Origin of the sequence: Tenacibaculum crassostreae (assembly GCF_964512405.1) — a bacterium.
GTDB classification, from domain to species: domain Bacteria; phylum Bacteroidota; class Bacteroidia; order Flavobacteriales; family Flavobacteriaceae; genus Polaribacter; species Polaribacter crassostreae.
Genome location: NZ_CAZELE010000007.1, coordinates 346,028 through 403,698, shown reverse-complemented (window position 1 = coordinate 403,698; position 57,671 = coordinate 346,028). Strand labels below are relative to the sequence as shown.

Sequence of the window (57,671 nt, the reverse complement as noted above, 5' to 3'; positions counted from 1 at the left end):
TTAGATGTTGAGGTTACGTATGCTGATGGTTCAAAAGAACTATTTAACATCCCGTTACGTATGATGAGAGGAGAAAAAAAATCTTCTGCAACCAAGTTAGAAGATTGGACGTTTGCACATCCAACTTATAGCTTTTCAATTTCAAAAGAAGTGAAGTCTGTAGAGATCGATCCATCTAAATTAATGGCTGATGTTAATTCAGAAAACAATACTTTTTCAGTAAAATAATCTGAAGCAAAAGAACAAACAAAAGGTTGAAGAAATCTCTTCAACCTTTTCTATTTTAAAAGGAAAATGAAAATAACAAACAGAAGTTTACACAGAGATTTAGCTTACTTTTATGTGGGGTTAATTATTGCCTTTTCTTTCTCAGGAATCATCTTAAACCACCGTCAAGATTGGTATCCTATGGATTATACGTATGAGAATAAACCATTTGAGTTAACCATACCTTCAGATGAAAAAGAACTTACCAAAGAGTACATTACAGAAAAAACCAAAGAAATTGGAAAATATGACGGACATAGGGTACGAAACGGAAAAGTTCGCGTGTATTTTAAAGACAATATTATTTTAGATGCAGATGCTAAAACAGGCGAGGGAACTATAGAATACAAACGAAAAGTTCCAATTGTAGGGCATTCGATGTATTTGCATAAATCAACTAATAGCTTTTGGGTTTGGTATTCCGATATTTTTGGAATTGCAATGTTGGTAATTGCCACCACAGGAGTTTTAATTCCTTTAGGTAAAAAAGGATTTAAAGGAAGAGGCTGGAAATTGGCGGTAGCAGGTATGTTATTTCCATTATTGTTTTTAGTGTTGTTCTCTTAATATCTTTGATTAATACATCAACTAAATTCCGTAATTTTGCACTTCAATTTAAGAGAAAATGTCAGAAGAAAAGAAATCATTAAACTTTATTGAGCAAATCATAGAAGAAGATTTAGCCAACGGAATGCCGAAAGATAATTTACGTTTTCGTTTTCCGCCAGAGCCAAATGGATATTTACATATTGGACACACGAAGGCTATCGGAATTAGTTTTGGACTAGGAGAAAAATACAACGCTCCTGTAAATCTTCGTTTCGACGATACCAACCCAGCAAAAGAAGAACAAGAGTATGTAGATGCTATTAAGCGCGATGTAGCTTGGTTAGGATATCAATGGGAAAACGAATGTTATTCTTCTGATTATTTCCAGCAATTATACGATTGGGCAGTTCAATTAATTAAAGATGGAAAAGCGTATGTAGATAGCCAATCATCAGAAGCTATGGCAGAACAAAAAGGAACGCCAACACAACCAGGTGTTGCAGGACCTTATCGTGATAGAAGTGTTGAAGAAAATCTAGATCTTTTTGAACGTATGAAAAATGGTGAGTTTGATGAAGGCGCCCATGTTTTACGTGCTAAGATTGATATGACTTCACCAAACATGTTAATGCGCGATCCTATTATGTATCGTGTTTTAAAGAAGGCGCACCACCGTACTGGAAACGATTGGGTAATTTACCCAATGTATGATTGGACGCATGGTGAAAGCGATTATATAGAGCAAATTTCACACTCGTTATGTTCGTTAGAGTTTAAACCTCACCGTGAGCTTTACAATTGGTTTAGAGATAACGTGTATAAATACAGTCAATCAACATATCCATTACCACCAAAACAACGTGAGTTTTCTCGTTTAAACTTAAGTTATACGGTAATGAGTAAACGTAAGTTAATGAAGTTGGTAGAAGAAGGAATTGTTTCTGGTTGGGACGATCCGCGTATGCCAACTATTTCTGGTTTACGTCGTAGAGGATATACACCAGCATCTATCAGAAATTTTGTAGAAACTGTTGGAGTTTCTAAGCGTGAAAACGTGATTGATGTAGCGTTGTTAGAGTTTAAAATACGTGAAGATTTAAACAAAACAGCCAACCGAGTTATGGCTGTGTTAGATCCTGTGAAGTTAGTAATTACTAATTACCCTGAAGGAGAAGAGGAAATTTTGATTGCTGAAAACAATCCAGAGAATGAAAATTCAGGAAGTAGAGAAGTGCCTTTTTCAAAAGAATTATTTATTGAAAGAGACGATTTTAAAGAAGAGGCAAATAAAAAATATTTCCGTTTAACCTTAGGAAAAGAAGTGCGTTTAAAGAACGCCTACATTATTAAAGGAGAATCTTGCGTAAAAGATGAAAACGGAAACATTACTGAGATTCACTGTACATACGATCCGTTGAGTAAATCAGGAAGTGGTACAGAAGAAAGTAAGCGAAAAGTAAAAGGAACGATTCATTGGGTGTCTACAAAACATGCTGTAAATGCAGAGGTTAGAGTTTATGATCGTCTGTTTTCTGATGAAGCTCCAGATAGTCATAAAGACAAAGATTTTATGGAGTTTTTAAACCCAACGTCATTAGAGAAAATCACTGCTTATGTTGAGCCTAGTTTGCAATCTGCAAATATTGGAGATCGTTTCCAATTTCAACGTTTAGGATATTTTAATGTTGATGATGATTCTACTACAAATAGTTTAGTGTTTAACAAAACGGTAGGATTACGTGATACTTGGGCGAAGAAAAATAACTAATTTGCCCTCAAAAAAGAATAAAAACCGCTGCTTTTAATCTAAAAGCAGCGGTTTTCTTTTAGTTAAAAATCAATTTTCACTTTTCGATAGAATATGTATCTTTACAGATTAAGGGAAAACAAGATAAATTTATTTTATCTAATTGAAATTCAATAATAAAAATGTTTTTTGATACTGTGAAAAACGACAGATTTAAAAAGCGTTTCAAATAATATACTATTGTATGAGTTGTAGCAGTTGCTCAACTAACAAAGACGGTGTGCCTAAAGGTTGTAAAAGCAATGGAAATTGCGGAACAGGTACCTGCGGAAGTGGAAATAAACTTGCCGTTTTTGATTGGTTATCGAATATGACTTTACCTACTGGTGAAGCTCCATTTAATATTTTTGAAGTCCGTTTCAAAAATGGACGTAAACACTTTTATAAAAACCCAGAAAATATCACCCTCTCAATGGGAGATGTGGTAGCTGTAGAAGGATCTTCAGGTCATGATGTAGGAGTAGTTTCGTTAGCAGGAGAACTTGTAAAAGTTCAAATGAAAAAAAGAAAGATTGAAGCTGAAAGTGAAGATGTAAAGAAAATTTACAGAAAAGCATCACAAAAAGACATCGATGTTTGGCAAGAAGCCAGAGATAGAGAGTTAGAAACGCAACGAAAGGGAAGAGAAATTATAAGCCGATTAGGTTTAAAGATGAAACTTTCAGATGTTGAATATCAAGGAGATGGAACCAAAGCTACTTTTTATTATACCGCTGATGATCGTGTAGATTTTCGTCAGTTAATTCGCGATTTAGCAAGCGCTTTTTCAATCAGAGTAGAAATGCGTCAGGTTGGTATGCGTCAAGAAGCAGCTCGTTTAGGAGGTGTGGGTTCTTGCGGACGAGAGTTGTGTTGTTCAACATGGTTAACCGATTTTAGAAAGGTAAATACTGCTGCTGCGAGATACCAGCAATTATCACTAAACCCGTTAAAATTAGCAGGACAATGTGGAAAGCTAAAATGTTGTTTAAACTATGAGTTAGATACGTATTTAGACGCTTTACAAAGTTTCCCGAAGCAAGATAAAGTATTACAAACAGAAAAAGGAGAAGCTGTTTTTGTAAAAATGGACATCTTTAAAAAACTGCTTTGGTATACGTACAAGGAAGAAAGTTTTAAGTGGTATAAATTATCGTTAGATCAGGTTCAAGAAATTATAGAAATCAACAAAAATAATGAGCTTGCTTTACCGTTAGAAGAGTATGAGTTAGAAATTACAGAAGAAACTCCTATAGATTTTGAAAATGTTGTTGGTCAAGACAGTTTAACACGTTTTGATACACCAAAAAAACCTCGAAGAAATACCAGAAGTAGAAGTCGAAAAACAGTAAAGAAGAGAGAGGCTCAAGTAACTACGAATCAAAAGCCAAAGGGTAATAAAGCTCAAGGTAAAGTACAGAAGACTGAAGAAGGACAAAAAACAGAAAACAAGAGGGTTGATAAGAGAAAACAGCGACCAAAAAACAATCAGAAAAAAAGAAATCCAAAAAATGAGGGAGCTGCAGCTGAAAAACAAGCACAACCTCAAAATAAAAAACCTAGAAACCCTAGAAGGAAAAACAACAACCAACGCAGAAAAAACAATAGCGACTCAAAAAACAATCCCAATAATGAGAAATAAAATTGTTTTCCTTTTTTTTATAGCTATGCTAGTTGTATCGTGTAAATCAAACAGTGATTTTGACGAATATATTGCACTTCCAAATAGTTCTTGGCATAAAACAAATGCAATTCAATTTACGTTTCCTATTAATGATTCAATAGGTAAAAAACACCTGTTTATAAACCTGAGAAATAATAAAGATTATGAATACAGTAATCTTTTTTTAATTACTCAAATGAATTTTCCTGACGGACAAGTAATTGTTGACACCTTAGAGTATGACATGGCTGATGTAACAGGGAAATTTTTAGGACAAGGGTTTTCAGATATTAAAGAGAATAAACTTTTTTATAAAGAAAATATAACATTTCCAACAACTGGAGAATATACTTTTAAAGTTCGACAAGCGATGCGAAAAAATGGAGAAATTGAAGGAATTGAAGAGCTTGAAGGGATTACTCATGTAGGGTTTAGGATTGAAAAAACACAGTAATGACAGAGAAAAAAACAACAAACTTTAGCAAGTACATTAAATGGTTTTGGGGCATTATTTTAGGAGGTTTCCTATTTGTGTGTCTATTGTTTTTATTAGCTTCTTGGGGCGCTTTCGGAGCGTTACCAACGTTTGAAGAATTAGAAAACCCTAAAAGCGATTTAGCAACTGAGGTAATTTCTTCTGATGGAAAAACATTAGGGAAGTATTATGTAAACGCGAATAGAACCCCAATTCAATACAAAGATTTATCTCAAAATATAGTTAAAGCTTTAGTTGCTACCGAAGACGAACGTTTTTACGAACATTCAGGAATTGATTTTAGAGGAACTGCAAGAGCGGTAGCTAACTTAGGAAGAAAAGGTGGGGCTAGTACCATAACTCAGCAGTTAGCTAAAAACTTGTTCAATAAGGGAGGGTCTAGTAATATATTTACACGTCTTTCTCAAAAACTTAAAGAGTGGGTTGTGGCTGTAAAGTTAGAACGTCAATATACCAAAGAAGAAATCATGACGATGTATTTAAATACGCAAGATTTTATCTTTAATGCGGTAGGAATTCGTTCAGCAGCTCGTATTTATTTCGGTAAAGAACCAAAAGATTTAGATTTACAGGAAGCTGCAATTATTGTTGCGATGTTGAAGAATCCGCGTCAATATAATCCGCATAGAGAGCGTTCTAAAGACAAATCATTACAAAGAAGAAATGTAGTGTTTTCTCAAATGGAAAAAAACGGATTTATTACTGAAAAAGAAAAAGACTCGTTGCAAAAACTTCCTTTAAAAATAAGTTTTACTCCAGAAAGTCATAGTGATGGATTAGCAACATATTTTAGAGAAAACTTAAAGCAATTTTTAAAAGAATGGGCAAAAAACAACCCTAAGCCAAACGGAGAGCCATTCAATATTTACCGAGACGGATTAAAAGTATATACAACCATAGATTCTCGAATGCAGCAATATGCAGAGGAAGCGTTAGAAGAGCATATGGCGAATCTTCAATCCTTCTTTTATAAAGAACAAAAGAAAAACAAAACAGCTCCTTTTTATGATATTGACAAAGAAGATATTGATAGAATTATAAGAAGAGCTAAACAAAATTCAGATCGTTATAAGCGTTTGAAAGCAGCAGGTAAATCGGAAAAAGAAATAGAAAAATCTTTTAATACAGAAACTGATATGCGTGTTTTCTCTTGGAAAGGAGAACGAGATACGGTTATGACACCTTACGATTCAATACGTTATTATAAATACTTTTTGCGTTCTGGATTAGTGTCAATTGAGCCTCAAACAGGACATATTAAAGCTTGGGTAGGGGGTATCAATCACAAGTATTTTAAATACGATGCGGTAGAACAACAAAAAAGACAGGTAGGATCTACCTTTAAACCTTTTGTGTATGCAACTGCAATCAATCAATTAAAAATGTCGCCTTGTGACCAATTACCAAATACATTATACACAATTCCAAAAGAAAAATATGGAATGCCAGAAGATTGGACACCAGAAAACACAAGTCCAAACTATGGAAACATGGTAAGTTTGAAAGAAGGTTTAGCAGGTTCTTTAAATACTATTTCTGCACAATTAATAGATAAAGTATCACCTATTAACGTTGCGAGATTAGCCGAATCTTCAGGAATAAAAACAAAAATAGAAGCGAATCCATCAATAGCATTAGGAGCAGTAGATTTATCATTAATGGAAATGGTAGGTGCATATGCTACTTTTGCTAACAAAGGACTACGTGTTAGTCCAATCATGATTACTCGAATTGAAGATAAAAACGGAACAGTTTTACAAGAGTTTGTGCCAAAAACTAAAGAGGTATTAAGTGAAGAATCTTCATATGTAATTCTTGATTTGATGAAAGGGGTTACACAATCAGGATCTGGGCTGAGGTTGCGTTCAAATTGGACTACAAGAAAAGAAGCAACTACAGGTTTTCCTTACAATTTCACCAATCCAATTGCGGGTAAAACAGGTACAACTCAAAATCAATCAGATGGTTGGTTTATGGGAATCGTTCCTAATTTAGCAACTGGAGTTTGGACAGGTGGTGAAGATCGTGCAACGCACTTCTATGGTATTGGTCTTGGTCAAGGAGCAACCATGTCATTGCCTACTTGGGCACTTTTTATGAGAAAATGTTATGCTGATAAAACATTAAACATCAGTCAAGAAGATTTCGAAAAACCAGAAAATTTAAGCATCAATATAGATTGTTCTAAAGTAGAAACACCTGAAGAAGGTGAAGAAAAAAAAGAAGAACAACCTGACGATACTGATTTTTAAAAAAACAAACAACTAACAATGATTAATAAAAAAGTAAACAACGTACAAGAAGCAGTAGCTGGCGTTAAAGACGGAATGACCTTTATGTTAGGTGGTTTTGGTCTTTGCGGAATTCCAGAAAACGCCATTGCTGAATTGGTGCGTTTAGGAATAAAAGACGTTACCTGTATTTCAAATAATGCAGGTGTAGACGATTTTGGTTTGGGGTTATTATTACAAAACAAACAAATCAAAAAAATGGTTTCTTCTTATGTAGGAGAAAACGATGAATTTGAACGTCAAATGTTATCGGGTGAGTTAGAAGTAGAGCTAACTCCTCAAGGAACGTTGGCAGAAAAATGTAGAGCTGCACAAGCAGGTTTTCCTGCATTTTATACACCAGCAGGTTATGGTACCGAAGTAGCCGAAGGAAAAGAAACTCGTGAGTTCGACGGAAAAATGTATGTATTAGAGCCAGCGTTTAAATCAGATTTTTCGTTTGTAAAAGCTTGGAAAGGAGATACAGCAGGTAACTTAATTTTTAAAGGAACTGCACGTAATTTCAATCCAAATATGTGTGGAGCTTCAAAAATCACGGTTGCTGAAGTAGAAGAATTGGTTCCTGCGGGGGAGTTAGATCCGAATCAAATTCACATTCCAGGAATTTTTGTGCAACGTATTTTTCAAGGAGAGAAATATGAAAAGAGAATTGAACAACGAACAGTAACTCCTAAATCGTAAATCATGGCATTAAGTAAAGAGCAAATAGCACAAAGAATAGCTAAAGAATTACAAAATAAATGGTATGTTAATTTAGGAATTGGAATACCAACATTAGTTGCAAACTATATTCCTGAAGGAATTGAAGTTGAGTTTCAATCTGAAAACGGATTGTTAGGTATGGGACCATTTCCAATTGAAGGAACCGAAGATGCCGATTTAATCAACGCAGGAAAACAAACCGTTACGGTGTTAGATGGAGGATCTATTTTTGATTCTGCTACAAGTTTTTCAATGATTCGTGGACAACATGTACAATTAACTGTTTTAGGAGCGATGGAAGTGGCTCAAAACGGAGATATTGCCAACTGGAAAATCCCTGGAAAAATGGTAAAAGGTATGGGAGGAGCGATGGATTTAGTAGCTTCTGCAGATAACATTATTGTTGCAATGATGCACACCAACAAACGTGGGGAGTCTAAATTATTAAAAGAATGTTCGTTACCGTTAACTGGTGTGGGTTGTGTAACCAAAATTGTTACCAACTTAGCGGTGTTAGAAATTAAAGACAACGCTTTCCATTTATTAGAAAGAGCTCCTGGGGTTTCTGTAGAAGAAATTCAAGCAGCTACAGAAGGAGGTTTAGTGGTGAATGGAGAAATTCCTGAAATGGATATATAATATGAAGTTTTTAGCTAAAAATAGTTTTATAGTAATCTTCTTAATTGTTTTTATTGGAAGTGCCATTTTAGACAAACTTTTCAATGTTGATAATTTCCTTATTAGATTAATTATATTAATCCCTATAGGTATGCTTCTTTCACCTAGAAAGAAAAAAATTCAAACTAAAGAAGGCGAAAAAACTCAAGTTACTTGGTTTTTTCTAAAAGAACCGATCATTTTAGATTAAATGAAAATAATATCATACAACGTTAACGGAATACGTGCAGCTTTAAAAAAAGGATTTATTGAGTGGTTACAAGCTGCAAATCCTGATGTAATTTGTATTCAAGAAACCAAAGCTCATAAAGAACAATTAGATCTTTCTGAATTTGAAAACGCAGGATATCCATATCATTATTGGTTTTCAGCTGAAAAGAAAGGATACTCATCAGTAGCTGTTTTCTGTAAAGAAGAGCCTAATCATATAGAGTACGGAACAGGAATAGAATCTATGGATTTTGAAGGTAGAAACCTTCGAGTAGATTTTGATGAGGTTTCTATCATGAGCATGTACTTACCTTCTGGAACTAACGATGATCGATTGGATTTTAAGTTTAAGTACATGGATGAAATTTTAGAATATGCTACCGAACTTAGAAAAACAATTCCGAACTTAATTATTTGTGGAGATTACAATATTTGTCATGAAGAAATAGATATTCACAACCCTAAAATGAAAGGAGTTTCTGGTTTTTTACCTGAAGAACGCGAATGGTTAGGAAATTTTATTAATAGCGGATTTATAGATAGTTTCCGTCATTTACATCCAGAAAAACAAGAATATTCATGGTGGAGTTACCGTGCAAACGCAAGAGCTAATAACAAAGGGTGGCGATTAGATTATGCAATGGTGGCTGAACCGTTAAAAGACAAGATCTCGAGAGCCTATATATTGCCAGAAGCAAAGCATTCAGACCATTGCCCTATTGCTGTAGAGCTAAATTTATAAATCAACCAAACCATACTTTTTTACATTTTAAAAAGTATATACATGAAGAAATTACTAACACTACTGCTTTTTTCAACCTCAATCATTGCACAACAACCAGTTGATAGTCTTTTAGTGGCTAAAGATAGCGTTGCAGTAAACTTTGCAATTAACGATTCAATTCCTCAAACACAAGAGTTGTTTTCTACCGAAGATTTAAAAATGATTGATAGTTTATTGATTGAAGAAAAATTTAATTCCTCTTTGTTCGATAGTATTCAATATGTAATCAACGACAAAGATATTTTAGGAAATACAACTACTATTTTAACTTCGGAATTATTAAAAAAACGCTTACGAGAGTTAAACTTAAAAACACCTTTTCATCTAGAATATAATCCTGCGTTAGAAAAAGTAATTAATAGCTATTTAAAGTACCGTAAAAAGTATTATCCAGCATTAATGGCAAGAGCTAAATATTACTTTCCAATGTTTGAACAATACCTAGATCAATATGACATTCCGTTAGAAATGAAATATTTGGCTATCGTAGAATCAGCACTTCGTCCAGATGCACGATCTAGAGTAGGAGCTACAGGTTTATGGCAATTTATGTACGGTACTGGAGTACAGTTTAATTTAAAAGTGAATTCGTATGTAGATGAGCGTCAAGATCCTGTAAAATCTACCAAAGCAGCGTGTAAATATTTAAGTCAGTTATATAAAATTTTTGGTGATTGGGATTTAGCTTTAGCAGCCTATAATTCGGGACCAGGAAATGTTTCGAAAGCGATAAAACGTTCAGGAGGGTATAAAAATTATTGGAATATTCGTCCGTTTTTACCACAAGAAACCGCAGGGTATGTTCCAGCATTTTACGCAACCATGTATATTTTTGAATATGCTGATAAACACGATTTGTATCCTGAATCTCCGAAAATTTTTCATTTTGAAACAGATACCGTTCGTGTAAAAAGAACCATCAGTTTTGATCAGGTTTCAGAAAAAACAGGAATTGATACCGAATTGTTGTCGTTTTTAAATCCGTCGTATAAATTAGACATCATTCCGTATGTTAAAGACAAAAATTACGCTGTTCGATTACCTAGAAGAGATATGATAGATTTCTTAGAAAAAGAGGAAGAAATTTATACGTTAGCTAATGAAGATGATGCCAAAAGAGAAAAACCATTACCTAAGTATTTCGAAATGGACAAACGCATTCGATACAAGGTGCGAAATGGCGATTATTTAGGTAAAATAGCGAATAAGTTCGGAGTGCGAGTAAGTGATATTAAACGATGGAATGGTTTACGCTCACATCATCTTAAAATAGGACAACGATTAAGTATTTATCCTAAAAAGATGGCAATTCCGAAAGAAGTTTCAAAGAAAACTCATAAAACCCCAAAAGGTAAACATGAAGTGTATGTGGTTAAAGAAGGAGATTCTTTATGGACGATTTCAAAAAAATATCCAGCAGTTTCTATCGAAGAAATTAAACAATGGAACAATATTTGGAGTGCTAAAAGTCTAAAACCAGGAATGAAACTTAAAATTTTTAAAAGCTAAACACCACAAACTATGAACAAACTAATAGTATTATTTGCTCTAATTTTTATATCCATTTCATGTAAAACAGAGGGAGGTAAAAGCAATTATGTGTTGCCAACATCAACAGGAAACACCAATAAAATATTGGTGGTTATGAAAGGAAATGATTGGGAAGGAAAAATAGGAGATGAAATTAGAACTGTTTTCGGCGAACATCAAGTTGGGTTACCACAACCAGAAACCTTATTATCGGTTAGTCAAATTGATCCTGTAGGATATAAAGGATTTGTAAGAAATAGTAAGGCTGTTTTAATTATTAGAGAAGGTGAACAAGAAAAAATTGCAGTTGAAAAAAACAAATATGCGAGTCCTCAAATATTAGTTTACGCAACAGCTAAAGGTAAAGACGGACTTGTAAACTTAATTCGTAATAGAGGAAAAGAAATTATCCAACTATTTAAAGATGAAGACATAAAGTTTGCTCAAAACATCTTTAAAAAAGAAAAAATTGATGAAACTAAATTTAAAACAATCAAAAATTTAGGAATTAGCTTAACTATCCCGAAACGATTTAATTTAGTTGAAGATAATGGCGAGTTTTTATGGCTGCGTCAACATTTAAAAAGCGGAATTGCGAGAGGTGATGGAACTAATAATATCTTAGTATATAGTTATCCTTTAGAAGATGAAAGTAAGGTTGCAGATAACATTACAACAATGAGAGATGTTATCGGTGAAAAGTACATCCCTGGAAGCAAAGAAGGAATGTATATGATTACCGAGCAAGCCTACACACCATTTACGTACGATGCAGAAATTGACGGTAAAAAAACATACGAAACTCGTGGTAAATGGGAAGTTAAAAACGATTTTATGGCGGGTCCTTTTATTAACTACTCTATAATTGACAAAGAAAATAATAGAGTATTGGTTTTTGAAGGATTTACCTATGCTCCATCTGTTAATAAGAGAGATTTTGTTTTTGAGCTTGAAGCTATAGCAAAATCATTAAAAATAAATTAAGTCACTGTTTTTTAGTGGTTAATGTTAAAGCATCAGTTTTAAACTGATGCTTTTTTTGTTATATTTGAGTACATTAACTATAAACTTATAACTTATGGAAACAAATTATTTAGCAATTTTAGGTGCCGCTTTTGTACCTATGGTAATGGGATTTCTTTGGTACGGACCAATGCTCTTTCAAAAAGCATGGATGAAAGAAATGAATTTTACCCAAAAAGATATTGAAGGAGGTAACATGTTGCTAATTTTCGGATTAAGCTTTGTGTTTAGCTTTATGATTGCTTTTTTTATGCAGTTTTTAGTTATCCATCAATTTGGTGTTTTTCAAACACTAGCAGGAGAACCTGAGTTTTTAAATGGGTCAGGTGGTGCCTATGCCTATTTTCAAGAGTTTGTAGCTAATTTTGGAGATCGTTTCAGAACGTTTAAACACGGTACTTTACATGGTGTAATTACAGGATTATTTTTTGTGTTGCCAATCATAGGTACAAAAGCATTGTTTGAAAGAAAATCATTTAAATACATTTTTATAAACGTTGGATATTGGACTGTTACCTTAGCGCTAATGGGAGGAATAATCTGTCAGTGGGCATAAAACTTTAGAATAAAAGAATATTAAAAAGCATCAATTTTAAAATTGATGCTTTTTTTATGTAACAAAATTCATTTAGAAAAGACATATAAAACAATCAACCAAATGAAGTAACCAAATGATTACACATTTTTTAAATTTAGAATGGAAGCAATTTTTCCGTTCTTCTTATTTTGGAAAAAGTATTGCGCTTAAAATTATCATGGGATTTTTCGCATTATATATGTTAGCCTCATTTTTAATGATAGGTATAGGAGCGTATTTTATTATTGAAGATAAATTTCCAAATACCGACCCACTATTTTTTGTAAACGGAATAATGATTTTCATATTCATAGCAGATTTAATTTTCCGTTATTTAATGCAAAAATTACCGGTTTTAAACATTAAACCATTTCTTAATTTACCAGTAAAGAAAGAGAAGCTCGTACATTTTGTGTTGGGTAAATCAGCATTTTCATTTTTCAACTTCATGTCGATGTTTTTCTTTGTGCCATTTTCTGTGGTGCTAATAGGTCAAGGTTATGATGTTTTAGGTGTTTTAGGTTGGTTGTTTTTAATGTTTACACTAGTGTTAAGCGCTAATTATATAAACTTCTTAATCAATAAAAATAATTACGCTTTAGGGGTAATGGTTGCTCTATTAGCAGCATTGTTTTTAGTAAACAAATATGAAATATTTAGTATTACTGAAGTTTTTGCGCCTGTTTTTCAATCGGTATATAACAATCCAGTTTTATCATTTTTAGGAGTAGTAGCATTAGTAGGATTGTATTATGCGAACTTTAAATTATTACGCAATAAAGTATATTTAGATGATGCTATAAAAAGTAAAGAAGAAGTTGCTGATTCTGCAGATTTATCGTTTGTTGATAGATTAGGAGATGTAGCGCCTTTTATAAAAAATGATATTCGTCAGATTTGGAGAAACAAGAGAACTAAAACTGTGTTCTTCATGTCATTTCTATTTTTGTTTTATGGAGCTATTTTCTTTGGAGAAGAAACTTACAGGGAAAAAATGCCAGCATTTTTAGTGTTTGCTGCCATATTTGTTACAGGAGGGTTTACACTTAATTATGGTCAGTTTATTCCGGCTTGGGATAGCGAATATTACAATATGATAATGAGTCAAAATATCCGTTACCGAAAATTCTTAGAAAGTAAATGGTATTTAATGGTGGTAGTTTCAGTAGGATTGTACTTGTTAAGTATCCCATATATCTATTTCTACGGATTGGACATTTTCTTAATGATTACTGCTGGTGCAATTTTTAATATTGGATTTAACTCACTGTTTTTACTGTTTGCAGGATCTTTTAATAAAAAACGAATCGATTTAAACAAAAGCGGTTTTAGTAATTATCAAGGTACAAGTGCAACACAATTTTTAATTATCATTCCAATAATGGGAGTACCAATGCTTTTGTTTTGGGTTTTTAACAAGTTTATAAGTTTTAACGCAGGAGTTTTAGCTATAGCAGTAGTAGGAATTTTAGCTCTTGCATTTAAAAACTATTTTATGAATCTGATTGAAAAAAGATACATTAAAAACAAGTATGCAGCAATACATGCATTCAGCCAAAAATCGTAACCAACCTTAAAAAAACGAACAATGATTTCAATACAAAATATTTCAAAAACTTACGGATCAACTCAGGTTTTAAACCTTGAAAGTATAGAAATTCCTAGCGGTCAATCTTTCGGATTGGTAGGGAACAACGGAGCAGGAAAAACAACATTATTTAACTTGTTGCTAGATTTAATTCGACCAACTACTGGCGAGATAGTAAACAATCAAGTAGTGGTTAATAAAAGTGAAGATTGGAAAACGTTTACAGGATCGTTTATTGATGAATCTTTTTTGATAGGATACTTAACTCCTGAAGAATATTTTGATTTCGTGGGTGATTTAAGAGGAATGAATAAAGCTGATATCCAAGATTTTTTAAGTCAGTTTAACGAGTTTTTTAACGACGAAATTTTAGGAAAGAAAAAATACTTACGAAGTTTAAGTAAAGGAAACCAAAAGAAAGTAGGAATTGTAGCTGCTATGATGGGTAATCCGCAAGTAGTTATTTTAGACGAGCCTTTTGCTAATTTAGATCCAACTACACAAATCCGATTAAAACAGTTGATAAAAAAACTAACTGAAAATAAAGAAACTACGATACTTGTTTCTAGTCACGATTTAAGCCATGTAACTGAGGTTTGTGAACGTATAGTTGTGTTAGATAAAGGAACTTTAGTAAAAGATATTCATACATCACAAGAAACATTACAAGAGTTAGAAAGCTATTTTTCTGCATAAAACTGGGTTAAAATCACCTTATAATTATTATTTTTACCTTCTTACGTACAAAAAGCACAATTATAGCGTTGTTGTACAGTAAAGCTTTATTTTATGAACAAAGGGGGCAAAATAATCGTATTCAGTGTTTTAGCAGCTATCGCTTATTCGTGTAGTGTAAAAAAAGACGCTTTTTTAAATAGAAGTTACCATGCTGTAACCACTAAATACAACGTGCTTTTTAATGGAGAACAGGCTTATTTACAAGGTTTAAAAGAAATTGAAGATAAGCATGAAGATAATTTTTGGAAACGAATTCAAATAGAACCAATAACGTTTGATGAAAGCCAAATAACTACTAAAGTATTATCTCCAGGAACTGGTTTTAACGAAAATGAGGAAGAAAAGGAAGAAAACTTAACTCCTTTTGATAAAGCAGAAGAAAAAGCTGTAAAAGCTATTCAGGTTCATTCTATGAATATTAATGGCTATGAAAGAAATAGCCAAATAGACGATGCGTATTTTTTATTAGGGAAGTCGAGATACTATACACAGCGTTTTATTCCTGCGTTGGAAGCATTTAACTATGTAATTGTAAACTATCCGAAGGCAAATTTAAACTACGAAACAAAAATTTGGAGAGCTAAGACAAACATCCGTTTAGGTAACGAAAAACGTGCTATTGAAACGTTAAAGTTACTGTTAGATGTCTTGGATGAAACTGAAAAAATAGATAAATCTACACAAGAGCAAGCTTATACAGCCATGGCAATGGCATATGAGCAAACTGATACGATTCAGAAAGTAATTGATAATCTAAAATTAGCTACTCGAACAAAATATAACAAAGAGCAAACGGCTCGAAACATGTTTGTTTTAGGGCAAATTTATAGTGAGTTAGATAGGAAAGATTCTGCTCGTATGGTGTTTAGAAAGTTAGCTGAAAGCAAAAAACTACCACACAGGTTTCGTATTAGAGCCGATATTGAATATGCGAAAAACACGCCGAATGATTCTGCCTCCATCGTGGTGTTAGCTCGATTAAAAAAGCTTATAAAAAATACCGATAACCGAAAGTTTTTAAATGCACTATACTATCAAGCAGGAGTTTTAGAAGAAGGAAGAAACAATCCTGAAAAAGCAGCAGATTATTATAAAAAATCATTAGTAGCAAAGCATAATAACAATTATCAAAAAACGTATGCTTACGAGCGTTTGGCAGATATGGCTTTTCAAAAAGAAGATTACCTGTTAGCTGGTTCGTATTACGACAGTGTTATGCAGATGGTTACAAAAGAGTTTGATCAGGAAAAAAGAATCCGAAGAATTAAAAGAAAAAATAAAGGATTAGCTACACTAAGAAAATATGAAGAAACTGTAAAAAACAACGATAGTATTCTTCAGTTAGTAGCGATGACTCCAAATGAAAGAAATTCTTATTTTGAAGCTTATATTGAAAAAATTAAAAAAGAAGACGAAGCACAAAGACAATTAATTTTGAATGCTCAAAACTTTGGAAATAGCTTTGGTGGTGGCGCTTCAATAAACAACAATTCAAATAGAGGTAAATGGTATTTTTACAATACTCAGGCTTTAGCATTGGGTAGAGGTGAGTTCCAAAAAAGATGGGGAACTCGTCCGTTAGAAGATAACTGGCGATTGTCTGATAAAACAATTAGTGCTACAGATAATACGTTGGCTAGTGCTCAAGACACCAAAGCAAATGCTCGTTATGAATTGTCAACATACCTAGATGCTATTCCTACAGATGAAAAAGTAATTGCCGATTTAGTTCGCGAGCGTAACGATGCACTTTATCAATTAGGATTGATCTATAAAGAGCAGTTTACCAATCATGCATTAGCTATTAAAAACTTAGAACGTTTAAAAGCAGTTGCTACAGATGATGAATTGGAATTGCCAATAAGCTATCATTTATATCAAATTTATAAAGGTCAAGGTGATATTGCGAAAGCTAATGAATATAAAAACATCATTTTACAGAAATACTCAGACACTAGTTTTGCTCAGATAATCGCAAACCCAGATGCGAAACTAGAAGAAGGTAAAAAAGAAGACGAAATTTTAAATAAGTATAAAGAGATTTATTACTTGTACAAAGAAAATAAATTTGAAGAGGCTGTTACTGAGGTAGATAATTTCTCATCAAGCATGAAAAATTCAAATTTAATTCCTAAATTCGCTCTCCTAAAAGCCTTAGCTATAGGTAAATACAAAGATAAAGAAACGTATAAGAAAGCGTTAGAGTTTGTTGCGGTTAGTTATGCAACTACCGAAGAAGGAAAAAAAGCAAAAGAAATAATAGAACGATTAAATAAAACATAAACATCTTTAAATTCCCCGAATATGTTTGGTAAAGAAAGTAAAAAAGCAGGCGAGAACACAGTAGCAGAAAGGAATGTTATTGGGAAAAACACTAAAATAACCGGAGAAATAGTTTCTGAAGGAGATTTTAGAATTGACGGAACCATTGAAGGAAACATAGTAACCAACGGTAGAGTAATTATTGGAGGTTCAGGTTTTGTAAATGGTAAGGTAGAATGTACCAATGCAGATGTTGAAGGTAAATTTTCAGGAGAGTTATTAGTAGCAAATACATTAACTGTAAAATCATCAGCAAATATTAATGGTGATGTTGTTATTGGTAAACTTTCGGTTGAACCAGGAGCAGCGTTTAATGCAACATGTGCAATGAAAGGAGCGGTAAAAGAATTAAATAAAAATGAGCAAGGACTCAAAGAAAAAACCGCTTAACAAATACATACGATTCTCAGGAATCGCACTTCAAATGGGTTTAACCATTTACTTAGGTAGTTTACTAGGTGAATGGTTAGATCAAAAATACCCAAACGATAATCAACTTTACACAAAAATTTGTACACTTGTGGCGGTTTTCGGAGCGATGCTATCCGTAATAATACAAGTAACAAAACTTACACAAGATGATTAAGCGTATTTTATTCTTTTTAATAGCTGTTTTACTATTATTTGTAATTAGCTTCTTTTCACATGATTTCATTTTACAATCAAAAGAAATAAGTGTGTCATTTTCTTTGTTAGGGGTATATGGTTTTCATGTAATTTCGGCAATAATAGTATATGGTATTGTAGAATTGGTTGCAGCAAAAATACCAAACCAAGCTGGATATGCGTATTTAGCATCTATATTTTTAAAAATAGGATTCTTCGTTTTAATTTTTCAGGCATCAATATTTGCAAATGAAGAACTTACAAAACCAGAAAGAATATCTTTGGTAATTCCGTTATTCTTATTTTTAATTACCGAAGCCATAGCGGTATCAAAACTGTTGAATAACAAACAGTTTTAGAAAAAAAGACTTCAAAAAACTGCAAAAAAATCACCCTAAAAAACTAAGATAAAAAAAGGGTTTGTAGTTTTAATTAATTGTGTACCTTTGCACGGAAATTTAGAGAGCATAAATCTATATTTAGTAAAGGTATGATGATAGCAAAAAAATCTATCAAGTTTTTAACAGTACTAGCAATAGTATTTTCTTCGTTCACTGCATTTGCAGGAGGTGGTGGTTCTTCAGAAAAAGGAGGGCAAGTTAATACACCAGAACAAATTAACGCATATATTAAACATCACTTAGCAGATTCGCACGATTTTGCTTTGTATTCGTACACTAACGATGCAGGTGAGCGTAAACACGTTGGGTTTCCGTTACCAGTTATTGTTTGGACGAGCAAAGGGTTAAAGACGTTTATGTCTTCTGCTTTTCATCATAATGATGATGGACATGTGATTGTTGATAAAGGAGATGTTAAATTAGTTAAGATTCACAGTAAGATTTACGAATTAAACGAAGGGGCTACTGAGGTTTCTTTTGATGAAACACACCATGCAACAAATGCACATAAAGTATTAGACTTTTCTATTACTAAGAGTGTTTTCGGAATGTTGTTAGCTGGACTATTAATCTTTTTAGGTTTTAGTTCTTTAGCTAGAGGATATAAGAAAGGGGCTATACCAACAGGAGTTGGTCGTGTATTAGAGCCTTTAGTGTTATATGTAAGAGACGAGATTGCAAAACCAAATATTGGAGAGAAAAAATATAAGAAGTTTATGCCATATTTATTAACGGTGTTCTTCTTTATTTGGATATTAAACTTGTTAGGGTTAACTCCAATTGGTTTTAACGTAACAGGTCAAATTGCTGTAACAGTATGTTTAGCATTGTTTACTGCTGTAATCTATTTAACTAATGGTAGTAAAGATTTTTGGGCGCACACATTATGGATGCCTGGGGTGCCTGTAATATTAAGACCAGTATTAGCAATTATCGAATTGATAGGGTTTGTTTTAATTAAGCCTTTCTCGTTATTAGTACGTTTGTTTGCAAACATTACAGCGGGTCACTTCGTAGTAATGAGTTTAATAGCTTTAATGATTACACTAAAGAATCAATTCGGAGCAGTTGGTTCAACAAGTATTTCATTAATATTAGCATTGTTTATTTCGGTAATCGAAATTTTAGTAGCGTTTTTACAAGCGTTTATCTTTACAATGTTATCTGCCTTATTTATTGGTATGGCAGTAGAAGAGCATGAACACGATCATGCACATTAATTAGAATAAGAATTTGTTTAATTATATAAATCAATTAGTATGTACAATTTAATTGGAGCAGGATTAATCGTAATCGGTGGAGGAATCGGATTAGGTCAAATCGGTGGAAAAGCAATGGAAGGAATTGCTCGTCAACCTGAGGCTGCTGGTAAAATCCAAACAGCGATGATCATCATCGGAGCATTATTAGAAGGTTTAGCATTCGGTGCTTTAATCTTAGGAAAATAATCTCCCAAGAAACAAAAACAGTAAAACATTTTCCTGTAACGGTTGGTTACAGGAAATGTTTTCAAATTAAACAAAAAGATTTTTAAAAGAATAAATTAGATATATAATGGATCAGTTATTAAATGATTTTTCTCCAGGGTTGTTTATCATGCAAATGGTAATCCTTTTAGTATTATTATTTTTATTAGCAAAGTTTGCTTGGAAACCAATTTTAAACTCTTTAAGCGAGAGAGAAGAAGGTATTCAAAATGCATTAGATGCTGCTGAAGAAGCAAAGAAAGAAATGCAAAATCTACAAGCTGATAACGATAGATTGTTAAAAGAAGCACGTGCTGAAAGAGATGCAATGATGAAAGAAGCTCGTGAAATTAAAGATAACATTATTGCTGAAGCTAAAGAAGAGGCGCAAGAGCAAGCTTCTATTATGATTGAAAACGCTAAAGCAACAATTAAGCAAGAGCAACAAGCAGCTGTAGCAGAATTAAAGAAAAAAGTAGCTGATTTATCAATCGGTATTGCTGAAACAGTTGTAAAGAAAGAATTAGCTTCACAAGACGATCAATTAAAGCTTGTTGAAGGAATGTTAGAAGAGGTTACTTTAAACTAATCAGTAGATGAAAGAAGCAAAACCAGCATTACGTTACGCAAAAGCAATTTTAAACTTAGCTAAAGAATCAGGAAACGAGTCTTTAGTAAACGATAACATGAAGTCAATCGTAAGTACTATTGCAGAAAGCGCTGATTTAGATGCGATGCTTAAAAGTCCTATCATAAAAGCTGCAGATAAGCGTAAAGTTTTAGCTGCACTTTTTGGTGATAAAGTAGATAACATTGTTAAAGGGTTATTTAACTTATTAGAGGAAAATAAGCGTATGATTATGTTAGAGTCTGTTGCAAAGCAATACTCTATTATTTATGATTATCATAAGAGCATGCAAGTTGCTAAAGTTACTACTGCAGTAGCTTTATCAAAAGAGTTAGAAGATAAAATACAAGCAAAAATTGTTGCGTTAACAGGTAACAATGCTAGTATAGAAAACATAGTAAATCCAGATATTTTAGGAGGATTTATCTTACGTGTTGGAGACGTGCAGTACGATGCAAGTATCTCTAACCAATTTAATGAGTTAAGGAGAGAGTTTGACAACAGTCATTACATTCCAAAAATTTAATTATACATCAAAAGAAATAAGATGGCAGCAATTAAACCAGCTGAAGTATCAGCAATTTTAAAGGAACAATTAACAAATTTTGAGTCTAAAGCTTCATTAAACGAAGTAGGGACAGTATTACAAGTAGGTGATGGTATTGCACGTGTTTACGGTTTATCTAACGTACAATATGGTGAATTAGTTGAATTCGATAACGGATTAGAAGGTATCGTATTAAACTTAGAGGAAGACAATGCGGGGGTTGTATTATTAGGAGCTTCAACATCAGTAAGAGAAGGATCTACTGTAAAACGTACAGAAAGAATTGCTTCTTTAAAAGCTGGAGAAGGAATTGTAGGACGTGTTGTTAATACGTTAGGGCAACCAATTGATGGTAAAGGACCAATCGAAGGTGAAACTTTTGAAATGCCTTTAGAGCGTAAAGCACCAGGGGTTATCTTCCGTGAGCCTGTAACTGAGCCAATGCAAACAGGTATCAAGTCTATCGATGCAATGATTCCAGTTGGTCGTGGTCAACGTGAGTTAATCATTGGAGACCGTCAAACAGGTAAGTCAACTGTTGCTATTGATACGATCTTAAATCAAAAAGAATTTTACGATGCAGGACAGCCAGTGTACTGTATCTATGTAGCTATTGGTCAAAAAGCTTCAACAGTAGCAGCTATTGCTAACATGTTAGAAGAAAAAGGAGCCTTAGCTTATACAACTATAGTTGCTGCAAACGCATCTGATCCTGCACCAATGCAGGTATATGCGCCATTTGCAGGAGCTGCAATTGGAGAATATTTCCGTGATACTGGTAGACCAGCTTTAATTGTTTATGATGATTTATCTAAACAAGCAGTAGCGTATCGTGAGGTATCTTTATTATTAAGAAGACCACCAGGACGTGAGGCATATCCAGGGGATGTATTCTACTTACACTCAAGATTATTAGAGCGTGCTGCAAAAGTTATCAACGATGATGCTATTGCTGCTGATATGAACGATTTACCAGAATCATTAAAAGGTAAAGTAAAAGGTGGAGGATCTTTAACTGCATTACCAATTATTGAAACACAAGCTGGAGACGTTTCTGCATATATTCCAACAAACGTAATTTCGATTACTGACGGACAGATTTTCTTAGAGTCTGATTTATTCAACTCAGGGGTTCGTCCTGCAATTAACGTAGGTATTTCGGTATCACGTGTAGGAGGTTCTGCTCAGATTAAATCAATGAAAAAAGTATCTGGTACGTTAAAGTTAGATCAAGCCCAGTTCCGTGAATTAGAAGCGTTTGCTAAGTTTGGTTCTGATTTAGATGCTGCTACAATGAATGTAATTTCTAAAGGACAACGTAATGTTGAAATTTTAAAGCAAGCTCAAAACGATCCTTATACTGTAGAAGATCAAGTAGCTATCATTTATGCAGGTTCTAAAAACTTGTTAAAAGATGTACCTGTAAACAAGGTAAAAGAATTCGAAAGAGATTATTTAGAGTACTTAAACGCTAAGCACAGAGATACTTTAGATACTTTAAAAGCAGGAAAATTAACTGATGAAGTAATTGATACTTTAACAGATGCTGCTAAAGAAATTTCAGCTAAATTTTCAGCTTAATTATACTAAAAACAACATCCCCGTGTAACAACGGGGGTTTTATAAATTTTAAGTTCAAGTAAATGGCAAACTTAAAAGAAATACGTAACAGAATTACTTCGATTAAATCAACAATGCAGATTACTTCTGCCATGAAAATGGTGTCGGCTGCTAAGTTGAAAAAAGCTCAAGATGCAATTACAGCTATGCGCCCATATTCATCTAAGCTTACCGAATTATTACAAAGCTTAAGTGCTACTTTAGATAGCGATGCAGGTGGAGTATATTCAAACCAAAGAGAAGTAAACAAAGTTTTATTGGTTAGCGTAACTTCAAACAGAGGTTTATGTGGTGGTTTTAACTCGTCTATTATTAAAGAAACAGTTAAAACAATCAATGAAAAATACAATGGTGTTGCTGTAGAGTTATTAACGATTGGTAAAAAAGGAAACGATATTTTATCAAAAGAGTATACCGTTATTGAAAACAGAAACGACGTTTTTGATGATTTAACTTTTGATAACGTTGCAGTGATTGCTGAGCAGTTAATGAAATTATTTGTAGATGGTTCTTATGATAAGATTGAGATTATTTACAACCAATTTAAAAATGCAGCGACTCAAATACCACAAGTTGAGCAATTCTTACCAATACAACCAGTAGAAAGCGATGCAAATGTAAACTTAGATTACATTTTTGAGCCTTCTAAAGAAGAAATCATCTTAGAGTTAATTCCTAAGTCGTTAAAAACGCAATTATACAAAGCAATTCGTGATTCATTTGCTGCCGAACACGGAGCGCGTATGACTGCAATGCACAAAGCAACTGATAACGCAAAAGAATTACGTGATGACTTATTATTAACGTATAACAAAGCGCGTCAAGCTGCAATTACTAACGAAATCTTAGAGATTGTTGGTGGTGCAGAAGCATTGAATAACTAAGAAAATATATTTTCTATATAAAAAAAGCGAACCAAATTTGGTTCGCTTTTTTTATAATAAATCTTGAATTGTGTTTTTAATGGAAGTAGTATCAATTCCACAAATTTCTTGTAGTTGCTGAATAGTTCCATGATGGATAAATTCATCAGGAATACCTAAAAGTTGGATATTTCCTTTGTAATTTACTTCGGAAGCATATCCTAACACTGCACTTCCAAATCCACCGCAAATAGTTCCGTCTTCAATAGTAATTATTTTATCAAGCGTATTAAATATGATATCGAGAAGTTGAGTGTCTAAAGGTTTTACAAAACGCAAGTCGTAATGAGCTACGGCTTCATTGTTTTCAAGCTGATTTATCGCTTCTGAAACATTATCAGCTATAGTTCCAATGGACAACACTGCAAGTTGATTTCCTTCTTTTAAACAGGTTCCTTTCCCTATTTTTATTTTTTCAAAAGGGAGTTGCCAATGTTCTAATTTACCAGTTCCTCTAGGGTAACGAATCGCAATAGGATGTTCTAAGCCTAATTGAGCGGTGTACATAATGTTTCTGAGCTCTATCTCATTGCGAGGTGCAAATACAATTAAGTTGGGAATACAACGTAAATAAGCCAAATCAAAAACTCCGTGATGTGTTGCTCCGTCTTCACCAACCAATCCTGCTCTGTCTAAACAAAAAATTACTGGTAGATTTTGCAAAGCTACATCATGAATTACTTGGTCGTAAGCGCGTTGTAAAAAGGTAGAATAAATATTACAAAACGGAATTAATCCTTGGGTAGCCATACCTGCGGCTAAGGTTACTGCGTGTTGTTCGGCAATACCAACATCAAAAGTTCTTTCTGGGAATTTTTCTAACATGAATTTTAAAGAACTTCCTGTTAACATAGCTGGTGTAATACCGACAATTTTATCGTTTTGTTGTGCTAATTCCAGAATAGTTTTACCAAAAACATCTTGAAACTTGGTGTATTTACTTGCATCTTTAGGGAGAAGGTTTCCTGAAATTTTATCAAACTTTCCTGGTGCGTGGTATTTTACCTGGTCTTGTTCTGCTTGCTGTAATCCTTTTCCTTTAGTGGTTATTACATGTAAAAATTTAGGTCCTTGTACATTTTTTAATCGCTCTAATTCAATAATTAATTCTTCTAAATTATGACCATCAATAGGACCCGAATAATCAAAGTTTAATGCTTCAAAAATATTGTGCTGCTCAACTTCTAGCCTTGGAGATTTAATTTTGGTTAAATAATCTTTTAAGGCTCCAACAGAAGGATCAATTCCAATAGCATTGTCATTCAAAACAACCAACAAATTTGCATTGGTATCTCCTGCATGATTTAAGGCTTCAAAAGCCATTCCACTAGCTATTGATGCATCTCCAATTACCGCAATATGATGTTTTTCAATTTCTTGTAGCTGTGAAGCAATTGCCATTCCTAAGGCAGCAGAAATAGCCGTTGAGGAATGTCCCACACCAAAAGTATCATACTCACTTTCTGTGCGTTTGGGGAAACCTGAAATTCCATCAAACTGACGGTTGGTGTGAAAAACACCTTTTCTTCCGGTTAAAATCTTATGTCCGTATGCTTGATGCCCTACATCCCAAACCAATAAATCTTCAGGTGTATTAAATACGTAATGTAGCGCAATGGTTAGTTCCACCACACCTAAACTTGCCCCTAAATGTCCTTCTTTGGTTGCTACAACATCAATAATAAATTCACGTAACTCTTGTGCGAGTTTCGGAAGATTTTCAGGAGATAATTGTCTTACATCCGAAGGAAAATAAATATTTTTTAACAGCTTTTTTGGCATAGCACAAATGTAAGAAAACTTTGTTGTAGCTTTGTTGTATGAATAAGTTGTATTTGGTGCCTACACCGATAGGAAATTTAGAAGATATAACGCTAAGAGCGTTAAAAATCTTGCAAGAAGTAGATTATATTTTAGCAGAAGATACACGCACAAGTGGAAAACTATTAAAGCACTTTGATATTGCCACACCCATGCAATCGCACCACATGCACAACGAACATAAAACGGTAGAAACTATTGTAAAACGATTACAAAGTGGTGAAACCTTTGCATTGATTTCGGATGCCGGTACTCCTGCGATTTCTGACCCGGGGTTTTTATTAACGAGAGCTTGTGTACAAAATAACATTGATGTAGAGTGTTTGCCTGGAGCTACAGCATTTGTGCCTGCTTTGGTGAATTCGGGGCTTCCTAATGATAAGTTTGTATTTGAAGGGTTTTTACCGGTAAAAAAAGGACGTCAAACGCGTTTACAATTGTTGGCGGAAGAAACTCGAACCATGATTTTTTATGAGAGTCCGCACAAATTGTTAAAAACACTTGCCAATTTTGCTGAATATTTTGGTGAAGACAGGCAAATATCAGTTTCTAGAGAATTGACAAAACTGTTTGAAGAAACCAAACGAGGAAGCGTAAAAGAAGTACTATCATATTATACAGAGAAACCTGCTAAAGGTGAAATTGTAATTATTGTTGAAGGGAAAAAGTAGTTTTTAATTATTTGCTAGTTTATATTCTGGATAATGTTCTTCAAGTAGTTCTTCTGCTTTTTTAGGAATGACTACCAAACTCACATAACCAATAATAAAGGTTAAAGAAGTTGCTAATGATATAGTTATTCTAGCAATTTCGGTTAAGTTTTCGTATGAATTGGGAGTTAAAAATTGAAAAATATAGAATGTTATAAATACCACATTTCCGTAACCTTGGGTTTCAATGATGTCTTCAAACATCCATTTTTTTCCTGTTTTTTTAAACTTTAAATCTAGTTTCTTTCTTTTTTTGAACATTATGGTTAATTCAGCTATAAAAAAAGAAAAGAAAAATCCTATAAATAAATATTCAGCAAACGAAAAATGTAAAAGAAGATAAAAACTGAAAACCATTGTTGCTGTTAAAATAATTTTAGGTAAGGAAAACCATTCTTTTACAAAAGAGAAAATTAGCTTGAAGTACTTTTTTTGGATTTGTTTTTGCTTTTCTTCAACCACATTCATAAAACCGAATACACCAAATTTTTTAAATGATTTGTCACGCGCTTGCTCAAAAGTCAATATAGGGTTTTCTGACCAAATTTGTTCGATATCGTTAGCCAAATGATCTACTAATTCGGTTTGTACGTCGTAATGCTCAACATAGTGCTGACGTGTAAACTTGTATAATTGTTGGATATGTTGTTCTGTTACCTGCATAACTAGTTAATTAAGAATTGGTATTTATTTTCAATTTCTCTTTTTTTAGATAAAAAACTTTGATTTAATAAATAGCCTAGTACAAAAGAAATATAGTACATATAAATTGTATTTAAGTTGTAATTTCCTTTATATAAAATGTCTATATAATTAGTGAATTGCATGGGAATAATTATTATAAATGAAATTAAAGCCATGTATGTTCTAATAATCTTTACATCTTTATATTTTTTATAAAAAAGGGATGTTCTCTTAGCTCCAAAAAACAAAAGTCCAAACAACAAACAAAGCATGATAATTGTTGTTGCTTTTAAAAAATTTGGACCAACTATAAAGCAAAGAACAGATATTAATGCGATAAGATTTAAATTTTGAATTCTAGCTAATTGCTTTAAAAAGTCTTTAAAAATTAATATTAAACAAAACCACGTTAGTCTTTTCTCTTGTTTATTGTACTGGTCAATTAATTTGTCTTTTCTACTTAGCATGTATTTAACAAAGTGAGTTTGGAATTTTTTGTTATCAAAAAACTCTTCAACATCTTCAACTTTCTCTTCAATTTCAGAAGCGATATGATCTACCATTTCTAATCGAATATCAATATAATCAGCTCCTATTCCTTGTAAAAAAGAATCAATTCTTTGTACTTGCTCTTTTGTTAATTTCATAGCTATTTCTTTATTAAATACTTGTATTTATCTACAAGTTCATCCTTTTTTCTTTTTGTATAAACACTAAAAGATAACATAAGTATAAAAACCAGCGCCCAAAAAATACTGAAAGCTATTTTATAATTTAGTAAACCTTTGAAAAAAGGGAAAAAATGAACCACGATAGAAGGCAAATAAACAGCTGCAGCCAAAGCTCTGAATTCTTCTAATTTTCTTAGCTCTTTTTCTACAAAACATGTGTAAAGACCATATAATTGGATAGAAACTAAACTAATTGCAAATACAATAAGTACCACTTTTTCAGAAAAAAACACTGTAGTTAAGTAAAATAAAAAGAAAAGTAAAATTGTAATAGATATCTTTTTAAAGTCTATAAAAAATGAAACAAATTCTTTTAACATCTCTTTGAAATATAATCTGTTAAAAATCTTTTCTTTCTTAAATTTTTGTTGCTCTATGAAATACAATTTATTTGAAAGAAACTGGGATAAGTTTCCATTACCATTTTCTTCAAAATCACAAATTAAATGATCCATTAATTCGAACTTTGTTTCGTTATTTGTATAACCTTTTCTGTCTAAAAAGCTATCTAAAAAAGCCAATTGTTTTTCGGTTATTGTATATTTCTTTTCCATTTTATTCTAAACCAAACTTAGGATTTACTAATTGCTGCATGGTGTTTAAAAACTCTTGCATTTCTGAAAGACGATTAACCGTTTCTTTGGTTCCGTTTTCAGTGAGTTTGTAATACTTGCGTAAACGATTTCCAACATTAGCCACTTCAACATCTAGCAAGCCTTCAGCTTCTAGCTTATGTAGTGCAGGATATAAAGCTCCTTCAGTAATTTGCAATTCTCCCTTAGTTAATTCTTTTACCTTTTGCGTAATTTCATAGCCATACATCTTATCATTTTGAGCTAATAATTTCAAAATAATAGTTTGTAATGATCCTTTATATAATTTCTGATTTCCCATTATAGATCCACTTAATAGTTAAATTAGGGCAATTTTTAAGTCTTTGTGACTCGAAACAAATATACATAATTTTCTTATGTATAAAACTCTTAGGTATGTATTTTATAAAAACCCTAACTTTTGTTCGTGTTGAGTTTGTTATTTTTGCGTTTCAAATTTGACTACATGAGTACTTTTCATAAACTAACGATAAAACAGATTATAAAAGAAACTAAGGAAGCAGTTTCAATTCTTTTTAAGGTTCCAGAAGAATTAAAAGAGAAATTTCAGTTTGTTGCAGGACAATATATTACAATAAAAACAACGATAAACGGAGAGGAAATAAGACGCGCGTATTCTATATGTGCTTCTCCAAAAAGTAACCAATTAAAAGTGGCAGTAAAAGCTGTTGAGAACGGTAAGTTTTCAGTTTTCGCTACTACACAACTTAAAGAAGCTGACGTTTTAGAAGTTGCTATACCCGAAGGAAAATTTACACTTTTACCAGAAGATGACAAAAACTATATCGCTTTTGCAGCAGGTAGTGGAATAACTCCTGTTTTATCAATGGTTAAAACTGTTTTAGAGGATACGAATTCAACATTTACGTTGGTTTATGGAAATAAAAGTATTAACGATACTATTTTTTTCAACGATTTAAACTTATTACAGCAGGCATATCCTAATCAATTCAATTTACACTATGTATATAGTAGAGAACAACAAGAAAATTCGTTGTTTGGTAGAATTGACAAAGGACATGTAAACTATTTTGTAAAGAATTTACACAAAGATGTTTCTTTTGATGCAGCTTATTTATGCGGTCCTGAAGAAATGATTACTACAGCTACTGAAACTTTAAAAGAAAATGGTTTTGAGGGTTCAAACATACATTTTGAATTGTTTACTGCTACGACTTCTGAAGAAAATACAGATCAGATTAAAGATGGAGAAACTGAGCTTACGGTGTTGTTAGATGACGAGAAAACCACTTTTTCTATGAAACAAACCGATACGATTTTAGCAGCGAGTTTGCGTAATAAATTAGACGCTCCTTATTCGTGTCAAGGTGGGGTTTGTAGTAGTTGTATTGCTAAAGTTACCGAGGGTAAAGCTGTAATGACTAAAAACTCTATTTTAACAGATGATGAATTAGAAGAAGGATTAGTACTAACGTGTCAAGCTCATCCAACCACAGCAAAAGTGGTGATAGATTTTGATGATGTGTAAGTAAAATCGTAATTTTATAGCTATGGATTTTTACGATTTTAAAAACGCTTTTTTAGTGGGTGTTTTTATGGCTTTTATGATTGGGCCAGTGTTTTTTATGCTTTTAAAAACAAGCGTTTTAAAAGGAGCAAGAGCTGCTATTGCTTTTGATATAGGTGTAATTTTAGGTGATATTTCATTTATGTTAATTGCCTATTTTGGAAGTAGAAGTCTGTTAGAAAAAATAAAAGATGATCCTCGACTTTTTTTAATTGGAGGACTGGTATTAATCGTTTACGGATTAATTACTTATTTAGATAAGAATAATAAAAAAGAAGCAGAAGCTCCAGATGTTTTACTTCCTGAAAGTAATAACTACTTAAAGCTTTTATTAAAAGGATTCTTCTTAAACTTCATAAATATTGGTGTATTAGCTTTCTGGCTTGGGTTAATCGTTGTTGTAGGACCTACTTATGATATGAATCCGAAGTATTTGTTTTGGTATTTTGCAACGGTTATTACTGGTTATGCTCTTACCGATTTATGTAAGATTTTGCTAGCAAAACAATTAAAAAGCAGATTAACACCATTGGTTATTTATCGTATAAAACGAGGAATGGGAGTCTTATTAATCGTTTTTGGAGCTGTATTAATGCTTAAAGGGTTTATTCCTGAAGAAAAAATTGACAATCTGATTGAAAAAGTAGAATCAATAAATTAAAAGCCAATAATCATTTTGGCAATTGTAAAGTAAATTAAAATTCCAAAAATATCATTACTTGTTGTAATGAACGGACCCGTTGCAATTGCTGGATCAATTCCTCTTTTATGTAAAAATAAAGGGATAAAAGTCCCTATTAATCCAGCTACAATAATCACTACAATTAAAGAAACTGAAATAGCAAAAGCCTTTTGAACTTCACCACTATATCCCCAAATAAAAGCAAATAAAACCAATGCTAGCATAAAACCATTTAGTGCGGCTAGTAACATTTCTTTTATTAAACGATTTTTAATACTTCCTTTTACATCGTCATTAGCTAAGCCTTGTACAATAATTGCTGATGATTGTACCCCAACATTACCTGCCATAGCCGCAATTAAAGGAGTAAAAAAGAATAACACAGCATTTTCACTAAAAGATTCGTGGAAACCTTCCATAATTAAAAAAGCACCTACACCACCAATTAAACCTAAAAACAACCAAGGTAAACGCGCTTTGGTTAAATCCCAAATGCTATCTTCAGAATCTACATCTTGTGTAATACCTGCTGCTAACTGATAATCTTTTTCAGCCTCTTCTTTAATTACATCTACAATATCATCAATGGTAATTCGACCTACTAACACTCCTAGTTCATCAATTACAGGAATTGCTTCTAAATCATACTTACGCATAATGTTAGCTACTTCTTCTGCTTTGTCGTTTACGTTAACAAAATCAACATTAGGAATGTATACATCAGAAATTTTAGCCCTAGTTGATGCCATTAACAAGTCTTTTAAAGACAAACGACCTTTTAATTTTCCTTCATCATCAATCACATAAATAGAATGTACTCTGGTAACATATTCTGCTTGTTGGCGCATTTGTTTAACACACGTAAGTACGTTCCAGTTTTCGTTTACTTTTACCAACTCTTTTGCCATTAAACCACCAGCAGAATCTTCGTCATAGCGTAATAGTTCAACAATTTCTTTGGCGTGTTCACGGTCTTCAATTTGCTGAATTACCTCTTGTTTACGTTCCTCAGGAAGTTCAGCAATAACGTCGGCAGCGTCATCGGTATCTAATTCATCAATTTCTTCGGCAATTTCTTTGGTAGAAAGTTGTTCAAAAATGTTTTCACGAACTTCTTCGTCTACTTCCATTAATACATCAGAAGTAGTTTCACTATCAAGTAAACGAATAATATAAACGGCATCGTCAAAAGAAAGCTCGTCTAACACTTCGGCAATATCGGCATGGTGAATGTCTGCAAACAATTCAGAAAGAGCTGCGTCTTTCTGATTTTGAATCATGTCTTCAACATTGTTTAGTAACTCTTTTGTAATTTCTAATGCCATCGTTTGCGATTTTACTCGATAGTCGAGATTAACTTTTCTGAAACAAAAATGAAGTTTTTATGTCAGAAATTGATTTCTAATTCGTGTCTTGAGCTATTTTTTGCGTCAAATCAATGAATTTTTCTACAGATAACTGCTCAGGACGCATCGCAAATATAGGGTCTTCTTTTAAGCTATCCGAAAGATTGAAAGACTTTAAGCTAGATCGAAGCATTTTTCTTCGTTGATTAAAAGCAGTTTTTACGACTCTAAAGAATAGTTTTTCATCAACAGGAAGTGTGTAATTTTCTTTTCTAATCAAGCGAATAACTCCTGAATCTACTTTTGGTGGCGGATTAAACACGGATGGAGGTACTGTAAATAGGTACTCTGCATCGTAAAAAGCCTGTGTTAAAACTGATAGTATTCCGTAAGTTTTGCTTCCTTCTTTTTCAGCGATTCGCTCAGCAACCTCTTTTTGAAACATTCCTGAAAATTCAGGTACAAATTCACGGTTTTCAATTGCTTTAAAAACAATTTGAGAAGAGATGTTGTATGGAAAATTACCAATAATTGCTACTTGTTGTTGATTAAAGGTTTCAACGAAATTCTTTTTTAAGAAATCACCTTCAATGATGGTGAATTTATCTTTAGAAGTGTCTAACTTAATATGTTCAACAGGAAAAGTTTCTTGTAAATACTCAACCGATTCAGAGTCAAGTTCCATTACGGTAACTTTTGGCTTTTTTTCTAATAAATACTTAGTTAAAACCCCCATTCCTGGGCCAATTTCTAGTACATTATCATATCCTTTTTCGGTAAGTGAATCTGCAATTTTTTTTGCGATGTTTTCATCGGTTAAAAAATGTTGTCCTAAATGTTTTTTAGCTTTTACAGTCATGGTTTAAGATTGAAAGATGTTTAGAGGCTAGAATAAAGAAATGTCTAGCATCTATTATCTTGGTTCTTTTGTCAGTTTTAATTACTATTTACCGTTGGATAGAACTCGTTTACTACTTTTAGCTCAGTACGAAAAGCAAGCATTTTATCAGCAAATCTTTTTAGTCCGTCATTACGTAATTTTTCAGCACTATATTTATAATAATTATCTAAATCTTCACGTGTTCTTGCGGTGTATTGAATAGAGTAGGTGATACCTCCCATTTCTTCTTCAACTAAAACTTGCGTCATTTTAGCACTTAAAAAATGCCCTGTGGCTAATACTTCTGGTATATGGCTTTCAATCCATGTTAGCCATTCTGCATGTATGCTTTCGTCTATATTTATAGTTACATTATATATGTACATTTTTGTAATGATTTTTTGCGAGTCGATTCTTTTAATTGATATCGTCTCCTCTTAGTTTTCTGTACTTTTTTCGAGCTTCAACTAAATAGATGCTCGATGGGTGGTCAAAAATAATCTTTTGATAGTATTCTTTTGCCTTTTCAGGGTTATTTAATTCGTTATTGTACAATTCTGCCATGTGATAATACACATCGTCAACATAAATTCCGTTTTTATCTAAAGCAATTATTTTAGCGTAGTTTAAAATTGCTTCATCAAATTTTTGCTTTTTAACATACAATGCTGCTTGTTTAAACAACGCTTCGTCTTCAATGGGTTGGCCTTTATAGTTTTGTATAATATCATCCAAAATAGCAATAGCTTCGTCGTTTTTGTTTTGAAACGCTAATAAATCGGCTTTTGCATAGGTTGCTAATCCCGAAGAAATACTGTCTTTTGGTTCGTTGTCGGAAATCGTTAAAAATAAATCGGCAGCATCGTTAGCAATTAGTTGTGTTGCCGAACTTTTTAATACTTTTAATTGTGCTTTCGCCCAGGTAAAATCACTTTTAAAATAAGAGGTTTGTGCAACTTTAAATCGAGCTTCTTGCCCCAAATAATGGTTTTTATATTGTGTTTGCACTTGAGAAAAGTAAATCAGCGCTTTGTTAAATTTACCCGTGTAAACTAACACTTCGCCTAGTTTTAGTTTTATCATTGCTTTTGAAAGTTTTGAGTTTGCAAATTCTTGTGCTTTCTCTAAAACTATTACTGCTTTTTCAGGGTTTCCTTTTTCAAAAGTTAAATAGTTGGCATATTCGATTTGTGTAAAAAAAGTGTTGGTGTTTATGCCATATTCTTTAAAAATAACATCAAACTGTTGCTCAATATCGGGTTGTTTTGTAGCAATAGCGATTTTTAAATTGTTATTGATTGCTTTGAATTTATCTTGCGGATAATTGGTGTTTTCAATAACCAAATCAAAACATTCTTTAGCGGTTTCATAATCTTTATTTTCTAATGCTATTTTACCAAGGTCGTTTATTTTTCCTAAATTATCTACGTCTCTAGCTAATAAAGCTTTGTTTTGAATAAGTGCTTTTCCGTATTGTTTTTGAGTAATAAATAGCCATGACAATAAATCGTTCCAAATATCTTTTGGATTACTAATAGATTTGCGTAACAAAGCCTTTTTAAATAAGATGTTGGCTTCGTTTTCGGCATCATCGCTTATATATCTTCCAGCATATCGCTTAACATTGTTAAGATAATCGGGGTTCTTGTCAACTAAATCAACATAAGATTCAAACATTTGCTCAAAATCTCCTTTTTCACCATAAATCTGCGCTAGTTGAAATCCATAATTAGCTTTTTCATTGACAGCCATTATTTTTTGATAAGCTTCAATGGCAAAATCTAATTTGTTGTAGTTTTTAAATAAACCAGCAATTAAAGAACCGTAATTACTTCTGTTTTCAATCGCTTGTATAGCTAGTTGATACTGTTTGTTAGCTTCTTCAGTTTTTTGTTGTCGTTCAAAATTGTAGCCAATAAAAACAAGCAGATAGGTTAAATTAGGTTTTTCTTGAAGTTTTTCTTGAAGTAATTTCTCTGCAACTACAAATTGTTCGGTTTCCTGATAACAGGTAACTAACCTTTTTAAGTAAGTAGTATTGTACGGACTTTTATCATATAAGTCTTTGTACAACTGAATTGCTTTTTCAAATTCATTATTTCTAAAATAATTTTCAGCAATAACAAATTCGTTTTGTTGCGAATAACAAAACAAACTTAAAATCAGTAAATTAAATAGAATAATGGCTTTTTTCATCTATCAAAAATACGTAACAAAATTGTTAAAATACTATTAAAAGAGGTGGTTTTTTTAAAAGCTTTGTAACATTTTGGCACGAACTTTGTCTTATTAGTAAAAAGAACTAAACCTTACAATTATGAAAAACTTTACTAAACAATACGAGATAGCGAAGCAAAATGCAAATGAGTTTATGAGAAAAGGTCAGATAACTCAATATTTTGAAGCATTATTAGAAATGAACAAATACAAAAGATTAATGGTAGCGGTTGTTGCCAACTAAAAATATTTTTTTCAATGGGGATTGATTAATTTAAAAATCCCAAGGCTCTTAGTTGAGGCTTGGGATTTTCTTTTTTATTTTCTTAAATGATTAATCAATCATATCAAAACCACAGTAAGGAACTAACACCTCAGGAATTTTAATTCCATTTTCTGTTTGATAGTTCTCTAAAATACCTGCTAATACTCTTGGTAAAGCTAACGAACTTCCGTTAAGAGTATGTACCAACTGACTTTTTCCTTCTTTGTTTTTAAAACGTAATTTTAAGCGGTTTGCTTGAAAAGTTTCAAAATTTGAAGCCGAACTAATTTCTAACCAACGTTCTTGAGCGGTTGAGTATAATTCAAAATCGAACGTTAAAGCAGAAGTAAAACCTGTATCTCCACCACATAAACGTAAAATTCGATACGGTAATTTTAACTCACGTAAAATCTCTTTAATATGTTCAACCATTCCATTTAAAGCATTGTATGAATTATCAGGATGCTCAACACGAACAATTTCCACCTTATCAAATTGATGTAAACGATTTAATCCACGAACGTGCGCTCCGTAACTTCCTGCTTCACGACGGAAACAAGGTGTGTAACCAGTTACAGCAATAGGTAAATCGCTTTCTTGAACCAAATCACCTCTAAACATATTGGTTACTGGTACTTCTGCAGTTGGAATTAAGTATAAATTATCACCAGTTACGTGATACATTTGCCCTTCTTTATCTGGTAATTGACCGGTGCCAAAACCTGAAGCTTCGTTTACCAAATGCGGAACTTGTACTTCGCTATATCCTGCAGCGGTATTTTTATCTAAGAAATAGTTGATTAAAGCACGTTGTAAGCGAGCACCTTTTCCTTTATATACAGGAAAACCTGCACCTGTAATTTTTGCACCTAAGTCAAAATCAATAATGTCGTATTTCTTAGCTAACTCCCAATGAGGTAATGCGTTTTCTCCTAAATCAGGAATAATTCCTTCTTTAAAAACTTCTTCATTATCTTCTTCATTCTTTCCTGCTTTTACTGAAGCATGAGGAATGTTAGGAATTTGATACAATAAGTCGTTTAACTTATCAGTAGCGGTAGCTAATTCTTCAGTTAATTGTTTAGATTGCTCTTTTAACTGACCTGTTTTTTCTTTTAATAAGTTAGCCTTTTGTACTTCACCAGATTTAAAAAGATTACCAATTTCTTTGGATATTTTGTTAGATTCAGCCAATATATTGTCTAATGAAACTTGAGTAGCTCTACGAGTTTCATCAGTGTTTAACACTTCTTCAATAATTGCTTCGGCATCAGCAAAGTTACGTTTTGCTAATCCGTTTAAAACAGTTTGTTTGTTTTCTCTAATAAACTGAACCTGTAACATCTTTTTATTTTTTTAGAAAGGCAAAGATAAAAGAAGCAACAGACTTAAACAATGCTTAAGGTTAATTGTTTTTAAGGTAGTTTAACGAAGTTTCTTTGTCTTTTTTTAGTTGTGCTGTTAATTCAGCAACAGAGTCGAATTTTTGTTCTTCTCTCAAGAAGTACAATAACTCAATGGTTAATTCTTTGTTGTATAAATCTTGGTTGAAATTGAAAAAGTGAACTTCTATAGTTTGGTATTCACCATCAACAGTTGGGCGATTTCCAATGTTCATCATTCCATAAATAGTAAGGTTGTTAATAACCGATTTTACAACGTATACTCCTGTTTTTGGAATCAGTTTATAAGCTTCGGTAATATCTATATTGGCAGTAGGAAACCCTATTTTTCCACCTAATTGTTTTCCATTCACCACTTTTCCAGTTAATGAAAAATTATAACCTAAATAGTTGTTAGCAGTTTTAAGTTGGCCATTTGTAAGCGCTTTTCTAATTTTAGTAGAACTTACTGAAACTTCATCAATGTCTTGAGCAGGAATTTCTTCAACGATAAAATCGTATAAGTGTGAATATTCGGTAAGTTGTTCAATATTTCCTTCTCTATTTTTTCCGAAGTGATGATCGTAACCAATAATAAGTTTAGAAATGTTAAGTTGATTTACCAAAACGTCACGAACAAAGTCTAAAGCTGTAAGCCTTGAAAACTCCTTGCTAAACGGGTGAATAATTAGGTAATCTAACCCCAATTTTTTAAGATGTTGAGCTCGCTCATCAATAGTATTGATTAATTTAATAGAAACATCTTTTTGTAAAACCATTCTAGGGTGTGGAAAAAAAGTAAGTAATACCGATTTTTTATTGCTAGCTTTTGCTTCAGCTACTAGCTTTTCAATAATTTTTTGATGTCCTATATGTACACCATCAAAAGTACCAATGGTAACTATTGTTTTTTGAGTAGGGACAAAGTCAAAAATTGAATGGGTAATTTCCAATGTTACATTAAATTTAAGCAAAAATACAATTTGTAAAATAGGATAAATAATTATCGAGGAATAAAATCTTAAAATTTAGATTTAGTAAAAATTTCTCTTAATTAATTAGAAGAGCCATAAAAAACAACGCTATATATTTAGCAAATGAAAAAAAATTGTATTTTGCACAACAGTTAACAAATTATTTTACATTATGATGAAAAAGCTATTACTTGTTGCATTTGTGTTATTTGGCACAGCAATAATGGTTGCTCAAACTACCGTTTCAGGTACGGTTAAAGATGGTTCTTTGGGAGAGCCAATACCGGGAGCAAACATTAAAGTTTCAAGAAAAGCAGTAGGTACATCTACTGATTTTGACGGTAAGTTTACTATGACAGTAACAGATACCCCACCGTTTACCCTTGAAATTTCTTCTTTAGGGTATCAAACTCAAACAGTTGAAATAACACAAAACAATCAAGTTGTTGAGGTTAGTTTAACAGAAAACGCTACTTCTTTAGACGAGGTTGTTGTATCGGCATCTAGAACACCAGAACGTGTTATGGAGTCACCTGTAACAATTGAGCGTTTTGATTCAAGAGCGATTAAAAACACAGCTTCTGCTTCTTATTATGACGGATTAGAAAACTTAAAAGGAGTTGATGTTAATTCAGGAGGTTTAACATTTAAAACGGTTAACACCCGTGGTTTTGCTACTTTTGGTAACGAGCGTTTTGTTCAGTTAGTTGACGGAATGGATAACGCATCACCAGCTTTAAACTTTGCTATTGGAAACCTTTTAGGTATTTCTGAGGTAGACGTTAAGAGTGTTGAAATTTTACCAGGTGCTGCATCGGCTTTATATGGTGCCAATGCATTCAATGGTATCATGCTAATGCGTAGTGAAAACCCATTTAACGAGCAAGGAATTAGTGTTGGTTTAAAAGCAGGTATCACAAGTCAAGAAGCTGCTGGAGATAATGGTTACTATGATGCAACTATTAAAATGGCACATGCTTTTGATAACTATTTTGCTGCTAAAGTTAGTTTTTCTTATTTAAAAGGAGAAGAGTGGCATGCAACAGATTATAGAAATACTACAGGTATTGGAGGAACGTATATCCCTGGTACAAGTCATGCTGATGATCCAAATTATGATGGAGCTAATGTGTATGGTGATGAAGTTTCTGTTGATTTAGGTGGAGCGATTGGTAAAGTTAGTAGAACTGGATATAGAGAAATTGACTTGATGTCTAACGAAGCGAAGAGTGTTAGATTTAACGGAGCATTACACTACCGTCCTTTAGGAAATGATAGGGTTGAAATTATCTGGAATTCTAAATATGGTACAGGTAATACTATTTATCAAGGACAAAACCGTTACAACTTAGCTAACTTCTTTATGGAGCAACACAAATTAGAAGTTAGAGGTAAAAACTTCTTTGTAAGAGGTTATTATGCAGGTGAAGATGCAGGAGATTCGTATGATACTCGTTTTGCTGCAATTAACATGAACAATAAATGGAGTTCTAACGAAAATTGGTATAAGGAATATGCAGGTCTTTATTATGGTGCAATTGCAGTACCTGGTTTAGAAGCTAGTAATCATGCTCATGCTAGAGCTTTTGCTGACAGAAATAGACCAGAACCTGGTTCTGCAGAGTTTACAAGGCTTTTTAATGAAGTAACAGCTGATCCAGATTTACTAACTGGTTCAAAGTTTAGAGATAATACTAGTTATTACCATGCGGATGGTAACTTAAACTTACGTGATTATATCGATTGGGCTGAAGTACAAGTAGGGGGTTCATATAGACAATATAGATTGAACTCTTTCGGAACAATTTATACAGATGCTAATGGTCCTATCAAGTATGGAGAATACGGTGTTTATACACAGCTTCAAAAGAAAATGATGGATGATCGTTTAAAATTAACGTTATCTGGTCGTTTTGATAAGTCAGATAATTTTGATGGTAACTTTACACCAAGAGTATCGTTGGCATATGCTGCAGGGGAAAACAAGAATCATAACTTCAGAGCATCTTTCCAAACAGGTTTCCGTAATCCAACGACTCAAGATCAGTACATCGGATTAGCTACTGGTGCAGGATTCATTTTAGGAACAGCTCCAGATAATGCTGATCGTTTTTCTGCTCAAGCAGTTACAACTACAGGAACATTTACTTTAACTGGAAATGATGTATTCAATAGAGGATATTCTGCTGCTTCAATAAAAGAAGGAAACCCAACATTAGCAACTACTGACTTAGTACAGCCAGAAAAAGTAAAATCTTTTGAGGTAGGTTATCGTGCTGCGGTTCCATTAGGAGATAATAAATTATCAGTTGATTTTAGTACATACTATAACATGTACTCAGACTTTATTTCTAATAAAGACGTAGTAGTTTTAGTAGATCCTAATACACCAGTAACAGTTGGTAATTTAACTAACAGAGATTTAGTTAGAACGTTTAGTGTTAAGACAAACTCTACAGTGGATGTAGATTCTTACGGAGTTGGTTTAGGATTAAATACTAAAATTTTTAATGGCTTTGACGTGGGGTTAAACTATACTTGGTCTAGATTTGATTTTGATCAAGCAAAAGATCCTGATTTTGAGGCAGGGTTTAACACACCAGAACATAAAGTTAAAGCTCAATTTGGTCACCCGAACTTATTTGAAAACTTTGGATTTAACGTAAGTGCTCGTTGGCAAAATGAATTTTACTGGCAATCTACTTTCTTAGAAGGTACTATTGAAGAAAGAACTGTTATTGATGCACAGGTAAATTATTCTGTTCCTTCAATTAAATCAGTATTTAAAGTTGGAGGTTCTAATTTAACAGGAAAAGAATACTTAAGTGCTCCAGGTGTTGGAGCAGTTGGTTCTCAGTACTACATTTCTTGGACTATCAATAACTAAAAAAAGAAACAATGAAAAATACAATAAAATATACTTTTTTATCTGCATTATTTTTAGGTTTTGCTGCCTGTGATGTAGATAATACCTTACCTGAAATTAAAGGAGAAGCAGAGAGTACTGTAGCATTAGAAAAAGGTAGTGCAGACTTTTCAAAATATGTTGCTATTGGAGCTTCTTTTACAGCAGGTTTTACAGATAACGCTTTGTTTAAAGCGGGGCAAGAAAATTCTTTTCCAAATACGTTGGCTAAGAAGTTTGCTTTAGTTGGTGGAGGAACATTTACTCAGCCGTTGATGAATGATAATTATGGAGGGTTAGTTTTAGCAGGAAATCCTGTATTACATCCAGTAACAGGAGAAAGGTTATTTGATGTAAGATTAACTTTCAATGGTGAAGGTCCAACCTCTTTAAGTAACGTTAATCCAATGGCGATATCTACTACAGATTTTGCACTGAATAACCCAACAGGACCGTTTAATAATGTAGGGGTGCCAGGAGCAAAGAGTACGCATTTTATTGCACCAGGGTATGGTAATTTAGCTAATTTCCCAGCAGCTGCAAATCCTTATGCTATAAGAGTAGCAGGTAATACAGATGCTTCTATTATTGGATTGGCAGTTGGTCAAAACCCAACGTTTTTTACATTGTCTGAATTTGGAGGAAATGATGTGTTGGGATACGCTATCTCTGGAGGAGATGGTTCAAACCCAATTACAGCTACAGCAACTTTTGATTTTGCTTTAGGTACAGTTGAAGGAGCCTTAAAATTAACAGGAGCAAAAGGTGTAGTGGCAAACTTACCATATATTACAAGTTTGCCTCACTTTACAACAGTGCCACACGCACCATTAGATCCTAGTAACCCTGATTTTGGACCACAAATACCTACTTTAAATAATGTTTTTGGAGCGATAAATGGAGTTTTTGAAGCTATTGGTGTTCCAGAAAGATCAATTGTATTTGCTGCAGATGCTGCAAGTGCTGTTGTGATTAAAGATGAATCGTTAGAAAATAAAACCGCTCAAATTGTTGGTGCTCTATTGGCAAGTCCTACTTTCCCTCCTTTTGTAGCAAGTTTTGGTTTACCTACTGATGCAACTACATTGCAAAAAGTAGCAGGTTTATTAGGTACTTATTATGGTCAAGCAAGACAAGCGACTGCTGATGATTTGTTAGTGTTACCAAGTAAGAATGTGATAGGAGAGGTGAATACTGATTCAGTTGCATTTTTAATGTCTCAAGGTTTACCACAACAGTTGGCAGGAATGTTTTCTGTAGAAGGTGTGTCTTTACCTTTGGAAGATAAGTGGGTTTTGATTCCTAGTGAACAGGCAGAAATAAAAGTAGCAACGGACGCTTATAACACAAGCCTTAAAACAATGGCAGATGCAAATGGATATGCTTTTGTCGACTTTAAAGCTATTTTACAAGAAGCTTCTACAGTTGGTTTAGAATTTGGAAATTACAATATGAATACTAGTTTAGTAACAGGAGGTCTAGTTGGTTTAGATGGGATTCATTTAACTGGTAGAGGATATGCTTTAATGGCTAATAAAATGTTAGAAGCTATTGATAAAACATATGGATCTAACTTTACAGTTGGTAAAGATGGTTTAGCTAAACCTGATGATTATCCAACAAACTATTCGCCAACTTTACAATAGTTATTGATAGCGATATAAATAAAAAAAGCTGAGAATTAATTCTCAGCTTTTTTTATTTAAAAATCATTTGCATTTTTTCGCCATTCATTCATTTTTTGATCGTCTATTTGATATTTTTTATACTTACCGTCTTTATATCTATAATAAATAAAGAGCGGCATTAGTATAAAAGACATGTACAATACACCAAGCCCCATAATTATTTGAGCTTTTGGGTGTTCAGAGTTTAGTAGGTATGCTCCAACAATCATCCATAACAAAAAGATGATGAATAATATTTTAAGTAAGGTTTTCATAAGTTTTATTGTTTACTGTTGTAAAAATAAAAATCCTAAACATAACGCTTAGGATTTTTACTTATTTATTGTTTTTAGGAGCTATGCTTCCATTTTTTGCAACCAAGAACGCACATTTACCTCTTGGTTAATAATGTCGCTTAATTCCTCTATTTTAACACGTTTTTGTTTCATAGTGTCTCTATGACGAATGGTAACAGTGTTATCCTCTAAAGTATCATGATCTACAGTAATACAAAAAGGAGTACCTGCCGCATCTTGACGACGGTATCTTCTTCCTACAGCATCTTTTTCATCGTAAGAAACTGCAAAATCCCACTTTAAGTCATCAACGATTTTACGAGCTACTTCTGGTAACCCATCCTTTTTAACTAAAGGTAAAACTGCTGCCTTTGTTGGAGCTAAAACCGCAGGTAATTTTAATACAGTTCTTGATGTTCCGTTTTCTAATTCTTCTTCTTGTAATGAATTTGAAAAAACAGCTAAGAACATTCTATCCAACCCTATTGAAGTTTCTACTACGTATGGCACATAGTTTTTGTTTTCTTCTGGATCGAAATATTGTAATTTCTTACCCGAAAACTCTTCGTGTGCTTTTAAATCAAAATCGGTACGAGAGTGAATTCCTTCTAATTCTTTAAATCCGAATGGAAATTTGAATTCGATATCCGCAGCAGCATCAGCATAATGTGCTAACTTTTCATGGTCATGGAAACGATAATTGTCTTCTCCCATACCTAATGATAAGTGCCATTTTAAACGAGTTTCTTTCCACTGTTCGTACCATTCTTTTTGAGTTCCTGGCTTCACAAAAAATTGCATTTCCATTTGCTCAAACTCACGCATTCTAAAAATAAACTGGCGTGCTACAATTTCGTTACGAAAAGCTTTACCGGTTTGTGCAATTCCGAAAGGAATTTTCATACGACCCGTTTTTTGCACGTTTAAGAAGTTTACAAAAATTCCTTGTGCAGTTTCTGGGCGTAAGTATACTTGCATAGCGCTATCGGCAGAAGCTCCTAACTGCGTTCCAAACATTAAGTTGAACTGCTTTACTTCTGTCCAGTTTTTACTTCCTGTTAGCGGATCAGCAATTTCTAACTCTTCAATCAACGCTTTTACATCAGCTAAATCTTCATTTTCTAACGACTTTGCTAATCGACTTAAAATTGTATCAATTTTCTCTTGATATCCCAAAACTCTACCGTTTGTAGATATAAACTCTTCTTTATTAAAAGAATCGCCAAAACGTTTTGAAGCTTTAGCTACTTCTTTATCAATTTTAGCTTCAATTTTAGCGCAATAATCTTCTACTAAAACATCTGCTCTATAACGCTTTTTAGAATCTTTATTGTCGATTAATGGATCGTTAAAAGCATCAACGTGACCTGAAGCTTTCCAAGTAGTTGGATGCATTAAGATTGAGGCATCAATACCTACAATGTTTTCGTGCATTTGCACCATTGCTTTCCACCAATAATCACGAATATTTTTCTTTAATTCTACTCCGTTTTGAGCATAATCATACACCGCACTTAATCCGTCATAAATTTCAGAAGACTGAAACACATAACCATACTCCTTTGCGTGCGATAAAACTTTTTTAAATTGATCTTCTTGTTTTGCCATGTTGCAAAAATAAATTAATTAAACTAAATAATTATTCTCAAAAACATACATTTGTAAAGAATTGCTAATTAATTAAAAATCTTTAAAAACCTATGAAAAAAAACTACATTGTTTTTATAGTTTTCACATTATTTTTTACAGTATTATATGGTCAAGTAAAAAAGACTAATGTACCTGATTGGGTAACTTTAACGGAATATGAGGTGAATCCAAAAATTGATTTAGAAGAAGTTGATCAAGGTAGTTTATTATTGTTGTATGATGAACAAGTCGATATAGATACGCAGGAAGATTACTTTAAATCAGCTACTAAAATTACCGATAATGTTGGAATTCAAAATTCTTCCACTATTAATGTAGTATACGATCCAAATTATCAAAAGCTATTTTTTCATACATTGTTTATTATTAGAAATGGAGAGAAAATAAACAAACTAAACTCTTCTGAATTTAATTTGTTAAGAAGAGAATTAAATGCTGAAAACTATATTTATGATGGCTCTATAACGGCTATGACAAATATTAGCGATGTAAGAGTAGGAGATATAATAGAGTATAGTTATACTATTAAAGGTTTTAACCCTATTCATAATGGCAAGTATGCATGTACTTATAACTTAGAAACTTCTACACCTGTAGGGTTCTTATTTTTAAAGATTCAATCAAAAAATGAAGTTCACACAAAACTATTTAATAGTAATATTGAAATAATTTCTAAGAAAAAGAACGGAAAGAATATTTATGTAGTAGAATCTAAAGATGTTAAACCTTTTGATTATGAAGAAAATACTCCTTCATGGCATATTACTTCTGGTGTTTTAAATATTAGCTGTTATAGTAATAATTGGAAAGAAATTATAGATTGGGGTATTAATGTTTTTACCTATGAGGATAAACTTTCGAGAGAGCTCGAGAAAAAGATTAATAACATTCAAGAAAAAAATAAAACAGAAGGTGGTAGAATAAAAGAAACATTAGATTTTGTTCAGAACGAAATAAGGTATTTAGGCTTAGAAAATGGTATAGGTGCTTTTAAACCTTTTCCGCCTAATAAAGTGTATAAACAACGCTATGGTGACTGTAAAGACAAGAGTTTACTTTTTGTTACTATGCTTAAAAAAATGGGAATTGAAGCCTACCCGATGCTAGTTAATACATATTTAAAGAGTACAATAAATGAATTATTACCATCGGCATACTTTTTTGATCATTGTGTAGTAAAAATTATTGATAGTAATAAGAATGAGTTTTATTATGATCCTACAATAACGAATCAAGGAGGGAAGTATAATAATACACCTTTTCCAGATTATAGATATGGGTTGGTGCTTAAAGGAGGGAATACGGAATTAGAAGAAATTACACCCGTTAATAATAATTTGGTTGAAATAATCGATAGTTATGTTTTAGATAAGGAAACAAGAGGCGCAAGTTTAGACATTACTTCTGTTTACTACAGTTCCGAAGCTGATGCTATAAGAGAGTATTATAAAAACAATAGTATTTCTTCAATAAAGAAAGAGTATGAAAACTATTACTCAAATTACCATTCTAATATTCACAGTAAACAGAATCCAGAGTTTATAGATGATTTAAAAGAGAATAAACTAACTGTTATAGAGTCGTATCAAATTGATAGTATTTGGAAATCATCTGTTTTTAATGATAAACAACTTATTGTAGAGTTTCAACCGTATTCAATTCTAAATTTATTGAGTATGCCAAGTAAAAATAACAGAGAAACTCCTTTTTACTTAAACTATCCAGCAGAAAGAAAGCATAAAACTATTGTAAAGTTACCTGGTGATTGGGATATAGATCAATCTAGTTTTTCAGTCAACAACGATAATATTTTTTACGATATGAATGTGTACTACAATAATGTAAGGAACGTAGTTACTATTGATCATGATTTTAAAAGTAAAAAAGACCACGTTACTGTAGATGAGTTTGGGACTTTCTATTCGGATTTAAAAAGACTTGATTCAAGTATGGGATATAGTATCATGAAATACCACGATGTTAATAGCTCTAGCAATTGGCATAAAATACTAGGACCAATAATATTTGTGTTCTTGTTAGTTTTTTACTCGTGGTTAGCTGTAAAAATATATAAATATGACCCTAAACCGGTGATAGAACCACATTTTGAAAAAAACAAACAAATAGGAGGGTGGTTAATATTAATAGCTATTGGATTGTGTATATCTCCTTTTAGTATTATAATTAATTTATTTTCTAATGATATTTATGTAACAGGAGAATGGATTTTACTTTCTATGAATTCAAACTTAATGATAGGAGTTTTATTTTTTATTGAAGTTTTATTTAACTCTCTTGTACTTGTTTTCTTTCCTTTAGCAATAGCTTTGTTTTTTAAGAAGAGAAGTAGTTTTCCAAAAGTATATTCGATTTTTTTAATTGCAAACTTTGTTTTTATAGTTGTCGATTATTTTTTAGCAAATAGTCTTTCTAATAAAGATATAATGAGTCCAAGCGTAGTTAACACTATCTTGAGGTTGTTTATCACAACGTCAATTATAGTACCTTACTTATTAATTTCAGATCGTTCAAAAGAAACTTTTGTAGTAAGATTAAATAAAAAGAGTGATGTTTAACATCACTCTTTTTTATTTAATTTATAGTACGATTATCGTAAATCTATTGTAGTATTTCCAGAGAAATTACCTTCTACAAAAGCACTTATAGTATATTTTCCTTTTTTAATGTCGTCTCGGTTCACTAAAACTAATGAAACCAAGCTCAAACGATTATTGTCGTAGCTTACTTCAAGTGAATCGGTATACTGAATTTTAGCTCCGTCATTAAGGTTGAATTTACCTTTTGGAGCGATTACTTTTTTGTTTTCATCAATAATTTGAATATATACGCGTTTTTCACCAGCGGTTGTAATCGGATTTTCTAGTAAGTCGAAATTAACTCTAAAAGCATCTGTTCTACTAGATCTTGAAGTTGTAGTTAATCTTCCGCTACTACGTTCTTTCATAGCGATTGCTCTTACTGGTGTAGTTTTAATAATACCACCAATAGCAACTTTTTCTTCAAGTTCTTTGTTTTTTTCAACCAATGTTTCGTTAACGCTATCTTTTTGCTGAAGAATTTCATTGGTAATTACATTTTCTTGGGCTAACGCTTCATTTGCGTTATTTAACGAATCAATTTGAATGAATAGCTTTTTGTTTTCACGTTCAAGAGACGCAATTTTTCTTCTGTATTTTCTAATTAGACTAAAGTTACTATCCTTAAGGTTTTTAATAGAGTCTCTTAAACTTTTCATTTTGTTTAACTCTATTTCTAGTCTATCAGATAAACGTTTTTTACTAACAACTACATCTGTATAGTCTTTAATAATTTCATCAAGATCTTGTTGCAATTCTGCCTTTTCTTGAGAAAAAATGTTGTTTAAAGTTTTGTTTTCGTTTGATTTTTGAAATGAAAAATAAGCTAAGAAAGCACAAATTAATACTAATAAAATAATTAGGACATTTTTCTTGTTTGGGGGATTGTTCATAATTTAGGGGATTTGTTTGGTTAAATTTTATCTGAGATTAATAGTGGTTTTTCCTGAAAAAACACCATTAACAAAAACGGTTATATGGTATTTATCGGGTTTTATTTTTTTACGATCTACATTAATAAAAGAAATAGCAGTCATTTGCTTGTTGTTGTACTCTACATTTAATAAATCGCTATATATAATAGTTTTATTGTTACTTAACCTTGCTTTTTTTAGAGGGGAAATCACATTAAAATTATCATCGGTTAATTGAATGTGTATAGGTTTATTGCCAGAAGAAATTACTTTATTTTCTAACAAATAAAACTCTATCCTAAAAGCATCGGTTCTGTTGGCTCTAGAAGTAGTAGTAAAGCTACCACTTTTCCTTTTTTTCATAGCGTCAACTTTTAACTTAGAAATTTCTATAGCTTCAGCAACTGCTATTTTTTCTTTAAGAATACGTTGTTCTTGGTCTAAATGACGGTTTTTGTATTGTAGTTCAGTGTTAAGAGTTTCTTTTAAAATTAAGGCTTCATTTACACTATCGTTTATCGAAAGTAGGTTGTCGTTGGCTTGCTTAAGGGAATCTACCTTAGAAAAAAGAGAGTAATTCTGTGTTGCTAAAGTTTCAATTCTTTTTCTGTAGTAACTAATCAGCTTATAGTCAGCTTCTTCTAGGTTTTTTATTGAGTCTCTTAATTGAACAATCTTTTGAAGCTCGTCTTTTACTTGAGAAGAGTATTGATTGTTTTTTTCAGTAATATCAGAGTAATTATCAATAACTCTATTAAGTTCGTTTTCTAAATCTAATTTTTCAACTTTTAAAACTTCTTTTAACTCTGAGTAATCTCTAGCGTTCTCATAAGATAGAAAACTTATGATTAAGATTAATAAAATTAAAAAGGCTATAAAGCCATTATTTTTCAAATTAGATGATATCATCATTAAATTGGGGATATGATGAACTTAAATCGTTCTGCGCTAATATATTATTTTTTTACACATTTATAAATAAAAGCAGGAGGAAAGTTTAAAGGTTCAAAACTTAGTTTGATTGAATTACCAAAAACTTCTTTTAATTTCTTGTAATAAGTTAAGCTATATTGATACTGAATAAAAGCACCGTTAATAGCTAAAAACTCAAAGTTTTTAACTAAAATATCGTGTGAAATTTCTTTAGGAATAATAGTTAAAGGTAAACTAGAAACTATATAATCGGCTTTTGAGTATCCTAATTTTTCTATTTCTGATTTAATTTTCTCAGCAGAAGCTTTTAAAACAATTAGCTGTGGATGATTTATTTTTTTTAACTCTTTGTAAAAAGCGTCGTTTATTTCAAAGCAAACTAGTACAGTATTGGGTTTAATTTTATCTAAAATATGGTGTGTAATTGCTCCGTTACCAGGACCTAATTCAACAATAACTTCAGCAGCGCTAAAGTTAATTTCTTTTAGCATTTTATTAGCTAAGTATTTAGAACTTGGAATAACTGTACCCGATGTTTTGTAGTTTTTAACTGCTTCTTTAAAAAAATTAAACTTTTTACTCAAAATATATTTTCTTTTTACTTTTTGTATCTTTCTATAAAAATGCTTGTAAATATGCGATTTTTAAAAGATATATTCTATTTGTTTTACCCTAATTTATGTATAAACTGTGAATCATCTTTGTTGCAGAACGAAAAATTCCTATGTGGAATTTGTATGAACGACCTACCAATTATAAACGATAATGAACATGTAAATGTTACATTACAGTCTACTTTTTACGGTAGAATTCACTTACAAAATGTTCGTTCGTTTTTGTATTATCAAAAGGGTGGAATTACTCAAAAACTAATTCATCAATTAAAATATAAAAATCAACCAGAAATTGGAACTTTTCTTGGTAACTGGTTTGGGAGTGAACTTCTTACATCTGAAGTTTTTGCTACTGTTGATTATGTTGTTCCGGTGCCTTTACATTATCAAAAGGAAAAGAAAAGAGGGTATAATCAAGTAACTTTATTTGGAAAAGAACTAAGCAAAATTCTAGATATAGAATATAAACCGAATATACTCGTTAGAACATCCACAACAAAAACTCAAACCTTAAAACAACGATTTGAACGGTTTTCCGACAGTAATACGAAGTTTAAATTAACTGGTGAAAGAATTTTTGAAAACAAACACGTTTTATTAATTGATGATGTAATTACTACCGGAGCAACCATTGAAGCTTGTGCAAATGAGCTATTAAAAACCAAAAATATAACCATTAGTGTGGCTACCATGGCATACACCCAAAAAGGATAGAACATTCCATCTTAATTTACTACTTTTGAGTTTGGATTTAAAACCATCAATCTGTGAAAAATAAACACCTTATTTTAATTACACTTGTTGCTTTTGTTTTAGGAAGTTGTGCACGAAAAGGAAGACCCGAAGGAGGCCCTAAAGATGAAACAGCTCCTATTATGGTTACTGCAAATCCACCGTATGAAACAATTCGTTTTGATGATGATAATATCCGTATTTATTTTGATGAATATATTGTTTTAAAAGAGCTGCAAAAACAATTAGTGGTTTCACCACCCATGAAAAATCCACCATTAATTACACCCCAAGGAACTCCGAGTAAATACATCAACATTAAAATTTTAGACACTTTACAACCCAATACAACTTATACATTTAACTTCGGAAACGCAGTTCAAGACAATAATGAGAATAATAAGTTAGAGAGTTTTAAATATGTGTTTTCAACAGGAAGTTATATCGATTCTTTAAGAATTAAAGGTTCTGTAGCCGATGCTTTTGATAAAAAAGAAGTTAAAGAAGTAAGTGTGTTGTTGTATAAATTAGATAGCACGTATAACGATTCAATTATATTCAAACAAAAACCAAACTACGTTACAAGTACATTAGATTCCACAAATTTTGAGTTTAGTAATCTACGAGAAGGAAAGTACCTAATGTTAGCGTTAAAAGAACAAGCAAACGACTATATTTTTAGTAGTAAAAACGATAAAATTGGTTTTTTTGCTGATACTATTACCTTACCAGCTGATAGTGTTATAAACAAACCTATCCGTTTTTTTAAAGAAATTCAACCGTATAAATTTAAAAGAGGAAAAGAAGTAACCAAAGGAAAAATTCAGTTTGGTTTTGAAGGAAAGCAAGACAATATGAATGTTGAACTGTTGTCTGAAGTTCCTGAAGATTTTAAATCATTTTCTCAGTTTGAAAAAGATAAAGACACACTTAATTATTGGTTTACACCTTTAGAAAAAGATTCGTTAAATTTTATAGTTAACAATCTGAATTTTAAAGATACAGTGACGGTTTTTTTACGAAAAAAGAAGATAGATTCGTTGTCGGTATCATCGAGTGTAGGTAGTGTTTTACATCTAAAAGACACCATGTTTATTAACACGAACAACCCAATAGTTTCGTTCGATAAGACTAAATTTTCATTAGTAGATAATGATACGGTTGATATAGCGTTTGAATTGCAACAACAATCGATTAATAAATTAGCGGTGTTCTTTGAAAAGAAACCAAAACACGGATATACTTTTAAAGGGCTTCCTAAAGGAATTGTTGATGTTTATGAAACGACTAACGATAGCTTAGATTATAAATTTACTACTCGTGCAGTTGATGATTATGGAAGCATTGTGTTAGATGTTAAAAAGGAAACAAAGCACCCAGTTATTATTCAACTATTAAGTAGAGACGAGGTTGTAAAAACAGCCTATGTTTCGGAATCTAAAAAAGTAGAGTTTACCCTATTAGACCCAAAGGAATACACGGTAAGAGCTATTATTGATGAAAACAATAACCGTGCTTGGGATACAGGAAACTTCTTGCTGCGAAAACAACCAGAGCAAATTATTTATTTAGAAGCAGAGTTTAAGTTAAGAGCCAACTGGGTACAAAACGAAACATTTGTTATAAGTGACCAATAACGCTTTTAATGCGCCTCTAACCAATTAATACCTGTATCAATTTCAACATCTAACGGAACGCTCATTGTAAAAGCATTTTCCATTTCTTGTTTAATGATAGGCTTTATAATGTTTAACTCATCTTTGTGTGCATCAAAAACCAATTCATCATGTACCTGTAATAACATTTTCGATTTGAAGTTTTCTTGCTCAAATCGTTTGTGAATGTTAATCATAGCAAGTTTAATAATATCCGCTGCTGAACCTTGAATAGGTGCGTTTACAGCATTTCTTTCTGCTGCACCACGAACAATGGCATTACGCGAATTGATGTCTTTTAAATAACGACGACGACCTAAAATGGTTTCAACATATCCGTGTTCACGAGCAAAATCAACTTGTTCAGCAATAAAATTTCTCAGTTTAGGATAGGTTGCATAATAAGTGTCAATTAATTCTTTCGCTTCCGAACGAGTTAAATCGGTTTGATTGCTCAATCCAAAGGCTGAAACCCCATATATAATTCCGAAGTTTACCGTTTTCGCATTGCTACGTTGTTCGCGAGTTACTTCGTTAATTTCAACATTAAAAACCTTAGCAGCAGTTGAAGCATGGATATCTTCGCCACTTTGAAAAGCCTTAATCATGGTTTCTTCTTCGCTTAACGCAGCTATAATTCGTAATTCTATTTGACTATAATCTGCAGCTAATAAAACATAATCTTCATTTCTTGGAATGAAAGCCTTACGCACTTCTTGTCCGCGTTTGGTACGGATTGGAATGTTCTGTAAGTTCGGGTTGTTAGAACTTAAACGTCCAGTAGCAGCAACCGCTTGAGCATAAACTGTATGCACTCTTCCTGTTTTTGGATTGATTTCATTCGGAAGTGCATCAACATAAGTACTTTGTAATTTTTTATACTGACGATACTCTAAAATATCAGAGACAATTTGATGGTCTTTCGCTAAATACGAAAGCACATCTTCTGCAGTTGAATATTGCCCTGTTTTTGTTTTCTTAGGTTTGTCAACCAATTTTAATTTGTCAAATAAAATAGGTCCTAACTGTTTTGGAGAGGCAATATTAAACTCTTCTCCAGCTTGCTGATATATGTTTTGTTCTAATTGTAAAATATCTTTGGTTAACTCAACAGATAACGATTTTAAGAAATTGGTGTCTAAGTTAATTCCTTCAATCTCCATAGCGGATAGTACAGAAACTAACGGAGTTTCAACCTCGTTAAAAAGTTTGGTAACATTTCCGCTTTCTAATTCCTTAGCAAAATGTTCTTTTAACTGATACGTTACATCGGCATCTTCAACAGCGTACTCAGTTTGCTTTGGTAAGTCAACTTCTCGCATAGAAAGTTGATTTTTCCCTTTTTTACCAATCAATTCAGTGATTGAAACAGGTTGATAATTCAAGTAAGTTTCTGATAACACATCCATATTATGACGCATATCAGGATTGATTAAGTAATGCGCAATCATTGTATCAAACAACTTACCTTTAACTGGCATATTGTAATTTGACAATACTTTGATGTCGTACTTTAAATTATGACCTATTTTCTCAATATTCTCTGCCTCAAAAAATGGACGGAATTCTTCTAAAACAGCTGTGGTTTCTTCTTGATTTTCTGGAAAGGCAACATAATAACCTTTGCCAGCTTCCCAAGAAAAAGCGATTCCAATTAATTCGACTTCCAAGGCTTTTAAACCAGTGGTTTCGGTATCGAAACAAACAGATTTTTGTTGTAATAATTTTTCTAACAAGAGTTTTCTTGAAAGAGGTGTATCAACTAATTGATAGAAGTGATTGGTGTTGTCTATTGTTTTATATCCGTTGCTATTGGTTTCTTCGGAAACATTTCCGCTACCAGGAGCAGCAAATAAATCGAACTGACCAGAAGTAGTAGTTTTTGCAGCTTTTGGTTGTTCACTTACCGTAGTATTTTCTTGATTTTCTTGTGAAGTAGCAAACGTTTTTAAGAAATTTTCAATCAAACGACGAAATTCTAACTCAGTAAAAATTTCTTTTGTAGCTTCAATGTCTGGTTGCTCAAAAATGAGTTTATCTAATTCTAATTCAACAGGAACATCAAGCATAATAGTTGCTAATTGTTTTGAAAGCAAGCCAAGTTCGGCATTTGCCTCAACTTTTTCTTTCATTTTTCCTTTTAGTTCATGGGTGTTTGCTAACAAACCTTCCATAGAACCATAGGCAGCAATGAATTTTTTAGCAGTTTTTTCACCTACACCAGGTAGCCCAGGGATGTTATCAACAGAATCTCCCATCATACCCAAAAAATCGATTACTTGCAACGGATTTTCAACTTCAAACTTAGCTTTTACTTCTTCAACTCCCCATTTTTCGTATCCGTTACCCATACGTGGTGGACGATACATGTAAATATTGTCGGAAACTAACTGCGCATAATCTTTATCAGGGGTTACCATGTAGGTTTGTAACCCTTCTTTTTCAGCTTTTTTGGCAAGTGTACCAATAATATCATCAGCTTCGTAGCCTTCTTTTACAATGGCAGGAATTTTCATAGCTTCCAATATTTTTTCGATATACGGAACCGCAATTCGAATAGCTTCTGGTGTTTCTTGTCGGTTGGCTTTGTATTCAGGAAAAACCTCAACACGATCTACACTTCCTCCTTTGTCAAAACACACCGCTAAATAATCAGGTTTTTCACGTTTAATTACGTCTAATAAAGAATTGGTAAACCCCATAATTGCTGAGGTATCTAACCCTTTAGAATTAATTCGCGGATTTTTTATAAAAGCGTAATAACCTCTAAAAATAAGTGCGTAAGCGTCGAGTAAAAAAAGTCGTTTTTGGTCTGCCATGGTTTGTTAAGCTGGTTGAAATAAACTATTTGGTACCGATTTGTTTTGTGAAATTAGTACCCAGAGTTTGTAAGTATTCTGAAGGTAAAGCTACGAAACTTTAAAAGATGTTAAAAATCAATTTACAGGAAAAGGAATATATTGTTAAACTCTTCTAAAAATCAAACTGTTAAAGTTTTAAAAGAAGTAAATTTGCCAAAATTTTTTATATGCCCCGTAGAGTTATAATCACTTTTGCCATTATTGGTATTTTAATTTTTATATCAGAATATTATACATTTCAAGCGTTAAAAACAGTAACTAGATTTAAACCTCTAAAATGGATTCTTCTTGCTGTAAGCTTACTGATTTATATTAATTTTTTCTATACAATCTCCTCAATGAGTAGAGCAGATGGGCAAACAATTACTTTTCAATGGGCATTTGGTTGGTTGTTAATAGCATTGGTGCCAAAGCTATTTGTAATGTTGTTGCTTTTTGGAGAAGATGTGTTTAGAGGAGGGCAAAAAATTGTTTCTTTTTTTACTTCGCAAACCAAACCACTCGCAGGACGCAGAAAGTTTTTATCGCAGCTAGCTTTAGGATTAGCATCAATACCTTTAGCGAGTTTATTATACGGTGTTTTTAAAGGGAAATTTAATTACAAAGTTGTAAAGTACCAATTAGCGTTCAAAGATTTACCAGATGCTTTTGATGGATTTACGATTTCGCATATTACCGATATTCATTCAGGAAGTTTTGATAATAAAGAAAAAATTCAGTACGGAGTTGATTTAATTAACGAGCAACAATCAGACATTATCTTTTTTACCGGTGACATTGTAAATAATTTTGCTCATGAAATGAACGATTGGGTTCCTGTTTTTTCACAGTTAAAAGCATCAATGGGAAAATATTCAATCTTGGGAAATCATGATTATGGTGATTATTCCGATTGGAAAACTCCAGAAGATAAGAAAGCGAATTTTCAAGCAGTAAAAGATATTCACCCAAAAATTGGATTTGATTTATTATTGAATGAAAACCGTTACATTGAAAAAGACGGACAAAAAATAGCTTTAATTGGTGTAGAAAACTGGGGAAAAGGATTTAACAAAGCAGGAGATTTACAAGTAGCTTCTGAAGGAATAAAGCAAGAAGATTTTAAAATTCTTTTAAGCCATGACCCAAGTCATTGGGAGTATAAGGTAAAGCAAGACAATTTTAACTATCAACTAACGTTAAGTGGTCATACTCACGGATTACAATTTGGTATAGAAATTCCAGGTTGGATTAAATGGAGTCCTGCTAAATACGTATACAAACAATGGGCAGGATTGTACGAAGAATTTGGTAGGTATATTAACGTAAACCGTGGGTTTGGGTATCATGCCTTTCCTGGTAGAGTAGGAATTTGGCCTGAAATTACCGTAATTGAATTAAAAAAAGCCTGATTTTCAGTATTTTTAAGGTTTACATAACAACTACATAACAAAAAATTAGTAATTTTAGGCACTTTACTGATAAAACTTATGCAAAAGATGACAAAGTTTGGTGAAATTATAAGTATTAACAAACCAGTGTTAATCGATTTTTACGCAGATTGGAGTGAGTTTGAACCAAGTTTAGACACACTTCGTGATGTTGCTGCTGCCTTAGGTGATAAAGCTAAAGTTATAAAGATAGACATTGCTAAAAATGAAATTCTTGCTGAAGCTTTACGTGTAAAAGGAAATCCGACTTTTATGATTTATAAAAACGGAGAAATGAAGTGGCGACAAACTGGCGAGCAAGATGCGAATACGCTAATAGGTTTGGTACAACAATACGTTTAGTAAATCGCCTTAAATTCATATCCTTTTTCCGAAAATTCTTTTAAAACTTTAGGTAACGCGTAGTATAATTTATCACTCGCTTTAATACTGTCGTGAAAAACGATGATGCTTCCTTTTTTTGTGTTTTTTACCACGTTTTGTAAGCATTTTTCTTTTGAAATGTTTGTGTCAAAATCTGCTGAAAGTACATCCCACATAATAATTTTATAACCCTTTGCTAAAAGATGTTTCGCTTGACTTTTTTTGATTCTTCCATAAGGAGGACGAAAGAGTTTTGTTTTCTGATTCAGTAATTTTTCACACTTATTTGTGTTTTCAAAATAAGTGTCATTACTAGTTTTCCATCCGTTTAAATGGTTAAAAGTGTGGTTTCCTACGGTATGTCCTTCACTAACAATTCTTGAAAAAATAGCAGGGTATTTACGAACATTATCACCAATACAAAAGAAGGTAGCTTTTGCATTATACTCTTTCAATTGATCGAGTACAAATTCTGTTACTTCTGGTATTGGTCCATCATCAAAAGTTACGTAAATTTCTTTTTTATGGGTAAAAAAAGACCACGTATACTTAGCAAAAAGTTGTTTAAGTATACGTGGTGTTTTTATAAAATACAACCTCATTAATTAAGGTTTGATTGTGTCTAGTTCTTGCGAATCTGATTCTTCTTCTTTGGAAGGTGCTCTGAAAAATCCTTCGTGAATCTTATATTCTTTAAAAGCTTTTTTACTATACTCTTCGTCTTTATCATAACGAACAATTTGTTGTATTACGTTTTCATACATGTATAGGTTTGTAAGTATGTTATCTTCAACTAAATGTAAATCATCATAGTCAAAAGTAATATAGTATTGTAATTTTTGTTGGAAAATTTTAATTAAAGTTTCAGTAGTTTGATGTGCTTTGTCAATATCACCAATGCGATAATATAACTCAGGGTATCCTAATGAGAAATTGTAATGATCAAAGTCTTCAATTGGCATTTTATACAATGATAAATCTAACACATCTTTAGCGTTTACAGAATCTCCTTTTTGTAAAAATTCTTCTGATAATCGCATTAAGTTATTGCGTAATGAAATAGCGTTACGCTTGCTTTGTTCGTCTAAATAAATTTCTCCGTTATTAATAGTTTTCCAATCCCACTTTTTAACGTTTGCATACATTTTTTCTGGATCGATACGCCCCATGTCAAAAATTGATTTTCCTTTATTAGAAGTTTTAATAGGAACTAATTTGTATGACATTCCGTCTAATTGTAAGTAGTCTTTTAACCAGATGTACTCTTCATCAGCATTGGCACCACCAGTAAAGTAAATAGGACGCTTCCAATCAAAATTATTTAAGATGTCTAACATCAATAATCTTGCTTTTGACAAGCCTCTATCATCCACAGTAATATCGATATAATCAACCATTTTATCAGCATCTTTTTGTGCTACTAATCCTGTTTTTAAAGCGTTTTCTTTGTTAACAGGAATACGGATTCTATTGGTTGGATAAAATTTCTCTTTAGCACCATCACCAGCATCTAAATAAGTTGCATCGTTATCACTAGCTATCCAGCGCATAAAATCACTAATCAACAAAACAGAATCTTTTAACTGCGGAATAGGGTAGTAGTATGCCATGTCTAAGGTTCCGTACTTGTATTGATCGTGTGTTAATTGAGACGGAATTGGATCTGCTGTGTAGGTTTTCTTTTTCATTTGATCGATATACCAATCAGTTTGAAAAAGACTTGTATTGACAATTTTTATATCTCTACGAACACCTTCAATTTGTTGCATATACCAAAGTGGGAAAGTATCGTTATCACCAATAGTAAATATAATAGCGTTAGGAT

General features: G+C 32.5%; 55 protein-coding genes (2 of these 55 running past the window's edge). 36 read left to right on the top strand and 19 right to left on the bottom strand.

Annotated elements, in window-relative coordinates; all coding sequences use genetic code 11:
- From ACKTST_RS12175 to atpG, 25 genes are all read left to right on the top strand, one after another.
- Positions 1-228 carry the end of a M1 family metallopeptidase gene (locus ACKTST_RS12175; protein ID WP_408048016.1) on the top strand. Its footprint begins 1,623 nt before the window's first position, so the window shows 228 of its 1,851 coding nt (coding positions 1,624-1,851); the start codon falls outside the window, past its left edge; its stop codon occupies positions 226-228.
- Positions 229-294: 66 nt separating this feature from the next.
- On the top strand, positions 295-834 hold the full coding sequence (locus tag ACKTST_RS12170) for a PepSY-associated TM helix domain-containing protein (RefSeq protein ID WP_408048015.1): 540 nt from the start codon (positions 295-297) through the stop codon (positions 832-834).
- Between the two features lie 58 nt (positions 835-892).
- Positions 893-2,584, top strand: a complete 1,692-nt coding sequence (locus ACKTST_RS12165; protein ID WP_408048014.1) for a glutamine--tRNA ligase/YqeY domain fusion protein — start codon at positions 893-895, stop codon at positions 2,582-2,584.
- A 223-nt stretch (positions 2,585-2,807) separates the two neighbouring features.
- Positions 2,808-4,244: a PSP1 domain-containing protein gene (locus tag ACKTST_RS12160; RefSeq protein WP_408048013.1), complete on the top strand. Its 1,437-nt coding sequence runs from the start codon at positions 2,808-2,810 to the stop codon at positions 4,242-4,244.
- Positions 4,234-4,719 (top strand): gliding motility lipoprotein GldH, encoded by a 486-nt coding sequence (locus tag ACKTST_RS12155; protein ID WP_408048012.1) that lies wholly within the window; start codon positions 4,234-4,236, stop codon positions 4,717-4,719. The genes ACKTST_RS12160 and ACKTST_RS12155 overlap by 11 nt, the downstream gene beginning before the upstream one ends.
- The gene (locus ACKTST_RS12150; protein ID WP_408048011.1) at positions 4,719-7,013 is read left to right on the top strand and encodes a transglycosylase domain-containing protein; all 2,295 of its coding nucleotides are present in this window, start codon (positions 4,719-4,721) and stop codon (positions 7,011-7,013) included. The genes ACKTST_RS12155 and ACKTST_RS12150 overlap by 1 nt, the downstream gene beginning before the upstream one ends.
- Positions 7,014-7,031: 18 nt before the next feature.
- Positions 7,032-7,733, top strand: coding sequence for a CoA transferase subunit A (locus ACKTST_RS12145; RefSeq protein WP_408048010.1), 702 nt, complete (start codon positions 7,032-7,034; stop codon positions 7,731-7,733).
- Between the two features lie 3 nt (positions 7,734-7,736).
- The gene (locus ACKTST_RS12140; protein ID WP_408048009.1) at positions 7,737-8,393 is read left to right on the top strand and encodes a 3-oxoacid CoA-transferase subunit B; all 657 of its coding nucleotides are present in this window, start codon (positions 7,737-7,739) and stop codon (positions 8,391-8,393) included.
- A 1-nt stretch (position 8,394) separates the two neighbouring features.
- Positions 8,395-8,622, top strand: a complete 228-nt coding sequence (locus tag ACKTST_RS12135) for a hypothetical protein (protein ID WP_408048008.1) — start codon at positions 8,395-8,397, stop codon at positions 8,620-8,622.
- Complete coding sequence (locus tag ACKTST_RS12130; RefSeq protein WP_408048007.1) at positions 8,623-9,384, top strand: exodeoxyribonuclease III; 762 nt, start codon at positions 8,623-8,625, stop codon at positions 9,382-9,384.
- Positions 9,385-9,426: 42 nt separating this feature from the next.
- Positions 9,427-10,935, top strand: coding sequence for a lytic transglycosylase domain-containing protein (locus tag ACKTST_RS12125; protein WP_408048006.1), 1,509 nt, complete (start codon positions 9,427-9,429; stop codon positions 10,933-10,935).
- A gap of 12 nt (positions 10,936-10,947) precedes the next feature.
- Positions 10,948-11,940, top strand: a complete 993-nt coding sequence (locus ACKTST_RS12120) for a DUF4837 family protein (RefSeq protein WP_408048005.1) — start codon at positions 10,948-10,950, stop codon at positions 11,938-11,940.
- A 94-nt stretch (positions 11,941-12,034) separates the two neighbouring features.
- Positions 12,035-12,535 (top strand): DUF1761 domain-containing protein, encoded by a 501-nt coding sequence (locus tag ACKTST_RS12115; RefSeq protein ID WP_408048004.1) that lies wholly within the window; start codon positions 12,035-12,037, stop codon positions 12,533-12,535.
- A 115-nt stretch (positions 12,536-12,650) separates the two neighbouring features.
- Positions 12,651-14,123, top strand: a complete 1,473-nt coding sequence (locus ACKTST_RS12110) for a DUF5687 family protein (RefSeq protein WP_408048003.1) — start codon at positions 12,651-12,653, stop codon at positions 14,121-14,123.
- Positions 14,124-14,144: 21 nt separating this feature from the next.
- Positions 14,145-14,840 (top strand): ABC transporter ATP-binding protein, encoded by a 696-nt coding sequence (locus ACKTST_RS12105; protein WP_408048002.1) that lies wholly within the window; start codon positions 14,145-14,147, stop codon positions 14,838-14,840.
- A 93-nt stretch (positions 14,841-14,933) separates the two neighbouring features.
- Positions 14,934-17,165: a type IX secretion system periplasmic lipoprotein PorW/SprE gene (porW, locus tag ACKTST_RS12100; protein WP_408048001.1), complete on the top strand. Its 2,232-nt coding sequence runs from the start codon at positions 14,934-14,936 to the stop codon at positions 17,163-17,165.
- Between the two features lie 21 nt (positions 17,166-17,186).
- Positions 17,187-17,594: a bactofilin family protein gene (locus tag ACKTST_RS12095; protein WP_408048000.1), complete on the top strand. Its 408-nt coding sequence runs from the start codon at positions 17,187-17,189 to the stop codon at positions 17,592-17,594.
- Positions 17,563-17,790 (top strand): AtpZ/AtpI family protein, encoded by a 228-nt coding sequence (locus tag ACKTST_RS12090; RefSeq protein WP_408047999.1) that lies wholly within the window; start codon positions 17,563-17,565, stop codon positions 17,788-17,790. The genes ACKTST_RS12095 and ACKTST_RS12090 overlap by 32 nt, the downstream gene beginning before the upstream one ends.
- Entirely contained in the window at positions 17,783-18,169 is a 387-nt protein-coding gene (locus ACKTST_RS12085) for a DUF6168 family protein (RefSeq protein ID WP_408047998.1), read from the top strand. The genes ACKTST_RS12090 and ACKTST_RS12085 overlap by 8 nt, the downstream gene beginning before the upstream one ends.
- Positions 18,170-18,300: 131 nt before the next feature.
- The gene (gene atpB / locus ACKTST_RS12080) at positions 18,301-19,431 is read left to right on the top strand and encodes a F0F1 ATP synthase subunit A (RefSeq protein WP_408047997.1); all 1,131 of its coding nucleotides are present in this window, start codon (positions 18,301-18,303) and stop codon (positions 19,429-19,431) included.
- A gap of 39 nt (positions 19,432-19,470) precedes the next feature.
- Entirely contained in the window at positions 19,471-19,659 is a 189-nt protein-coding gene (gene atpE / locus ACKTST_RS12075) for an ATP synthase F0 subunit C (protein WP_004569351.1), read from the top strand.
- A gap of 106 nt (positions 19,660-19,765) precedes the next feature.
- Entirely contained in the window at positions 19,766-20,266 is a 501-nt protein-coding gene (locus tag ACKTST_RS12070) for a F0F1 ATP synthase subunit B (protein ID WP_408047996.1), read from the top strand.
- A gap of 7 nt (positions 20,267-20,273) precedes the next feature.
- Positions 20,274-20,831 (top strand): ATP synthase F1 subunit delta, encoded by a 558-nt coding sequence (gene atpH / locus ACKTST_RS12065; RefSeq protein WP_408047995.1) that lies wholly within the window; start codon positions 20,274-20,276, stop codon positions 20,829-20,831.
- A gap of 21 nt (positions 20,832-20,852) precedes the next feature.
- Positions 20,853-22,433, top strand: coding sequence for a F0F1 ATP synthase subunit alpha (gene atpA / locus ACKTST_RS12060; protein ID WP_408047994.1), 1,581 nt, complete (start codon positions 20,853-20,855; stop codon positions 22,431-22,433).
- Positions 22,434-22,495: 62 nt separating this feature from the next.
- The gene (gene atpG, locus ACKTST_RS12055; RefSeq protein WP_408047993.1) at positions 22,496-23,356 is read left to right on the top strand and encodes an ATP synthase F1 subunit gamma; all 861 of its coding nucleotides are present in this window, start codon (positions 22,496-22,498) and stop codon (positions 23,354-23,356) included.
- 51 nt (positions 23,357-23,407) lie between these two features.
- On the opposite strand, the gene dxs is transcribed toward atpG, so the two are convergent.
- Positions 23,408-25,177 (bottom strand): 1-deoxy-D-xylulose-5-phosphate synthase, encoded by a 1,770-nt coding sequence (gene dxs / locus ACKTST_RS12050; protein WP_408047992.1) that lies wholly within the window; start codon positions 25,175-25,177, stop codon positions 23,408-23,410.
- A 38-nt stretch (positions 25,178-25,215) separates the two neighbouring features.
- Here dxs and rsmI point away from each other — a divergent pair, with 38 nt between their 5' ends.
- On the top strand, positions 25,216-25,887 hold the full coding sequence (gene rsmI / locus ACKTST_RS12045; RefSeq protein ID WP_408047991.1) for a 16S rRNA (cytidine(1402)-2'-O)-methyltransferase: 672 nt from the start codon (positions 25,216-25,218) through the stop codon (positions 25,885-25,887).
- A gap of 3 nt (positions 25,888-25,890) precedes the next feature.
- Here the strand turns inward: rsmI and ACKTST_RS12040 are convergent, their stop codons facing one another.
- From ACKTST_RS12040 to ACKTST_RS12025, 4 genes are read right to left on the bottom strand one after another with little or no spacing between them, the layout of a single operon-like run.
- A complete protein-coding gene (locus tag ACKTST_RS12040; RefSeq protein ID WP_408047990.1) occupies positions 25,891-26,589 on the bottom strand; it encodes a hypothetical protein in 699 nt (232 codons plus the stop codon).
- 2 nt (positions 26,590-26,591) lie between these two features.
- On the bottom strand, positions 26,592-27,257 hold the full coding sequence (locus ACKTST_RS12035; protein ID WP_408047989.1) for a hypothetical protein: 666 nt from the start codon (positions 27,255-27,257) through the stop codon (positions 26,592-26,594).
- A gap of 2 nt (positions 27,258-27,259) precedes the next feature.
- On the bottom strand, positions 27,260-27,862 hold the full coding sequence (locus tag ACKTST_RS12030) for a hypothetical protein (protein ID WP_408047988.1): 603 nt from the start codon (positions 27,860-27,862) through the stop codon (positions 27,260-27,262).
- Between the two features lie 34 nt (positions 27,863-27,896).
- Positions 27,897-28,235, bottom strand: coding sequence for a PadR family transcriptional regulator (locus ACKTST_RS12025; protein ID WP_408047987.1), 339 nt, complete (start codon positions 28,233-28,235; stop codon positions 27,897-27,899).
- 165 nt (positions 28,236-28,400) lie between these two features.
- Between ACKTST_RS12025 and ACKTST_RS12020 the strand changes: the two genes are divergently transcribed.
- Positions 28,401-29,444, top strand: a complete 1,044-nt coding sequence (locus ACKTST_RS12020) for a 2Fe-2S iron-sulfur cluster-binding protein (RefSeq protein WP_408047986.1) — start codon at positions 28,401-28,403, stop codon at positions 29,442-29,444.
- Between the two features lie 22 nt (positions 29,445-29,466).
- Positions 29,467-30,144 (top strand): LysE family translocator, encoded by a 678-nt coding sequence (locus ACKTST_RS12015; RefSeq protein ID WP_408047985.1) that lies wholly within the window; start codon positions 29,467-29,469, stop codon positions 30,142-30,144.
- Here the strand turns inward: ACKTST_RS12015 and mgtE are convergent.
- The 4 genes from mgtE to ACKTST_RS11995 form a co-directional block, all read right to left on the bottom strand.
- A complete protein-coding gene (mgtE, locus tag ACKTST_RS12010; protein WP_408047984.1) occupies positions 30,141-31,490 on the bottom strand; it encodes a magnesium transporter in 1,350 nt (449 codons plus the stop codon). The genes ACKTST_RS12015 and mgtE overlap by 4 nt on opposite strands.
- A 76-nt stretch (positions 31,491-31,566) precedes the next feature.
- Positions 31,567-32,370, bottom strand: a complete 804-nt coding sequence (gene rsmA / locus ACKTST_RS12005) for a 16S rRNA (adenine(1518)-N(6)/adenine(1519)-N(6))-dimethyltransferase RsmA (RefSeq protein WP_408047983.1) — start codon at positions 32,368-32,370, stop codon at positions 31,567-31,569.
- A gap of 77 nt (positions 32,371-32,447) precedes the next feature.
- Positions 32,448-32,777, bottom strand: coding sequence for a DUF4286 family protein (locus ACKTST_RS12000; protein ID WP_408047982.1), 330 nt, complete (start codon positions 32,775-32,777; stop codon positions 32,448-32,450).
- Between the two features lie 31 nt (positions 32,778-32,808).
- Positions 32,809-34,587 (bottom strand): tetratricopeptide repeat protein, encoded by a 1,779-nt coding sequence (locus ACKTST_RS11995; RefSeq protein WP_408047981.1) that lies wholly within the window; start codon positions 34,585-34,587, stop codon positions 32,809-32,811.
- A 121-nt stretch (positions 34,588-34,708) separates the two neighbouring features.
- Here ACKTST_RS11995 and ACKTST_RS11990 point away from each other — a divergent pair, with 121 nt between their 5' ends.
- The gene (locus ACKTST_RS11990; protein ID WP_408047980.1) at positions 34,709-34,852 is read left to right on the top strand and encodes a hypothetical protein; all 144 of its coding nucleotides are present in this window, start codon (positions 34,709-34,711) and stop codon (positions 34,850-34,852) included.
- A 90-nt stretch (positions 34,853-34,942) separates the two neighbouring features.
- On the opposite strand, the gene serS is transcribed toward ACKTST_RS11990, so the two are convergent.
- Both serS and ACKTST_RS11980 read right to left on the bottom strand, forming a co-directional pair.
- Positions 34,943-36,217: a serine--tRNA ligase gene (serS, locus tag ACKTST_RS11985; protein ID WP_408047979.1), complete on the bottom strand. Its 1,275-nt coding sequence runs from the start codon at positions 36,215-36,217 to the stop codon at positions 34,943-34,945.
- A gap of 61 nt (positions 36,218-36,278) precedes the next feature.
- Entirely contained in the window at positions 36,279-37,208 is a 930-nt protein-coding gene (locus tag ACKTST_RS11980; protein WP_408047978.1) for a bifunctional riboflavin kinase/FAD synthetase, read from the bottom strand.
- Between the two features lie 193 nt (positions 37,209-37,401).
- Between ACKTST_RS11980 and ACKTST_RS11975 the strand changes: the two genes are divergently transcribed.
- Positions 37,402-40,116, top strand: coding sequence for a TonB-dependent receptor (locus ACKTST_RS11975; RefSeq protein WP_408047977.1), 2,715 nt, complete (start codon positions 37,402-37,404; stop codon positions 40,114-40,116).
- Positions 40,117-40,127: 11 nt separating this feature from the next.
- The gene (locus tag ACKTST_RS11970; RefSeq protein WP_408047976.1) at positions 40,128-41,780 is read left to right on the top strand and encodes a G-D-S-L family lipolytic protein; all 1,653 of its coding nucleotides are present in this window, start codon (positions 40,128-40,130) and stop codon (positions 41,778-41,780) included.
- Between the two features lie 56 nt (positions 41,781-41,836).
- Here the strand turns inward: ACKTST_RS11970 and ACKTST_RS11965 are convergent, their stop codons facing one another.
- Together ACKTST_RS11965 and ACKTST_RS11960 are read right to left on the bottom strand one after the other, a co-directional pair.
- A complete protein-coding gene (locus ACKTST_RS11965) occupies positions 41,837-42,076 on the bottom strand; it encodes a hypothetical protein (RefSeq protein WP_408047975.1) in 240 nt (79 codons plus the stop codon).
- Between the two features lie 81 nt (positions 42,077-42,157).
- A complete protein-coding gene (locus ACKTST_RS11960; protein ID WP_408047974.1) occupies positions 42,158-43,705 on the bottom strand; it encodes a glycine--tRNA ligase in 1,548 nt (515 codons plus the stop codon).
- Positions 43,706-43,797: 92 nt separating this feature from the next.
- On the opposite strand from ACKTST_RS11960, the gene ACKTST_RS11955 reads away from it, so the two are divergent.
- On the top strand, positions 43,798-46,323 hold the full coding sequence (locus tag ACKTST_RS11955; protein WP_408047973.1) for a DUF3857 domain-containing protein: 2,526 nt from the start codon (positions 43,798-43,800) through the stop codon (positions 46,321-46,323).
- 32 nt (positions 46,324-46,355) lie between these two features.
- Here ACKTST_RS11955 and ACKTST_RS11950 read toward each other — a convergent pair whose 3' ends face one another.
- The 3 genes from ACKTST_RS11950 to ACKTST_RS11940 are packed head-to-tail and all read right to left on the bottom strand — an operon-like array spanning position 46,356 to position 48,775.
- A complete protein-coding gene (locus ACKTST_RS11950; protein WP_408047972.1) occupies positions 46,356-47,237 on the bottom strand; it encodes a hypothetical protein in 882 nt (293 codons plus the stop codon).
- Positions 47,238-47,264: 27 nt separating this feature from the next.
- The gene (locus tag ACKTST_RS11945) at positions 47,265-48,170 is read right to left on the bottom strand and encodes a coiled-coil domain-containing protein (RefSeq protein WP_408047971.1); all 906 of its coding nucleotides are present in this window, start codon (positions 48,168-48,170) and stop codon (positions 47,265-47,267) included.
- A gap of 44 nt (positions 48,171-48,214) precedes the next feature.
- A complete protein-coding gene (locus ACKTST_RS11940; RefSeq protein WP_408047970.1) occupies positions 48,215-48,775 on the bottom strand; it encodes a class I SAM-dependent methyltransferase in 561 nt (186 codons plus the stop codon).
- 153 nt (positions 48,776-48,928) lie between these two features.
- On the opposite strand from ACKTST_RS11940, the gene ACKTST_RS11935 reads away from it, so the two are divergent.
- Entirely contained in the window at positions 48,929-49,519 is a 591-nt protein-coding gene (locus ACKTST_RS11935; RefSeq protein ID WP_408047969.1) for a ComF family protein, read from the top strand.
- A 53-nt stretch (positions 49,520-49,572) separates the two neighbouring features.
- Complete coding sequence (locus ACKTST_RS11930) at positions 49,573-51,174, top strand: Ig-like domain-containing protein (protein ID WP_408047968.1); 1,602 nt, start codon at positions 49,573-49,575, stop codon at positions 51,172-51,174.
- 5 nt (positions 51,175-51,179) lie between these two features.
- Here the strand turns inward: ACKTST_RS11930 and polA are convergent, their stop codons facing one another.
- Complete coding sequence (polA, locus tag ACKTST_RS11925; protein WP_408047967.1) at positions 51,180-54,011, bottom strand: DNA polymerase I; 2,832 nt, start codon at positions 54,009-54,011, stop codon at positions 51,180-51,182.
- 209 nt (positions 54,012-54,220) lie between these two features.
- On the opposite strand from polA, the gene ACKTST_RS11920 reads away from it, so the two are divergent.
- Both ACKTST_RS11920 and ACKTST_RS11915 read left to right on the top strand, forming a co-directional pair.
- Positions 54,221-55,444: a metallophosphoesterase gene (locus ACKTST_RS11920; protein ID WP_408047966.1), complete on the top strand. Its 1,224-nt coding sequence runs from the start codon at positions 54,221-54,223 to the stop codon at positions 55,442-55,444.
- 87 nt (positions 55,445-55,531) lie between these two features.
- Positions 55,532-55,825, top strand: a complete 294-nt coding sequence (locus tag ACKTST_RS11915) for a thioredoxin family protein (protein WP_408048092.1) — start codon at positions 55,532-55,534, stop codon at positions 55,823-55,825.
- On the opposite strand, the gene ACKTST_RS11910 is transcribed toward ACKTST_RS11915, so the two are convergent.
- Complete coding sequence (locus tag ACKTST_RS11910) at positions 55,822-56,448, bottom strand: polysaccharide deacetylase family protein (RefSeq protein ID WP_408047965.1); 627 nt, start codon at positions 56,446-56,448, stop codon at positions 55,822-55,824. The two genes, ACKTST_RS11915 and ACKTST_RS11910, sit on opposite strands and share 4 nt — an antisense overlap.
- A 3-nt stretch (positions 56,449-56,451) precedes the next feature.
- A protein-coding gene (locus ACKTST_RS11905) for a protein O-mannosyl-transferase family (protein WP_408047964.1) crosses the window boundary here: on the bottom strand, positions 56,452-57,671 show its 3' portion. 1,891 nt of this gene lie beyond the right edge of the window; only the last 1,220 of its 3,111 coding nucleotides appear in the window; its start codon lies off the right edge, out of view; it ends in the stop codon at positions 56,452-56,454.

Excerpts from the sequence above, each read along its gene's own strand:
- ACKTST_RS12170 (WP_408048015.1), top strand. The coding sequence starts at position 295 with ATGAAAATAACAAACAGAAGTTTACACAGAGATTTAGCTTACTTTTAT.
- ACKTST_RS12165 (WP_408048014.1), top strand. The coding sequence starts at position 893 with ATGTCAGAAGAAAAGAAATCATTAAACTTTATTGAGCAAATCATAGAA.
- ACKTST_RS12160 (WP_408048013.1), top strand. The coding sequence starts at position 2,808 with ATGAGTTGTAGCAGTTGCTCAACTAACAAAGACGGTGTGCCTAAAGGT.
- ACKTST_RS12155 (WP_408048012.1), top strand. The coding sequence starts at position 4,234 with ATGAGAAATAAAATTGTTTTCCTTTTTTTTATAGCTATGCTAGTTGTA.
- ACKTST_RS12150 (WP_408048011.1), top strand. The coding sequence starts at position 4,719 with ATGACAGAGAAAAAAACAACAAACTTTAGCAAGTACATTAAATGGTTT.
- ACKTST_RS12145 (WP_408048010.1), top strand. The coding sequence starts at position 7,032 with ATGATTAATAAAAAAGTAAACAACGTACAAGAAGCAGTAGCTGGCGTT.
- ACKTST_RS12140 (WP_408048009.1), top strand. The coding sequence starts at position 7,737 with ATGGCATTAAGTAAAGAGCAAATAGCACAAAGAATAGCTAAAGAATTA.
- ACKTST_RS12135 (WP_408048008.1), top strand. The coding sequence starts at position 8,395 with ATGAAGTTTTTAGCTAAAAATAGTTTTATAGTAATCTTCTTAATTGTT.
- ACKTST_RS12130 (WP_408048007.1), top strand. The coding sequence starts at position 8,623 with ATGAAAATAATATCATACAACGTTAACGGAATACGTGCAGCTTTAAAA.
- ACKTST_RS12125 (WP_408048006.1), top strand. The coding sequence starts at position 9,427 with ATGAAGAAATTACTAACACTACTGCTTTTTTCAACCTCAATCATTGCA.
- ACKTST_RS12120 (WP_408048005.1), top strand. The coding sequence starts at position 10,948 with ATGAACAAACTAATAGTATTATTTGCTCTAATTTTTATATCCATTTCA.
- ACKTST_RS12115 (WP_408048004.1), top strand. The coding sequence starts at position 12,035 with ATGGAAACAAATTATTTAGCAATTTTAGGTGCCGCTTTTGTACCTATG.
- ACKTST_RS12110 (WP_408048003.1), top strand. The coding sequence starts at position 12,651 with ATGATTACACATTTTTTAAATTTAGAATGGAAGCAATTTTTCCGTTCT.
- ACKTST_RS12105 (WP_408048002.1), top strand. The coding sequence starts at position 14,145 with ATGATTTCAATACAAAATATTTCAAAAACTTACGGATCAACTCAGGTT.
- porW (WP_408048001.1), top strand. The coding sequence starts at position 14,934 with ATGAACAAAGGGGGCAAAATAATCGTATTCAGTGTTTTAGCAGCTATC.
- ACKTST_RS12095 (WP_408048000.1), top strand. The coding sequence starts at position 17,187 with ATGTTTGGTAAAGAAAGTAAAAAAGCAGGCGAGAACACAGTAGCAGAA.
- ACKTST_RS12090 (WP_408047999.1), top strand. The coding sequence starts at position 17,563 with ATGAGCAAGGACTCAAAGAAAAAACCGCTTAACAAATACATACGATTC.
- ACKTST_RS12085 (WP_408047998.1), top strand. The coding sequence starts at position 17,783 with ATGATTAAGCGTATTTTATTCTTTTTAATAGCTGTTTTACTATTATTT.
- atpB (WP_408047997.1), top strand. The coding sequence starts at position 18,301 with ATGATGATAGCAAAAAAATCTATCAAGTTTTTAACAGTACTAGCAATA.
- atpE (WP_004569351.1), top strand. The coding sequence starts at position 19,471 with ATGTACAATTTAATTGGAGCAGGATTAATCGTAATCGGTGGAGGAATC.
- ACKTST_RS12070 (WP_408047996.1), top strand. The coding sequence starts at position 19,766 with ATGGATCAGTTATTAAATGATTTTTCTCCAGGGTTGTTTATCATGCAA.
- atpH (WP_408047995.1), top strand. The coding sequence starts at position 20,274 with ATGAAAGAAGCAAAACCAGCATTACGTTACGCAAAAGCAATTTTAAAC.
- atpA (WP_408047994.1), top strand. The coding sequence starts at position 20,853 with ATGGCAGCAATTAAACCAGCTGAAGTATCAGCAATTTTAAAGGAACAA.
- atpG (WP_408047993.1), top strand. The coding sequence starts at position 22,496 with ATGGCAAACTTAAAAGAAATACGTAACAGAATTACTTCGATTAAATCA.
- dxs (WP_408047992.1), bottom strand. The coding sequence starts at position 25,177 with ATGCCAAAAAAGCTGTTAAAAAATATTTATTTTCCTTCGGATGTAAGA.
- rsmI (WP_408047991.1), top strand. The coding sequence starts at position 25,216 with ATGAATAAGTTGTATTTGGTGCCTACACCGATAGGAAATTTAGAAGAT.
- ACKTST_RS12040 (WP_408047990.1), bottom strand. The coding sequence starts at position 26,589 with ATGCAGGTAACAGAACAACATATCCAACAATTATACAAGTTTACACGT.
- ACKTST_RS12035 (WP_408047989.1), bottom strand. The coding sequence starts at position 27,257 with ATGAAATTAACAAAAGAGCAAGTACAAAGAATTGATTCTTTTTTACAA.
- ACKTST_RS12025 (WP_408047987.1), bottom strand. The coding sequence starts at position 28,235 with ATGGGAAATCAGAAATTATATAAAGGATCATTACAAACTATTATTTTG.
- ACKTST_RS12020 (WP_408047986.1), top strand. The coding sequence starts at position 28,401 with ATGAGTACTTTTCATAAACTAACGATAAAACAGATTATAAAAGAAACT.
- ACKTST_RS12015 (WP_408047985.1), top strand. The coding sequence starts at position 29,467 with ATGGATTTTTACGATTTTAAAAACGCTTTTTTAGTGGGTGTTTTTATG.
- mgtE (WP_408047984.1), bottom strand. The coding sequence starts at position 31,490 with ATGGCATTAGAAATTACAAAAGAGTTACTAAACAATGTTGAAGACATG.
- rsmA (WP_408047983.1), bottom strand. The coding sequence starts at position 32,370 with ATGACTGTAAAAGCTAAAAAACATTTAGGACAACATTTTTTAACCGAT.
- ACKTST_RS12000 (WP_408047982.1), bottom strand. The coding sequence starts at position 32,777 with ATGTACATATATAATGTAACTATAAATATAGACGAAAGCATACATGCA.
- ACKTST_RS11995 (WP_408047981.1), bottom strand. The coding sequence starts at position 34,587 with ATGAAAAAAGCCATTATTCTATTTAATTTACTGATTTTAAGTTTGTTT.
- ACKTST_RS11990 (WP_408047980.1), top strand. The coding sequence starts at position 34,709 with ATGAAAAACTTTACTAAACAATACGAGATAGCGAAGCAAAATGCAAAT.
- serS (WP_408047979.1), bottom strand. The coding sequence starts at position 36,217 with ATGTTACAGGTTCAGTTTATTAGAGAAAACAAACAAACTGTTTTAAAC.
- ACKTST_RS11975 (WP_408047977.1), top strand. The coding sequence starts at position 37,402 with ATGATGAAAAAGCTATTACTTGTTGCATTTGTGTTATTTGGCACAGCA.
- ACKTST_RS11970 (WP_408047976.1), top strand. The coding sequence starts at position 40,128 with ATGAAAAATACAATAAAATATACTTTTTTATCTGCATTATTTTTAGGT.
- ACKTST_RS11965 (WP_408047975.1), bottom strand. The coding sequence starts at position 42,076 with ATGAAAACCTTACTTAAAATATTATTCATCATCTTTTTGTTATGGATG.
- ACKTST_RS11960 (WP_408047974.1), bottom strand. The coding sequence starts at position 43,705 with ATGGCAAAACAAGAAGATCAATTTAAAAAAGTTTTATCGCACGCAAAG.
- ACKTST_RS11955 (WP_408047973.1), top strand. The coding sequence starts at position 43,798 with ATGAAAAAAAACTACATTGTTTTTATAGTTTTCACATTATTTTTTACA.
- ACKTST_RS11950 (WP_408047972.1), bottom strand. The coding sequence starts at position 47,237 with ATGAACAATCCCCCAAACAAGAAAAATGTCCTAATTATTTTATTAGTA.
- ACKTST_RS11945 (WP_408047971.1), bottom strand. The coding sequence starts at position 48,170 with ATGATGATATCATCTAATTTGAAAAATAATGGCTTTATAGCCTTTTTA.
- ACKTST_RS11935 (WP_408047969.1), top strand. The coding sequence starts at position 48,929 with ATGAACGACCTACCAATTATAAACGATAATGAACATGTAAATGTTACA.
- polA (WP_408047967.1), bottom strand. The coding sequence starts at position 54,011 with ATGGCAGACCAAAAACGACTTTTTTTACTCGACGCTTACGCACTTATT.
- ACKTST_RS11920 (WP_408047966.1), top strand. The coding sequence starts at position 54,221 with ATGCCCCGTAGAGTTATAATCACTTTTGCCATTATTGGTATTTTAATT.
- ACKTST_RS11915 (WP_408048092.1), top strand. The coding sequence starts at position 55,532 with ATGACAAAGTTTGGTGAAATTATAAGTATTAACAAACCAGTGTTAATC.
- ACKTST_RS11910 (WP_408047965.1), bottom strand. The coding sequence starts at position 56,448 with ATGAGGTTGTATTTTATAAAAACACCACGTATACTTAAACAACTTTTT.